This window comes from Pseudomonas sp. BS3782 TE3695 (assembly GCF_050435305.1).
Lineage (GTDB): Bacteria > Pseudomonadota > Gammaproteobacteria > Pseudomonadales > Pseudomonadaceae > Aquipseudomonas.
The window spans coordinates 5,982,742-6,040,412 of record NZ_JBNDKB010000001.1; the positions used below are offsets into that span (position 1 = coordinate 5,982,742).

Consider the following 57,671-nt stretch of genomic DNA (forward strand, 5'->3'; position numbering starts at 1 on the left):
CGGCGGCTTTATAGGCGGCCATGGTCTCGGGATAACCGGCGAATGCCGAAACCAGCATCAACAGCGTGGATTCGGGCAAATGGAAGTTGGTAACCAGGGCATCGACCACATGAAACGGCCGCCCCGGGTAGATAAAGATGTCGGTATCGCCACTGAACGGCTTGAGCACGCCATCACGAGCGGCGCTTTCCAGAGAACGCACGCTGGTGGTTCCCACAGCCACCACGCGACCACCGCGAGCGCGGCAGGCCGCAACGGCATCGACCACGTCCTGACCGACTTCCAGCCATTCGCTGTGCATGTGGTGATCTTCAATCTTTTCGACGCGCACCGGCTGAAAGGTGCCGGCGCCAACGTGCAAGGTCACGAACGCAGTCTCGATGCCCTTGGCGGCAATCGCCTCCATCAGCGGCTGGTCGAAATGCAGCCCCGCCGTCGGCGCCGCCACCGCGCCCAGGCGCTCGGCGTACACCGTCTGATAACGCTCGCGGTCCGAGCCTTCATCCGGGCGGTCTATATAAGGAGGCAACGGCATGTGCCCGACACGGTCGAGCAGCGGCAACACCTCTTCAGCAAACCCCAGCTCGAACAACGCATCGTGACGCGCCAGCATCTCGGCCTCGCCACCGCCGTCGATCAGGATCTTCGAACCCGGTTTTGGCGACTTGCTGGAACGCACATGGGCCAGCACGCGATGACTGTCGAGCACCCGCTCCACCAGGATTTCCAGCTTGCCGCCGGAAGCCTTCTGGCCAAACAGCCGCGCCGGAATCACCCGGGTATTGTTGAACACCATCAAATCGCCCGGGCGCAAATGCTCGAGCAAATCAGTGAATTGACGGTGTGCCAGGGCGCCGCTGACCCCGTCCAGGGTCAACAGGCGACTACCGCGACGCTCGGCCAAAGGATGGCGAGCAATCAGCGAATCAGGGAGCTCAAAGGTAAAGTCAGCAACGCGCATGATGGGGTTCGTCTAGCAGGGCCGGGAAGTCTAGCGGAAATATCAAAAATTCTCCATGTACCTGATTGACCAACGGTTATCTCATCTCTATACTTCGCCGCCATTGAGCCCTGATGGCGGAATTGGTAGACGCGGCGGATTCAAAATCCGTTTTCGAAAGGAGTGGGAGTTCGAGTCTCCCTCGGGGCACCATATAGCAGTTTCTGAAAGTCTCTATCAGACTCTCAGACCCAAAGAAACCGGCCACTTGAGCCGGTTTTTTTGTGTCTGGCTATCTACCTCTGTATCCCCTTATCCGTTGTATCCCTGTATCCCTGCTTGTATCCTGAGAAAAATACCGAACTTTGGGATACAAGGATGAAGCGCGCAGACATCAAGCGCCGCCCTCTCGCAGATACAACACTTGCGGGACTGGAGCCGGAATCAAAGGAATACCGGGAGCTGGACGGAAACGGCCTCTACTTCAGGGTGAAACCTGATGGTGGTAAATCCTGGCAGCTTCGCTACAAACGTCCGGCGGGCAATTGGGCTTGGATGGGGCTTGGGGGTTACCCGGAGGTAAGTGGTGCGTTGGCACGAGACAAAGCTGCCGATCTACGCAAAGTAGTGAGTAGTGGTGCCGATCCACTTGAACAAAAGCGATCCGCGAAAGCTGCTATCGATGCCGCCAAAACCCGAACCTTTCGAGCTGCTGCCGATGCCTGGCTGAGGGCGAAAGAGGAAAAGGGTCTCGCATCCTCCACCCTGAACAAAATCCGCACCTACCTCGACAAAGACATACTTCCTGCACTGGGGGACAAGCCTCTAGACGAAATCACCCGTACCGATTGCGCAGAACTCCAGGCATCCATAGAAGCCCGAGACGCACACAACGTGGCGGAGAAGTGTCGCACCTGGATAAATCAGATCTTCGGGCGAGCCATCGGCTTAGGCCTGACTGAAAACGATCCGGGCAGCCGCCTTCGCGATATTGCGGCCCAAGCCCCTAAGACTCAGCAGCATCCACATTTGCTGGAGCCTGAACTGGCTGATTTCCTCCAGGCACTCAAAAACACCCCGAGCAGGCTGACGGCCCGCACTGCGGCATGGCTTTGTGTATGGACGGCATCACGGCCTGGGATGGTCCGCTTGGCCGAATGGAAGGAATTCGACCTTGAGAAAGCCATTTGGACCACTCCTGCCACCAAGATGAAGATGCGTCGGGATTTTGTATGCCCCCTTCCCCACCAAGCTGTTGCAGCACTGAAAGAGCTGCACTGCTTAACCGGTCGCAGTCGTTGGCTCTTCCCCGGGGTCGGAGCCAAAAATCCGACCATTAGTGAAAATACGATCAATAAGGTCTTTGCCACAATTGGCTACAAAGGTCGCCTAGTTGGACACGGTACTCGACATACAGCGAGCACACTGCTCCGAGAACATGGCTGGCCGAAGGAACACGTTGAGGCACAGCTTGCCCACAAAGAGGAAGGCATCTCAGGGGTGTACAACAAAGCTCAATACCTTGAAAAACGAGTAACGATGATGCAGTGGTATGCCGACCATCTTGATGAGCTGGCAGCTGGCAATGTAGTGCATGGCCAGTTTGGAAAGGCGGTGTGAGATTGCTTTCCCGCCCCCCCCCCCCGTGTTACGCGTGTTACTGGTGTAACGAAACTAGATAACCAATTGAATATAAAGAACTTAGTTCACGTCACACGAAGAAATGGTCAGCGCTACACGACGTGTTACTTGGTCGAATCGTGTAACAACATTTGCCCAACCACCTCACTGTTGGTCGAGGAGGACCGTGTCGTGAACCGCTGCATCCGTGACGCAAAGCGGGGCCAAGGGGTGGTGAATGGACGATGAGAGCATGCCAATTGGCCGCCTAGAGATTGCTGGCTTCGATGTCAGTAATTTGCTGTGGGAACTAGACGATATCGAACAGGCCGTGCGTGAGTTAGCGTTGTATTCGCCGTTTCGGGAGTATTTCAAAGAGGCGCTGGAGCTGGCCAATTACGCCACCTCATTCTGGCTTGAGGATGGCCGTTATCCTGATCGAGCAGGGTCGGTGGTTGCTACGATGTTTCGACTCCGCGACGAGATTGAAGAACATGCTTGCTACGCCGATGCAGCCTCACTGCCAAATGTCATACGACGGTTTCATAGCATTGATCACAACGCTGCGGACTCGCAACTCGTCGCGACTTACACCCTAGTGCAGAGCATTCAAGCCATTCAAGTTCTCGCCAACTGGCTATTTGAAACGGAACTCTACGTCTTCGATCTTGACGCAGACCTCATAGCCCAAATGCAAGTAACGGATCCTAAGAAATATTGTGCATTGGCCGAAAAGGAGCGACTAAAGGATCCAGGCGGGGAAATTGACGCTCGTGAATCCTTCCGCACATTCATGGGCGATGCCGACAAGGCGATCATGCTGGCGAGCCTCTACAGACAAGTTGAAGACATCGACGTGTCGAAGGGTAACTTCAATGTGGCCAATTTTCTAAGCGAGGCGCTGAGTAAAGCGTTTTCCGCTAAGGCATCTCAAAGAGGCGCGGCTGCGGGTAAGGCTAACAGAAAGCCAGAGTCGGTAAAGCAGCAGGAAGTCGCGGATCTCTTCGAGCGCATTCGCAGTGCGGCTGACCGTCACATTTTGGCCAATCCTACTATTTCAGAGCGGGAGCTTAAAAAAGCCTTGGTAAAAAAAGAGGGCATAGCATCCGAGCCTACAGTCAAAAAATACCTGATTATGGGTGGATACCTACCTCGATAATTTCAATCAAAAGCAAACCGTGTTTGCTTTTTTTCCCCTCTCTAGTCTGTGCCTGTCTCTCACCATATAGGCACGACTATGACATCTTCCATCCTAGCAATTGATACCAAATCCCCAGCTCGCGACCCCGCAACAACCCTCATTCGTATCAACGAAGTCATTGCGATGGTAGGCCTTGCTCGCCCCACTATCTACAAGCTCATGCAGCGCCCTGACTGCAACTTTCCCCTGCCCGTCAAATTGAGCAACAGCAACGCACGCGGCGCCCCTGTCGCCTGGGTTCTTTCCGAAGTGCAGGCATGGACACGCAGCCGCATCGAGGCGCGTGACCAGGTGGCCGCATGAAGCGCAACTACAGTCCATTCAAAGGTCCGTTTCTCGATTCCTACAGCATCGGATTTCGCCTCTATCAACCCGGGGCAATCAACTGGCGTCATCGCACCATCGCCGGCGTGAGCTGGAACGGGGAAGAACAAGAAGCCTTCTTTTTCAACCCGGATGGCCTGGTCCTTCCGCTTAAACCCAATCCCTGGGAATTGCCTGAACTGATCCGTAAAAACGCGGTACGCAGGGAGTTTTCCAGCATTTACGGCACCGGCCATTTCGCGATAAAAGAGGGCCGCCGCGCCGCGCTGAAATCGCTAGGCTTGACCGACTGGGTCACCTACTGGCTGGTCGATCAATCGGCCGGATTTTCGAACGATCCGGCGGTGTGGCGACACTTCACTGAGCAGGATCTTGCCGAGGAAAAAACCGCGAGTGAACGGCTGCACCGTGAAATGAAGTTGACCTCGGACCTGTCCGGCTATGTGGATGAATGTCTGGCACAGCAGCGCGAACTGCTCGCGGTAGAACACCGCCGACGGTGCGCCGAGGACAGCAAGATCCTGGCTTGGCTCAAAGGCGAAACACCCCCGCCGCTGTTTGCCAACGTGCAGGAGGCAGCATGACCCCGACCTTTCTTCCCCACCAAGCATTGGATCTTGTCGGTGTACTTGAAGCCTCTCTGCCTTCTACCGCAGAGATCAAAGGTCGCCAGCGCTTGCTTGCCCTGCGCGATCAAGCGATTTCGGCCGATGCTCAGGTACTGATTGTGCTGTGGCATGACCTGGAGTGGACGCTGCTAGCGATTCAGCCGCCCGCAGACGTGGTGATTCACGACGCTCGCCAGTTGATTCCCAACCTGCTGCGCAATCCCGAAGCGCTACAGCAGATGCGGCAAAGAGCTCGCCAAGGGAACCACTTGCAATGGCTCACTCTCGCTCGCCCCGCCGCCACCCAGCACTAACGAAAACGCCCCCGGGAGCGATCCGGAGGCGTTGAGGTAAATCTACATGCCCGCACAATTTATGCTGCATCAAAGAAATGCGCAAGATCTCCGCACGGTTGCACTTTGCAAAACAGGACGTTACTCTTTGGCCGTCGCTGCAAATTCAGCGACCGGGTTTGGCGACCCGAGTTTAAGAAGGCGCACAGGCGCCCCCATTACGATTGCAGGCGCTTTTTTTGTGCCCGCATTCCCGTTTTATGGTGGCTGTGCGTGGGAGACCTTCGGGTCTGCCGGGTTCCTTCTTACCCGGTTCGCCAACCTGCGCACAGCTGCCACCCCAATTCGTTTGGCGACGAACCGTGGCAGTTCCTACTTAAGAAGGAGCTCCACCCATGCACGCCCTCAATCCGTCCAAAATTCGCGCCGCTGCCCATCGTGCAATGGCCCTCGCCGCTTTACACGCCAATTCCAGCCTCGCTACTCGTCTCACCCGATACAACGCCCATATGGCCAAAGCCCGCGCGCTCGAAGCAGCAGGCGGTGCCCAATGAACCAAGCCCTGAGCTTCTCCCTACCCGAGGACCTGCTTTGCGTCCATAAAGGCACCGAAGCCGGTGTGCCGATTGACGCCATCACCTGCGCAGTGGATCGAGCCAACTCCGTGCTTTTGCTTCTTGAAGACCAGTTCGAGTGCGACGGTCCACGTCTGGCTAACCATATCATCGCGGCGGCGCTGTGGGATGTTCGAGGAACATTGGGACTGATCCGCACCCTCGCCGTGCACGCCGACAACTCCACTCGCCCACCCATCAGTGGAGGCGCCCAATGAGCCCTTCTATGTTGATCAATACGGTGGGCGGCGCCACCTTTGCCAAGTGCAACGCTCAGAATCAGCCACTGTTCCGTATCAATGCCGGCATATCGTGCGAGGAAGCGCTCGAACAAGCTTCTCTACTCATGGATTGTGTAAACAAGCTCACTTTCTTGAGCGGAATGGAGAATGACAACGACGCAATGGTCTGGGCTTCGCATTATTTGAGCGAGATGGCGAAGGCCATCATTGATGACGTTACCAGCGGGTTGCAATTGGCCCAAGGCGGTGGCGCATGAAGGCCTCTACCTCCAATGCTCGTCGCCCCACGTTCGCCCAAGTCAAAGCCGTTGCGCTGCAGAACATTGATCGCGTGCTTGCTCACTGGCTGCCCAACGGTAAACGTGTCGACAGTGGCAAGGAATACACCGCAGCCAATCCGACCCGCGCCGACAAGCGCGCCGGCTCCCTCAAGGTTAACTTGAGCAAAGGCACCTGGGCGGATTTTGCCACCGGCGACAAAGGTGGCGACCTGATCGATCTGGTGCGCTATCTCGACGGCGGCACCGACGTCGAAGCCTGCAACAAACTAGCGGATCTGCTGCACGTTACCGCTGGGGCGGCTCAATCGAAGCAAAGCCCCAGCAAAAGCAAAACACCGGAATGGCTGGCCATTCAGCCAATCCCGGCCGAGGCCATGAGCAAATGCCCGGTCAAACATCGGCAACACGGTACGCCGTCCAAAGTCTGGATGTATCGCGACGCCCAAGGCCAACCGGTCATGACTCTCTATCGCTTCGACTTGGGTCCGGATGAAGACGGCAAACCGCGCAAGGTGTTTGCACCGTTGACTTGGTGCCAACGGGCCGACGGTCAAACGCAGCAATGGCGCTGGCAGGGTTTGCCTGAGCCGCGTCCTCTGCTGCGCTTGGATGAACTGGCGCAACGCGCAGAGGCTCCGGTCATTCTGTGCGAAGGTGAAAAGGCCGCCGACGCCGCGGCGCATCTGCTGCCCCACTACGTGGCCACCTGCTGGCCGAACGGCTCGAACTCCTGGCATAAAGCGGACCTAACACCGCTCAAAGGTCGGTCCGTGGTGTTGTGGCCCGACAACGACGCCAGTGGCAAAAACTGCATGGACGCCGTCTCCGAACAACTGCAACAGATCGGCACCGCGTCAGTACGTGTGATCGCCCTGGACGTCTTCAAGCGCAAGCCCATCCTCAAGAATGACAAGCCGGCTTTCGCTAAAGGTGGTCAATGGGATGACGGCGACGACGCCGCCGATGCCCAGACCAAAGGGTGGACGACGGCGCATTTCGCCGAGCTGGAACATAGCGGCGAACTGTTCGGTGCTGAGTCGGAGAAAGCACCGGCCGAACCACCTGAAGCCAAAGCCAAGCCAACGACCAAGCGAGCCGCGAAACCCAAAAACGATCTGCTGCCCGGCGGCTTTCGCCTGACACCCGAAGGCGTGTTTTATTCTGGCGACGACGGCGAAGCCCGACCCGTGTGTTCGCCGCTGGAGATCCTGGCGCGCACCAGGGATGCACAAGGTCACAACTGGGGTTTGCTGGTCGAGTTCGACGATCCGGACGGGGCCAAAAAGCGCTGGAACATCCCGGCGCGGACAATGACCGGCGACTTCGGCAAGGACGTGCTCGGTCCGCTGGTGGACATGGGGTTGCGCCTGGCTGGCAGTCGCTCCGGTCGTAATGCACGCAACGACCTGCAGAGTTATCTCGGCGGCTTTGACAGCGCACAACGCGCACGATTGGTCACCCGCTTGGGTTGGCATGACAGCGCCTTCTTGCTGCCCGAACAGCAGGTCGGTTCGCACGCCGAACACCTGCACTTCTATGAGGCCGGCGCGCAACTCCCGCCGATCAGCGAAGCCGGCACCCTGGAGCAGTGGCAAGAGCAGATCGGCGCCTTGTGCATCGGCAATCACCGTTTGGCATTTGTGGCCAGCGTGGCATTTGCCGGTCCGCTGCTGCACATGCTCGGCCATGAGTCGGGCGGCTTTCACCTCTACGGTGACAGCTCAGGCGGCAAGACCACCCACCTGCAAGTGGCCGCCTCGATCTACGGCGGGCCGCGTCTGGTGCGCTCCTGGCGTTCCACGGATAACGCTTTGGAATCCATCGCCGCCGCGCATTCCGACGGGCTCCTGGTGCTGGATGAAATCGGCATGTGCGACCCACGCATCATTGGTGAAACGGTGTACATGCTCGGCAACGGCACCGGCAAGGCTCGCGCCAATGATCGAGGACAAGCAGGCCGACAGGTGCAGGAGTGGCGTTTGCTGTTTCTGTCGACCGGCGAGAAGACGTTAGCGCAGCACATGGCCGAAGCCAACAAGGAGCTGAAAGCCGGCATGGAAGTGCGGATGCTCGCGGTGCCAGCGGATGCCAGCAAAGGCCTGGGCATGTTCGATGTACTGAACGGTTTTGATGATGCCGCAGCCCTCTCCGATGCACTTAAGGCGCGGGTGGCCAAGTACTACGGCACACCGCTCACCGCCTTCCTATCGGCCCTCTGTGAGCCTGGCAAGCGGCATGGGTGGTCGGTAATCCTGCGCCACACCTTGGATAGCTTTATCGCGAAGGCACTACCCGCCTCGGCTAGCGGTCAGGCGCACCGCGCAGCAGCTCGTTTCGGTCTGGCGGCAGCAGCTGGAGAGCTGGCCACCGCGATGGGGATTACCGGCTGGCCAGACGGCACGGCCACCACCGCAGCGCGGGTGTGCCTGAGTGCTTGGATGAATGAGCGTGGCGGCGCCGGCAACCTTGAAGGGGACGCGATCTTGGCGCGGTTGCGCCAAGTCATCGAGCGCTTCGGTGAAAGCCGTTTTACCCGCTGGGAGTCGGCCGCCGCAAAGATCGACGAGCACGGTCCACGCACCATTGACCGGCTGGGCTTTCGTAAGACGCTGGAGCACGGCTTGGGTGACGCGCTGCACACCACCAACACCTATTACGTATTGCCGGAGGCTTGGCGCTCGGAAGTGTTCAAGGGCATGAACATCAATGCCGTGAACAAGGAACTGATTCGCCGTGGCGTCCTTGAGCCCGGGCCGGACGGCAAAGCCTCCTGCGCTGTTCGCTTACCCGGCCTGGGCACTCAGCGTTGTTATGTGGTGAAGACCGTACCGGGAACGGATGAAAGCGAGGCTCAGGCTGCCTGACGGCGGGCCTACTGACTGAGGTAGCGCCGGCTCAAGCGGGCCTTGCCAGCCACTCCGAAGCCCAACCCAATAATCAGGACAAAACTCATGAACCGAATTGAACAACTGAAAGACGCACGCGCCAATAAAGTCATCGAAATGGAGGCGCTCAAAAAGGAAATACCACCTTTTGAGTCAGCGCTTCACAGCGAGGACGTCATTAACAACGGCCGAGAGAGCGACGTCAGACATGAAATCAGCAGTCGCCAAATCAAGATCGACTCGATCGATCATCAGATCTTCCGACTCGACCAAACGCTGGACCGCCTGGAGAAGCTGGCCAACCGAGAAAGCTTGATGGAAGGCTACATTGCCGACATGGCGAACTGGATGGCGGATGAGCTGGAGCTTAACGATAAACGGCAAAGTCTGAGCACTCGCCTGGAGGAAATTCGTCAGCAAGCACAGGAAGAGATTACCAGCGCACGGCAGGCTGAGACTCAGGCGGCTACCGCTTACGCACAGGCCGTGGCGTGGGGCGACGTGGAGGGCGAAAAAGCCGCTAGCACCGACGCTCAGAAAGCCGCAAAAAACCTCACGACCGCCACCGAACAACATCGCCGCCAGCTCCTGATCATCACCGCCTTGGAGCAAGAGCTGGCCATCGTAGACCGACACATCAGCGAGGCTCAGGTCGAACACCAAAAAATTGAGGAAACAGCCTTGCGGCTGGCCCACAACGCACTGGAGGAAGCATGGAATGAAGCCGCCCAAGCTTTGCTAGATGTAGGAGGTAAGCTGTACGCCGCTGCTCGGCTGATAGGCCGCGATCCGGTGTCCTTAATGAAGCTCGACATCCCCGAGCAGGGTGAAAACTTCGGCAGTTGGAGGTGGAGTGAACTGGCGGACCGTGGCCGCCAGCATCGCACGCGCGATCTGCTCGCGATGTAACTACCGACGCCCTGAAACAGCCTGCTTTCGCGGGCTGTTTAATTCACCCCAAGGATCAAAGCCATGAACGCAACGACACAAAACAGCTCATCGATATCCAAAACGCTCAAGGCGAGAGAAGCCCACCTGACCGCCCTACTCAAGCTCGTGGATTCTAGAATCGGAAAAAACACAGCAACGCAAGAGCTCACCATCATCGCGATCAAGGCTGAAATGGTACTCATCGAACATAAGCTGAAAAATCGGAAATAACACCATGCGGAAGCTTGAAGGTTGCCGCGGCATTCATATTCCACAGACAGCTTCCAGCTAAAGGCGGACACCTCCCCATGGCTGCGCAGTCATGAGCAAAACCCCAAAGGTCGCTCCACCTGACGCGTGGAGTACAGGATCGTGTCGTCGAACCACAGGCAATTCATTAGGATGGCCCCTTGCATCAACTTACAAAAAATGCGCACGCCACCAAAATGATGCTCATCTGCCAGGCTTGTCGAGTTGATGATATCTTGTGGCCACTGCCTTAGGGTGCGCCGGGCTCCCTAAAGCTTAAATTTACTATTGATGGAACAATAATATGAAAAAAACTTATCAAGAAGAAATTGTGGCAATAGAATCAATGGACTCTCAAATTGCTCAATTTACACATCTCACTTCCTGTTTACGCTCCATACTTCAAATTGCTGCAATTTCATCTTTAGAACTTATTAAAAGCCACGCTAAAACTGCAGATGAATTTCAAGAATTTGAACATTTAGCTGTTAGATTTCAACAACCATCCGATGGTTTACCTGTTGAGGTATTAGACAAGGCGGTTCCCCTCATTAGAAGCCTTATCTGCCCAGAGTTTTTGCATGGATGGTATGAGCGATCAAAAAGCAACGAAACTCCATTCGTAAAGCTTATAGATAGCTGGGTTCAGTTCCGAAACAAAATATTTCATGGCGCGCCTGACCAAAATGATATAAGCGAATGGCAGCCAAAAATGCTTTCACTGTTAAAATTAGCAGTTGAAATATTTTCAGACGCCATACCAAACTACTCAGAAGAAAAAAAAGAACTAACACTGTGTTCTAAATACGGCAACCTAACAATTAGAACCCCCTTACAGCACGACAAAAAAGCAATTGTCATAACTAAAGTTTCAGCAAAAAAGGGGGTATGGAAAATACAAGCAAAGCAGCTATGCTGGACAAGATCTCTAGATGTTCTTTTAGACATTGAAAGCTCTAATGTATTCAGAGAGCAGGACATTGAACGCAGCAGCAAATTTAACTACACCACACTTTTTCTAAATGACTCTAGACATGGAATCTTGCAAAACATACCGACAAGACAAACTAGAACTTTTGAAGGAAGAAAGAAAGAACTCGATACGCTTCTAGAATGGATCAATGAGCCTGCAGAGTCTAAATCTTGTCAAATTTACGGGGATGGAGGTTACGGAAAAACAACGTTAGCTCTAGAGTTTTTAAACAACATACTCGATGGCCACACTCAGATAATCTCTCCCCCCGAGATCATTAGTTACCATACCGCGAAAATGACAAAATGGACTGACCAAGGCATAGTTCATTGCCGTGGCATTTCTAGCGCCATGGGAGAAAGTGTAAGAGAGCTGATGTATTGCTTCCAGGATGTACTAGGTAAAGAATGGTACAAAGTTGATGGATTAGAACTAATAAACAAAGTACAAACAGAACTCATAGCACAAGGCTACACACGGGACGATGTACTATTAATTCTTGACAACACTGAAACCCTTACATCATCCACATCTGACACTGAAGAGTTAAATCGTTTCTTTGAGCAAGTAGCAAAAAGAATTGGTCGAATCATTATTACTTCACGACGCAGAGAAGACCTTGGCGCCAAGCCTATTAAAGTAACTCAACTTGCCGAGGCGGAATCCTTAAACCTCATTACTCGACTTGCACAAGAGTACGATGCAAAGCCTATTAAACAGGCGGGCGAGCCAAAACTCCGAAAGGCTTGCGCACAGCTAATGCATAAGCCACTACTAATCGACGCACTAGTTAAATACATAGCAAGAACGCCTATTAGTATAGACGAAGCACTTAACAACGTACTGAGAAAAACGAACGACCAGTTACTAGAGTTTCTATACGAGGATGCTTGGCAACGGATGAACGAAGGGCAAAGAAACGTTTTCTTTATCCTTGTTCTTATAACCTGCCCCGCAGACGAATTCTCGGTAGGTTACGCGTGTCAAGAAGTCGGAATCCCGCATGACGAATTTATTAATAGTTTGGAGGAAACGTATTTTTCAAATCAGTCCAAGAGAGGGAATACGTATCAAATCGAAATGGTAGATTTAGCCCGGCAATTTTTCCGTCAACAGTTGGGAAAGCTATCGACGGATGCCTTAAACAGCGTAAAGCTTCATGCAGAATCCGTTGATAACTTTGCTCGTGAAAAAGAAATTATAGAGCGTGAGTACAAAAACGATCGAATTTCTCAGGCCTTCAAAGTTCAATACGCTAAAGCGGCAAAAGTCGCGGCGGAAAAAGGTCAAATCGAGGACGCGAGAGGCTTCTATGAGCTCGCAATCCAAGAAGACCCGCTCAATTCAGCCTTACATGATAGATTTGCATGGTTTCTTCTTCACAAGGCCCATGACATCGATTCAGCTTTTAAAATATCGAAGCAATCTATTGAACTTGACCCAAAAAACCCTGATGCGCTTATTACGTTAGCAATCATTCATTATCGTCGACATGAATTAGTTGAAGGTGATGGCTATATCGCTAGAGCATTCACAGAAGGAAAATCAGAGTCTCTCTGCTTTCTAAGAATGGGCATTGGCCGCTATCACTCTGCTCGTATTACTAAAGACCCTAAAGCAGGGCTTTCCTTAATAGCGCAAGCGGTAGAGTATCTCAAACGGGCGCAGCGCTCTTTAAATCCAGCCGATAGCTATTCAATGAAGAATGCAAACGATATTAAACGTTTTCTCGCCATGGCTCAGAATCTTACTTACACATTTCAAAGCATTAAACCCACTCCTCTGGGAAGTGTAATTCGTGTTACGAATCTCGGAGGATTCGATCCTTCTTAATCGCCCAGCAATGCAAGCTAATTGATATCATTAACATCGAACCCTCTTTATCAGCTACCAACGCTGATGACGAGGGCTCGACTCCCTTCACCAGCTATGCGGGATGCCCTCTAAGGGGCTGGTAACTGCTTGCCGAGAGAGAAAGCATTCTAAACTCGGTATTTGCCGTACCACGGGAAATTAGACCAGAAACACTGGATATTTTGCGTTAAACTCAAAACCGCATACAGTCCATGGCTAACGTACAACGGTCCGTCCTCAAGTCCGGTAGCTCGCATGTCCACTGCTATAAAACAACTAGATTAAAATAGTGAACCATGAAGCCAGCTGGAAGCTGTACGCTCACACTACCGCCCATCTGCGAGCCGCCTAATTAATTGCTTGGCAATTTCCATGGTTTCCGAAATCGTGACGCAGATTTTAATATTAACTCTCTTTTCAACTGACTCTGTCATGTTGGCTGAATCTATACGCAGTTCTAATGCCCCCTGATATACGGCAGCTCTGGGTTCAGTACGAATATAAAAATTAAAATCTTCCTTCTCAACTTGATGTCGCCACTGCTGGCACTCCAATGCAATAACAGTTTGTGGCACAGAGGGTCGCTCTGGCTTCCAATAAAATCGATTTTGATCTCTAGAAGTATTCAACCTAGCGAGGTTGGCAAGGTTAGGGCCTCCGTACTCCTTGCCATACATACTCTTCGGTATAAGGTCGTGTATGTCCTGTAGAGCTGAGAACATATTAACTTTTTTCCATGAGCCCTGGGGGGCTTTAGGTACTGCTGGAAGCTGTATCTCGGCTTTTAGATCCTTCATCAAACTTTTATAGCTATCCGTTGGGTATATCAGGAGAGGCCCCTTTGTTGAGAAGGTCGTCAATGCGTCATCTGCTGGTCTGGAGCCTATATTTTGTACCGAAATACATATTTCAGGCCAATTAGTTCTATAATTAAGCTGCGAGTGCAGGTTTACAAAAAAATCTGAACATTTGTTAAGCCAATCGGGATATATCGTATCTTCATAAGCGACTACATCATCTTCACTTGCGGATTTAAAAACATCCTTTGAGTTGAACCCTGAAAAAATAGAGGAGTAGACATCTTGGGGCGGAGGTTGTGTTTTTTTGCTGTCACCAAAGTCAGTTTCTACAGGGTATGTCAACTTCAATACTGTTAGCAATTCATCAATTTGGATATCGGATAACTGCTCATAACATTCAACAACGCAGTCGATACTTACCGTCTCCGTCTGATCATGAATGAATAAAATCTGAAATTTAGGCTCGGCGTTTTTATATTTACTCAATTCTGCCACTAAGGCGTTTGTGCGCTTATCAGACTCGTCAGTTTCGGGAGGAAGCAACCAATCATCCGGTATTACTTTAAAGGGGACTCCGACCAATTTAGAGCTTGCCATCGGCCCCGTATCATGAGTAAGAAGTGCGATTTGGTCCGCAGATTTAGTTTTCATTAAAGTTGATGTCACCCCCACCAACTGATCATCGCGCTCGTCATAACATAACTCATTACTCAACAAAATATCGGGCTTGAGATCCTGTCGAATTCGAATCACAACCCGTGGTTCTTTGCATCTAACCTCTATGTAATCGGTTTCTGAGACAAGTAAATCGCGGATAAGTGTCGAAGCTTTGCGAGCACGTTTAGCCACACGACCAGAGCCTTTACCCTTCTGATTATCGAGCTCTGCCTGTACCGGCCGCGTGATAAGAAGCTCAACTTCATCGAAGTCTAGGTATGCGGACCAATCCAATTCACGTGGTTCTTTACATTGAACAAAGAAATTTGTGTCGGGGATCAAATAAAGTATTTTCTTCACATCATTTCCTTATTTGTATGAGTCGAACATTGAACCGAGTTCCACCTTAGCAAACTTGATCATATGTTACACCTTCCGCTCTATGTTCGGGATAGTGCGAGCATTGGTCCGACTAGCCAAGCTGCTCAGCAATGTGCACAAGGCTGACCTCCTGACTTGAAAAATTGGACAGGGCGACGCTGAGCACAATAGTCTGAATGCAGCGTCTTGGGCGGTGAACAATTAGAGGATTAGCGAGTCCCCAGTGCGTTTATGGCTTGATGTATTGGCATTGATGCACAGCGATTGTCGAATTGAAATCTCGATTCCGTGATCGAATTCTAATGCCTACGGGATGATAGTTTTTATCAGTTCGCGGCCTTCGCGCTCATCGCAATTGCTTAATTTTTCTGTAACACCTGTTTGGCTCGTAACACGCGGCACAAGCGAGCCAAAAGCCAAGTGTAACATTAAAAAAACCTATAGAATTCAATACTTTAATTAAACTGAAACACCTGTAACACTTGTAACACCCTTTTTTGAACAACCTCCCCACGCCCCATCGTTAAAAGCGCCACCAGCGAAAGCTTCATAGGTATGGCATCGAATTCTAGAGGTTGTTAACGCTGGGGCCTCCAAACGGCTTGGTGTCTAGGCTATGCCGCCGAACGGGGCGAACAGAAGCGATGCTTCGAACCAGAGAGCCAAACCTCGCCAGGGCCCCTGAGCAGTTCCGATTGGTACGGGGTCGGAAACCCGCCGGACTTCGTTAGCGGACAAGTACCCAGCTTAGTGAACAGGTGAACCGGATGAACCCACAGTTCACCAGTGCAATTGCACAAGGTGTTGAGAGATCGCCGGGGCCCCTGGAGACTTCTGAATGACACGGGGCACAAAACCCGCGGAATCGTGCTAGCGACAGTTTTTCCTACGTCGGTTGACAGGTTGACGTGGTTGACACCATGTAGGTGTTCACTATCAGCAACAGACAAAGCCACTTTTACCAAAGCAGTAACGATGGCCCTTTTTCTTCAAGATCCTTTCAATTTCAACGACTGAAATTTCAGTAACTTTCAGCACCTCCCACTAACTCAGTCCCGCGGGTTTCCGACCCCGTGGTGTAACCAATTCCTCAGGGGCCCCCGGCCATTTTCGGATGCAGATCAGAAATTCGGCAATGGAAGCAACCAATATACGAAGCGTGGCCTACATTGTGAGGTGGCTATTCGGCTTTCCGGATTGCTGTGGATGACCATCAACGTTCAATCGGGAGATTACTGTGTCGCTGAAGATATTTCTGAGTTATGCGAAGGAGGACAAAGATATCGCACTGAAGTACTACGACCTTCTTACGCACGAAGGAATGCACCCTTGGATTGATCAGAAACACATTCTTCCAGGGCAAAATTGGGAGGCAGAGATCGACAAAGCCTTCCAAGATGCCCATGTGATAATTCTGCTACTCAGCAAAAAAAGCGTTGATAAACGGGGGTTTGTTCAGCGGGAAGCCAACGACGCAATCGAACGCCTACGATACAAAAAATCTACAGATATCTACGTCATCCCTTTGCTGCTTGAGCCATGTGACGTTCCCAGCAACATATCCGGGCGTCTGCAGTACGTTGACATCAGCACTACTGGCGCTTGGGAGCAGGTAAAAGCTTCTCTACTGCTGGCTGCAGAACAGCAATCGATAGAATTCGCTAACGGATTGGCAGCCGGCCCATTCAGCATTTTCTCTGAAGTCCTAGAGGACTACTGGGAGGGCGCACCAGGACACGACATAAAAATCGGATACCCGCGCTTCGAATCGGCGACGCGGCCTGAAGCTGCAAAAGAGCTATCGCTGTTCTTCGGTGGTCGGGCAACACGAGCGCTAATCGAGTCAAGGCAAAAACCGTGGGATCAAATGCCCGATTTCTTCACCGAACCAGGGGGTTACATGAGCCTGAATGGACGTTGGGAGGATTACGGTGTGGTGCATGCCACCGATCAGTTTTTGAGCCTTACGTATGAGGTGAGCTGGTACGGGGCAGGTGCGGCACATCCGAACTCGCATTTTGATACCTACAACTTCTCCATGCCCGAGCGGCTTCAATTGCTCACTCTCGACGATTTCTTTACGAATCAAGATGGTGCTGTCCAGCGAATAAGCGAACTTTGCATCGCCGAGCTGTGTCGGGAGCATTGGAGAAGATTCAGTGAGAGGCCAGATGATGAACAGCTTGAATGGTTCAACAGTGGCGCTGGAGCAAAAGCTTCCAACTTCAGCACGTTTACGGTGGACGCTGATCACTTCACCTTTCTCTTCGCCCCCTATGAAGTAGCGGCTTACGCATGTGGCAGATGGAGCGTTGATGTCTCTTTTTATGATCTGCTTGATTATTTGAAAGAAGACGGGCCTCATCTACTGGCGGTAAGGCAGAATGTGTAGTCATGGAGGAACCAGCGGCGGCAAACATCGTCAGCAGTATCCAATCTGTATCCCCGCTTGTATCCCTACCCGTATAATCACGCTGCAAGCCACGTAATATATGGAACCCGACAGTCTCCCTCGGGCACCAAAATTAAGAAAGGTCTTGCTTTGCAAGGCCTTTTTTTTCGCCTATAGAAAAGTGACCTCGCCCCGCCACCCCGTAGGAGCTGCCGAAGGCTGCGATCTTTTGATCTTGTCTTTTCGGTGCTGCTGCCCCAAACCGCTCGCTAACGAATCAAGGATTCACACCAATGGAATTGCCACTGGAAACCGTTGCCCTTTTCGCCTTCAAGCTCACTTATGAGACAGAAGGTGAAAGCCCGATTCTGCGGGACGATCCGATCATGAGTGATTATGAGCGGGAGGTGTTTGGGTTGTTGGTGCGTCGGGGTGATGTTGAGGGGATTCAGTTTAGAGTGGCGCATTGTGTGGGGTTGGCGATGGAGGCTATAGGTGGCGTTGATACACCGCTTGGACGTGAGCTGCATCGGTTGTCAGCTAATTTCAGCAATGCGCGGACGATGGAGCAGCTTAATGCGCCGCTCATTTCGCTTAAGGACTACTTGAAAGATATTCAGTGAATGATGATGCAATTGATCGAGAGCCTTTGCCTCTTGTTCAAGACGAGACGAAAACGCGCGCCTACGTCACTGAAACGGATTCTCTCAGTGCATGAACTTTGGATTACCCATATGTGTTTCAATTGACGGGCGAATACGTCATCGAGGTTCTTGTAACCGTTGAAGCGAATTTACACGCTCGATCCGCTGTTCGGTCGCTTCATCTTAAGCAAGTTACTTATTTCAAGCAGGCAACACAAACCTTGCTTCAAGTCTATGCAACAACTCGAACGTATTCAAAAAAGGAACATTCAGCTCCTTACAAATATTGGGAATGATGAATTTGCGTTTAGCATCGAGATTTAGCACTTCATGAGTAACGACTGTAGCCCCTGCAGTCATCGCTTTTGCAATTAACCAAGGGTCAGCACCCGCTAAAAACTCTTCCATAGCGCCTGTTTTCATTTTAGGAGCTTGATCTGCCACAAGCCCTGCAATACGCGCGAATGCCAGTTGCGTCTCCCGATCGGTGGTGGAGTGGAAGAAATCGGAATTTCCCTTTGCCCAACCCGCCAAATCGTCATTCCCTTTTGTTAGCTCATCCATTACAGGTGCAATACTGGCTAAAGCCAATGCTTTATTTTTAAGTAATAACCATTGCCAAAATCCAGGACAGATAGCCATCCCGTAGTAACGATTCTTTGCTTCGATCAGCGTGTTAGCGTCGAGTAAATGATTCATTCCGTAATCTTGTTGGCGAGAGTCCTTAATTTAGCAGGTTGCACGCCGAGCAAATTTCCCGCCTCGCGTAGCAGCATCCGGCCACTCATTGCTTCAGTCAGCACTGCCTTGCTTAGGCGGGGGCTGTTTTTCGCGGTGGCGTTACGGTAATAGTCACCCGCTCCACCTTTGTCATTCTGGAAAGCCTTTAGGATCATTCGGTAGTAAGCGCTGTAATGCGCTTGGCTTACATAACCCAGATCCAATGCTCGGCGCCCGATAGCCAATTTACTAATGTGAAACCGAGTGGCAAGCGGAGCTAAATTGTCTTCCCAGTTAACATCTGCGTTCCACAGGGCGCGGAACTGGGCTTCGGGAGCCAGAAATTCACCTGCAACTGCATTGCAGAATCGCTCCTCGTCTCGACCATTAGCAGTGTTTCCGTCAGACACCCCACTGCTACCAATCCAGATATGGGCCAGTTCGTGGAGTAAGGTGAACAACCGAGCGGTGGGTGCGTCGGAACTGTTAATGAATACAACGGGGGCGTAGGCATTACTGATGGCAAAACCCCGAAACTCGCTCACTTCAAGTTTTCGATGGGTATTTCCTAGCGCAATGCCACTGCGCATAACCAAAATGCCAGCCGCTTCTGCAGCCTCGATCAAGGCACGGCTGTATTTGTCGTAATCCAATCGAGCAATGTCAGGGTTCACGCCGAGGACCCGGCGGATATCGTCCACTACCTCTGCGACTTGAGACCGGCAATTGAAGCGCCCCACAAATGCCAGCGGCTGATGCTCCTGGTGTTGCAGATACTCCAGGTACCAGTCTTGCTTACGCATGGAATCCCTGACGGTGTCCAACAATTCCAGACTGGGACGTTGAGGCGCAATGCCACCGACGGTCCGAAGATCAGGTAAAGGCAGTTGTTCGACAGGCGGCTGCTGAAGAAACAGGAAGCCAAAAGGGATGTGAGCGAGACTCGCCCACTTTTGAGCCTGAAGGAATGTTGGTTTGGTCTCGCCAGCCTCCCATTCCTCTACTCGATCAGGTTTCACTGGCAGCTTTTTAGCAACCTGCTCAGTGGAGAGACCTGCGCGCTCACGAGACCAGGTGAGCAGGCTGGGATTGACTAAGGCAGCTTGGCTCATAGGGTCGCAGGCACATCAGATGGGGCCGGCAAACGTTCGAGAGCATCCTTGGCAGATGCAGCCGACTGACGCTGGTTCCGGTTATCTGGCATTGCCTTTCTCCTTGGCTATTTAAGATCGGGTTGTAGCGACTACAGATTAGTCGAGAAGCAGAGCTACCGACGGTAGGAGCGCGCGATTATGAGGTAAATTCACAACGACCCGAAGCGCAAATATGTAACCCGCAGACAGATGGTATTGACTTGTTTCAATGCGTGACTGCTTGCAATGACGACAGTGTATTCAGCATTGATGTTAGCTGACCTGGCGCTTTCGCGGGCAAGCCCGCTCCCACCGGGATTGTGCTTGACTGACAGGTATTTTTAGCCCCGAGACTGTCGTGGCTTTCGATCACTCAGTTCACAGCAAATACTGAGATACTTCATAGCGTATTTCCCCCTACGCCGCTGCTTCTCCTACTCCATCTGACCTTTCGCCCGCACCGCAATCTCAATCGCCCGAATACTGATCGCCGCAAATATCGCCGTCATCAGCACTCCGTTGAATCCCAGCAAAATCGCCAATATCCGCGAGACGCCCAGTTTGGGGACGAGTTCTCCATAACCGATGGTCAGGCCGGTCACGAACGCGAAGTAGATACCGTCAAAGGGATCCCATCCTTCCAGAAAGCTGATGATCAGGCCGAATAGCACAATAAAAAACAGCAGGATGGAAAAAATTGGCCAGACAACGTGAAAGTAGAATCTGACTGCTTTGTAGAACTCGCGACGGACGTGCGACGCATGAGTGGTGTTCATGTCATGGACCTCTTGGGACTAGCCTGACCGGCAATTGAATGCATGGCGTTTCAATACCCTCTCAGCTTGGCACAAGCGAGCTCAAGGACTGTCCGAAAGATGTTCATGAGCGAACGCCTCGGGCTGCGCTCTTCTAGACTTAACGGGTAGTCGTAGACAGAATCGAACACGTCGCTTTGGTGCAGATGAATCAAAGGCAGCATGGCAAGCTGCCTGATATGCCCTGAAGAGGTGCGGCAAAGACTGCACCGGGCCCAACAAGATGCCCGCTCAGGGTGCCTGGCCAACGGCCTGAAAATGCCACGATACCGTGACGTGGTGTGACTGCCGCAGCCGACACTTTCGGACAACTGACAACCGTCTGGTTTGTCCGTGATCGTGAGGAATGCTGTATGCCTGATGAGATGTTGCACCTGCCTATGGTCAACAGCCTGTTGGAGCGCCATAAACGCTCCCCCGGCGCACTGTTGCCGATCCTTCATGAGATTCAGGAGGGCATCGGTTACATCCCCGATGCCGCCATTCCCGAGATTGCCCATGCCCTCAACCTGAGTCAGGCCGAGGTGCGCGGGGTGATCAGCTTCTACCATGACTTCCGCACCGCGCCGCCGGCCCGGCATATTCTGCGTCTGTGTCGGGCCGAGTCCTGCCAGAGCCGCGGCGCCGAGCAGCTCGCGGCGCAATTGCGCGAACGCCTGCAACTGGACGACCACGGCAGCAGCGCCGACGGCAACATCAGTTTGCGCCCGGTGTATTGCCTCGGCGCGTGTGCCTGTTCGCCCGCTCTGGAGCTGGATGGTCAAGTGCATGCGCGACTTAATGCCGAGCGTCTGGATGCCCTACTCGACGCTTGCCGGGAGGACGCATGATGCCGGCTTTCTATCTGTCCTCTGATTCGCTGGCCCGTGCCGTGGGTACCGAAGAGGTTGCGGTAGCCCTTATCACCCACGCCCGGGGACGTTCTGTTCCCCAGGAATTGCAACGTACCAGTTCGCGCGGTCTGTATTGGCTGGAACCGCTGTTGGAGGTGGACAGCCCGCAAGGCCGTATCGGCTTCGGCCCGCTGACCGCCGCCGATGTACCTTCCGTGCTCGATGCGTTGCAAGGCGAGCCGTCCGCGCATCCACTGGCGTTGGGCCTGGTGGAAGAGTTGCCGTATCTCAAGACACAACAACGCCTGCTGTTTGCCCGCGCCGGTATTACCCGGCCTCTGTCGCTGGAGGATTACCGGGCTCACGGCGGCTTCGAGGGTTTGACCCAGGCCATCGCCCTGGGTGGCGAACAGACCGCGACTGAGGTGTTCGATTCAGGCCTGCGTGGCCGTGGCGGCGCAGCCTTCCCCGCCGGGATCAAATGGCGCACGGTGCGCGCTACCAAAGCGGCGCAGAAATACATTGTGTGCAACGCCGACGAAGGCGACTCCGGCACCTTCGCCGACCGCATGTTGATGGAAGGCGACCCCTTCCTGCTGATCGAAGGCATGGCCATTGCCGGTATCACCGTTGGCGCCACTTACGGCTATATCTATGTGCGCTCGGAATATCCACAAGCCGTCGCCGTGCTTCGCGCGGCACTGAACATCGCTCGATCTGCCGGTTACCTGGGCGCCAATGTCGCCGGCAGCGGTCAGGCCTTCGACATGGAAGTGCGCGTCGGTGCCGGCGCTTACATCTGCGGAGAGGAAACCGCGCTGCTGGATTCTCTGGAAGGCAAGCGCGGGATCGTTCGCGCCAAGCCACCGATCCCCGCCTTGCAAGGTCTGTTCGGCCTGCCGACTCTGGTGCATAACGTGCTGACCCTGGCCTCGGTGCCGCTGATTCTGGCCAAGGGCGCGCAGTTCTATCGCGATTACGGCATGGGCCGCTCCCTGGGCACCATGCCCTTCCAACTGGCGGGCAATGTTCGTCACGGCGGTCTGGTGGAACGGGCCTTTGGCCTGACCTTGCGGGAACTGGTGGAAGACTACGGCGGTGGCACCGCCAGTGGCCGGCCGCTGAAAGCCGCCCAAGTGGGTGGCCCCCTCGGCGCCTGGGTGCCGCCTTCGCAATTCGATACGCCGCTGGATTACGAAGCCTTCGCCGCCATCGGCGCGATGCTCGGTCACGGTGGCGTGGTGGTGGCTGATGACAGCCTGGACATGGCCCGCATGGCACGTTTCGCGATGCAGTTCTGCGCCGAGGAATCCTGCGGCAAATGCACCCCTTGCCGCATCGGCTCGACCCGGGGCGTGGAGGTGATCGACCGCCTGCTGGCCGCGCCTGACCAGGACAGTCGTGATGAGCAGGTGATCATCCTCAAGGACCTGTGCGACACCCTGCAATACGGTTCGCTGTGCGCGTTAGGCGGCATGACCTCCTATCCGGTCGTCAGCGCCCTCAAGTACTTCCCCGCCGACTTCGGTCTGCAGTCCTCGGAGGCCGACCAATGATCACTCTCTTCGATCCGAAAACCGATATCGACCTGGGTACCCCTGCCCGCGACAGCCAGGTGCAAGTCACCCTCAACATCGATGGCCGCAGCATCAGCGTGCCCGAAGGCACCTCGGTGATGCGCGCCGCCGCGCTGCTGGGCACGACCATTCCCAAACTGTGCGCCACCGACAGTCTGGAGGCCTTCGGCTCCTGCCGCATGTGCTTGGTGGAAATCGACGGCATGCGCGGTTACCCCGCGTCCTGCACCACGCCGGTCAGCGAAGGCATGAGCGTGCACACCCAGACGCCGAAACTCGCCACTCTGCGCCGCAACGTGATGGAGCTGTACATCTCCGATCATCCGCTGGACTGCCTGACTTGCTCGGCCAACGGCAACTGCGAGCTGCAAACCGTCGCCGGTCAGGTCGGGCTGCGAGAAGTGCGTTACGGCTATGAAGGCGACAACCATCTGGCGGATGTGAAGGACACTTCCAATCCCTACTTCGACTACGACCCGAGCAAGTGCATCGTCTGCAACCGCTGCGTGCGCGCCTGCGAAGAAACCCAGGGCACCTTTGCCCTGACCATTACCGGGCGCGGTTTCGAATCCCGGGTCGCGGCTGCCGGGGGCGAGAACTTCCTGGAGTCGGAATGCGTGTCCTGCGGTGCTTGTGTGCAAGCCTGCCCGACCGCGACGCTGATGGAAAAAAGCGTGGTCGAACTGGGTCAACCGGAACACAGCGTGATCACCACATGCGCCTATTGTGGTGTGGGCTGCTCCTTCCGCGCCGAGATGAAAGGCGACCAATTGGTGCGCATGGTTCCGGACAAAAACGGCCAGGCCAACCACGGCCACTCCTGCGTCAAAGGACGCTTTGCCTGGGGCTACGCCACCCACCCGGATCGCATCACCAAGCCGATGATCCGCAAGCACATCAACGACCCTTGGCAGGAAGTCAGCTGGGATGAAGCGGTGACCTACGCCGCCAGCGAATTCCGTCGGCTTCAGCAAAAATACGGCCGCGACTCTATTGGTGGCATCACCTCCAGCCGCTGCACCAATGAAGAAACCTACTTGGTGCAAAAACTGATACGCGCCGCCTTCGGCAACAATAACGTCGACACCTGTGCGCGGGTCTGCCACTCGCCGACAGGTTATGGCCTGAAACAAACCCTGGGCGAGTCCGCCGGCACCCAGAGTTTCGACTCGGTGATGCAGGCCGATGTGATTCTGGTAATGGGCGCCAACCCCAGCGATGCTCACCCGGTGTTCGCCTCCCAGCTCAAACGGCGCCTGCGTGAAGGTGCGCGGCTGATCGTCATCGACCCACGACGCATTGATCTGGTGGACTCGGTGCATGCACGCGCCGAACTGCACCTGGCGCTGCGCCCAGGCACCAACGTCGCGATGCTCAACGCCCTGGCCCACGTCATCGTCACCGAAGGCTTGCTCAAACAGGCCTTTATCGACGCCCGTTGCGAGGGCAGCGATTTCGCCCACTGGAGCGAGTTCGTCAGCCGCCCGGAAAACTCTCCGGAAACCCTTGGCGCCATCTGCGGCGTAGACCCTGCCGACATCCGCGCCGCCGCCCGTCTGTATGCCACCGGCGGCAATGCGGCGATCTACTACGGCCTGGGCGTCACCGAGCACAGCCAAGGCAGCACCGCCGTCATGGGCATCGCCAACCTGGCCATGGCCACGGGCAACATCGGCCGCGAAGGCGTGGGCGTGAACCCACTGCGTGGGCAGAACAACGTTCAGGGCTCCTGCGACATGGGCTCCTTCCCCCACGAGCTGCCTGGCTACCGGCACATTTCCAACGAAGTGGTTCGGGCGCAGTTCGAGCAGGCGTGGAATGTCACTCTGCAACCTGATCCGGGCTTGCGCATTCCCAATATGTTCGAGGCAGCACTGGGCGGTAGCTTTAAAGGCTTGTATTGCCAAGGCGAAGACATCGCCCAGAGCGACCCGAATACCCAGCACGTCACCGCGGCTTTATCAGCCATGGAATGCGTGGTGGTGCAGGATATTTTCCTCAACGAAACCGCCAAGTTCGCCCACGTGTTCCTGCCGGGCAGCTCGTTCCTGGAAAAAGACGGCACCTTCACCAATGCCGAGCGGCGCATTTCTCGTGTGCGTAAAGTCATGGAACCGCTGGGTGGCAAGGCCGACTGGGAAGGCACCGTAGCGCTGTCCAACGCACTCGGTTACCCGATGAGTTACCAGCACCCGTCAGAAATCATGGATGAAATCGCCAGCCTGACGCCGACCTTCACCAACGTCAGCTACACCGAACTGGATCGCCACGGCAGCCTGCAATGGCCGTGCAACGCCGCGGCACCGGATGGCACGCCGACCATGCACATCGAGGCGTTCGTGCGCGGCAAGGGCCGCTTCATGCTCACCGGTTACGTGCCTACCGAGGAAAAGGTCAACAGTCGTTATCCCCTGCTACTGACCACCGGGCGCATCCTCAGCCAGTACAACGTCGGCGCCCAGACCCGGCGTACCGACAACGTCGCCTGGCACCACGAAGACCGCCTGGAAATCCACCCGACCGACGCCGAGAGCCGTGGCATCAACGAAGGCGACTGGGTCGGCATCGGCAGCCGCGCCGGGCAGACCGTACTGCGTGCGCGGATCACCGAACGGGTAGCCCCGGGCGTGGTGTACACCACCTTCCACTTCCCTGAATCAGGGGCCAACGTGATCACCACTGACAATTCCGACTGGGCCACCAACTGTCCGGAATACAAGGTCACCGCCGTGGAAGTCAGCCGCGTCTACCACCCTTCCGAGTGGCAAAAACGCTACCAGGCGTTCAGCGACGAACAACAACGTCTGCTCGACGAACGCCGCCAGGCGCGTGGCGCTAAAGCGGAGGTACGCCGATGAGTACCGATAACCTGATCAAAATGGCCAACCAGATCGCCCAGTATTTCGCCAGCGAGCCGGATCAGAAACAGGCCGTGCTCGGCGTGCGTAATCACCTGCAGATGTACTGGACGCCCGGCATGCGCAAGGAATTGCTGGCCTGGCAGACAGCGCATCGGGGGGCAGACTTGCACCCACTGGCGCAGGCAGCGGTCAGTGGGGCGGGCTGGGAGGCTTAGGTTCACACGATCTTAAGCCTGACCGAAAAACCTGTGGGAGCGGGCTTGCTCGCGAATGCGATGTACCAGTCACCACCATCGTTGACTGACACACCGCTTTCGCGAGCAAGCCCGCTCCCACAGGAGTTGTGTGTCACTGGCTCGCATCTGGATTAGCCCCAATTTTTTGGGTCGTTTAATCGCTCAGTTCAAAGCAAATGCTGAGAGATCAGCTCTGAACTTGAATGCACCGGCAACACCACTAACGCCTCCAATCCGCCCATCGACCGATTACGCAGTGTCAGGTTGCCTCCGTGCTCGAGCACAATCGCCCGCGCCGCCGACAACCCCAAACCAACACCCCCGGTGCTTTTGTTGCGCGAGCCTTCCATCCGGAAGAACGGCACAAACACTTGTTCAAGGCAGGCATCTGGAATGCCCGGCCCACGATCCAGTATTTTGATCCGCACCTGGCCGGCGCTCGGGATCAGTTCAACGCCCGGTTCACTGCCGTACTTGATAGCGTTATCGAGCAAGTTGGTAACCACCCGTTTAAGCCCCAGCGGACGTCCGAAATACACCCACCGCAGCGGCCCGCTGAACGTAATGTCGACGCCCTGATCCCGGTAATCATCAAGCAAAGTTTGCAGCAGTTCCGCCAGATCAAACTGGGTCGCCGGCTCAAGCCGCGCATCATCTCGGAAAAACTCCAGCGCCGAATTGATCATTGCCTGCATTTCATCCACGTCACGAAACAGCCGTTGCTGTTGCTCGCTGTCTTCGATGAATTCGCCTCGCAAGCGCATCCGCGTCAGGGGCGCGCGCAGGTCATGGGAGATGGCGGCAAGCATTTGCGTACGGTCGCGGATGAAGTGCTGTAACTGGGCCTGCATGGCATTGAACGCGAGAATGGCCTGGCGGATTTCGTGGGGCCCGAGCGGCTCGATCGGCGGTGCGCGGAAGTCCACACCGAAGCGGCGGGCGCCTTCAGCGAAGCGCTGCAAAGGTGTGGCGAGGCGTCGGGTGGCGATCAGCGCGACCAGTGCGGTGGAGATCAACACCAGCAGGATGACGATCAGGTTGCGTGGCACTTCGTCGAGACCCCAACTGCGCGACGGCGCGGAGAACATCAGCCATGATGAATCCGATAGTTCGATCAGCAGCGCGTAATGCGCGTCCGCCGTGTGCTCCGGCCAGTCTGCCGGTTCATAGGCTTCGATGCGCCGGTCAGGGGTTTTGAGCATGGGCTGCAGAATGGTCGAGCCAATGTCAGACTTCGGATCGTCCACTGTCGGCAGATGGAGATCGCGCCGGTCAGGATGCCACGTGACAGTGAAGCCGTTCTCGTTGGCGGCTTGTGCCAATGGGTCACGCAGTGGCACCGGGGCGGCCTCGATGACGCGGGTGATGGCGGCGGCTTTTTCCAGCAAACCGATCTCGGTCAAGGGCGGGCGTGCCCATACACCGGCCAGTTGGATAAACAATCCGTTGAGCGCCAGGGAAATGAGCATGGCCAGGATGATCGTCAACGCGATCCAGCGCGCCACCGTATCTTGCGGCCATTCTCGGGGGCGAATCCGCTTCAGCCAGCTCATCGTCGCGTCACGCTGGGAGTAAACAGATAACCACCATTGCGCACGGTGCGGATCATCGCGGGCCGCTTGGTGTCGGACTCGAGTTTGCGTCGCAGACGACTGACCTGAACGTCGATGCTGCGATCGAATGCCTCATGGCATTGCCCCCGCGCCAGGTCCAGCAATTGTTCGCGGGTGAGAATGCGTTGGGGGTGTTCGACGAAGACCAGCAGCAAGTCGAACTCACCCGCCGACAGCGGGATCATCACGTTGTCCGGCGAGCGTAGCTCACGGCGGGTGACGTCCAGGTGCCAGTCGGCGAAATCAATCAGCGGCCGTGGCCGTTCCTGCGGTACCGGCCGGCGCTCGTCCACACGACGCAGCACAGCGCGCACTCGGGCCAGCAGTTCGCGGGCGTCGAAGGGTTTGGTCAGATAATCATCGGCGCCCAGCTCCAGGCCGACCACCCGATCACTGAGTTCGCCCATGGCAGTCAGCATGATCACCGGTATTGCGTGTCGAATCCGCAATTGCTGACACAGGATCAGGCCATTGTCGCCGGGCAACATCACGTCAAGAATGATCAGGTCTGGCGTCTGGCGCTCAATGGCCGCCCACAGTGACGCGCCGTCGGTGGCGACCTCAACGCTGTAACCGTGCTGCACGAAGAATTTTTTCAGTAGATCAAGAACTTCAAGGTCGTCGTCGACAATTAAAAGGCTGTTCACCAAAGGTCACTTAATGGGCGAATGGAACCGCTATCTAAAACCATTCATGGCCGCGCGTCATATATTTCAACTCTGCAATAAAGCGTCAGCAACGCAATAAACCAGACATCTTTGCGCAAGGCTCGGAGCTCAGCATCGCGGCGAATTCCTCCTGAGACTTGCATCCATGTTGCCTTTCAAGTGTGCTCCCTGGCTGACCCGCAACACCTCAATTGTAGTGTTGGCCGCAGGGCTGACAGGTTGCAGCAGCCAGCCGCAGCCCAACACCGACGTGGCCTGCGCCGATATTGCCTATTCGGTGTATGACCCGGCAGAACCGTTCAATCGTACGGTCTTCGCGTTCAACCGGACAGTCGACGACTACGCTCTGGCGCCGGTCGCTCGTGGTTATCGCTACTTGCCGGACGTTTTCCAGACCGGTGTGCATAACTTTGTGGCGAACTTCGGTGAGCCTAAGGTCTTTATCAACGACCTGCTGCAAGGCAACCCGATGCGCTCGGTCAATACCCTGGGGCGTTTCGCGCTCAATACCACGGTAGGGGTGGTGGGCTTGATTGATGTCTCCGGCATGGCCGGTATCCCGCGCCACGACGCGGACTTCGGCCAGACCTTCGGCGTGTGGGGGATCGGCAATGGTCCGATCGTCGAGCTGCCATTGCTCGGGACCTCCAACAGTCGCGACGCCGCCGGCCGCGTGCTCGGCTTTGTGGTCGATCCGTTCGGCAGCCACAGCGATACCGTGGAGACGCTGTCCACTATCAGCACTGTCGGTGGCATCGTCGATGGTCGGGCAGAAGCCTTACCGCTGACCGACAACCTGCAAAAATTGCCGGACTACTACAGCGCGTTGCGTAATGTGGTGGCCGAGCATCGTGCTGCTTACGTGGCCGATGGCAAACAAGGCTCGCCCGAGAACACCACCTCTCAATGCGCAGGAGCACCGGCTGATGGGTTCTGAAAGCAATAGCCTGATTCTGCAGCAACGGGTGACGCAGGACGACCCGGCCAATCTGCACTGTCGGGAAATTACCCTGCGTTTGTCAGCGGACTGTCGCCAACTGGTGCTCAGCCGATACACCGAACACTACGGGCCGGCACTGGTGCGCTGGATAGAGCGTAGTCATACCGTATCGGTTGCCGACATGATTCGCTGGCTTGTGGCCAATGGTGAGGCAGAGGTCATGAGAACGGACAGCCAGTCGCGGTCTTGATTTCAGGATGATGAAGCGGAGGATGGCGGCTTTCCGGTCGTCATCCCCGTCGCTTATATCAGGCCAAGACCGCAATCAGCCAGGAGCAGTCCGATAATACTGTACGAACTTTCCTGCGGACAAAACAAAACCCCTACCTGCATACGCAGATAGGGGTTTCGGAATTTGATCTTGACGATGACCTACTCTCACATGGGGAAACCCCACACTACCATCGGCGATGCATCGTTTCACTGCTGAGTTCGGGATGGGATCAGGTGGTTCCAATGCTCTATGGTCGTCAAGAAATTCGGGTACCGAGTCGTGGCCTGGTGGCCGCGCTTCAGCAAATTGGGTAGGTGATAGCCTGGTGTTTTGTGAATATCGAACTTTCGGTTCTTGCGTCTTCACACACCGCAATCTGGTGCCTCTTCAGGTCAGCAAATTGCTTGGGTGTTATATGGTCAAGCCTCACGGGCAATTAGTATTGGTTAGCTCAACGCCTCACAGCGCTTACACACCCAACCTATCAACGTCGTAGTCTTCGACGGCCCTTCAGGGGACTCAAGGTCCCAGTGAGATCTCATCTTGAGGCTAGTTTCCCGCTTAGATGCTTTCAGCGGTTATCTATTCCGAACATAGCTACCCGGCAATGCCACTGGCGTGACAACCGGAACACCAGAGGTTCGTCCACTCCGGTCCTCTCGTACTAGGAGCAGCCCCTCTCAAATCTCAAACGTCCACGGCAGATAGGGACCGAACTGTCTCACGACGTTCTAAACCCAGCTCGCGTACCACTTTAAATGGCGAACAGCCATACCCTTGGGACCGGCTTCAGCCCCAGGATGTGATGAGCCGACATCGAGGTGCCAAACACCGCCGTCGATATGAACTCTTGGGCGGTATCAGCCTGTTATCCCCGGAGTACCTTTTATCCGTTGAGCGATGGCCCTTCCATACAGAACCACCGGATCACTAAGACCTACTTTCGTACCTGCTCGACGTGTCTGTCTCGCAGTCAAGCGCGCTTTTGCCTTTATACTCTACGACCGATTTCCGACCGGTCTGAGCGCACCTTCGTACTCCTCCGTTACTCTTTAGGAGGAGACCGCCCCAGTCAAACTACCCACCATACACTGTCCTCGATCCGGATAACGGACCTGAGTTAGAACCTCAAAGTTGCCAGGGTGGTATTTCAAGGTTGGCTCCACGCGAACTGGCGTCCACGCTTCAAAGCCTCCCACCTATCCTACACAAGCAAATTCAAAGTCCAGTGCAAAGCTATAGTAAAGGTTCACGGGGTCTTTCCGTCTAGCCGCGGATACACTGCATCTTCACAGCGATTTCAATTTCACTGAGTCTCGGGTGGAGACAGCGCCGCCATCGTTACGCCATTCGTGCAGGTCGGAACTTACCCGACAAGGAATTTCGCTACCTTAGGACCGTTATAGTTACGGCCGCCGTTTACCGGGGCTTCGATCAAGAGCTTCGCGTTAGCTAACCCCATCAATTAACCTTCCGGCACCGGGCAGGCGTCACACCCTATACGTCCACTTTCGTGTTTGCAGAGTGCTGTGTTTTTAATAAACAGTCGCAGCGGCCTGGTATCTTCGACCGGCGTGGGCTTACGCAGTAAATGCTTCACCCTCACCGGCGCACCTTCTCCCGAAGTTACGGTGCCATTTTGCCTAGTTCCTTCACCCGAGTTCTCTCAAGCGCCTTGGTATTCTCTACCCAACCACCTGTGTCGGTTTGGGGTACGGTTCCTGGTTACCTGAAGCTTAGAAGCTTTTCTTGGAAGCATGGCATCAACCACTTCGTGTTCTAAAAGAACACTCGTCATCAGCTCTCGGCCTTAGAATCCCGGATTTACCTAAGATTCCAGCCTACCACCTTAAACTTGGACAACCAACGCCAAGCTGGCCTAGCCTTCTCCGTCCCTCCATCGCAATAACCAGAAGTACAGGAATATTAACCTGTTTTCCATCGACTACGCTTTTCAGCCTCGCCTTAGGGACCGACTAACCCTGCGTCGATTAACGTTGCGCAGGAAACCTTGGTCTTTCGGCGTGGGTGTTTTTCACACCCATTGTCGTTACTCATGTCAGCATTCGCACTTCTGATACCTCCAGCAAGCTTCTCAACTCACCTTCACAGGCTTACAGAACGCTCCTCTACCGCATCACCTAAGTGATACCCGTAGCTTCGGTGTATGGTTTGAGCCCCGTTACATCTTCCGCGCAGGCCGACTCGACTAGTGAGCTATTACGCTTTCTTTAAAGGGTGGCTGCTTCTAAGCCAACCTCCTAGCTGTCTAAGCCTTCCCACATCGTTTCCCACTTAACCATAACTTTGGGACCTTAGCTGACGGTCTGGGTTGTTTCCCTTTTCACGACGGACGTTAGCACCCGCCGTGTGTCTCCCATGCTCGGCACTTGTAGGTATTCGGAGTTTGCATCGGTTTGGTAAGTCGGGATGACCCCCTAGCCGAAACAGTGCTCTACCCCCTACAGTGATACATGAGGCGCTACCTAAATAGCTTTCGAGGAGAACCAGCTATCTCCGAGCTTGATTAGCCTTTCACTCCGATCCACAGGTCATCCGCTAACTTTTCAACGGTAGTCGGTTCGGTCCTCCAGTTAGTGTTACCCAACCTTCAACCTGCCCATGGATAGATCGCCCGGTTTCGGGTCTATTCCCAGCGACTAGACGCCCTATTAAGACTCGCTTTCGCTACGCCTCCCCTATTCGGTTAAGCTCGCCACTGAAAATAAGTCGCTGACCCATTATACAAAAGGTACGCAGTCACCCAACAAAGTGGGCTCCCACTGCTTGTACGCATACGGTTTCAGGATCTATTTCACTCCCCTCTCCGGGGTTCTTTTCGCCTTTCCCTCACGGTACTAGTTCACTATCGGTCAGTCAGTAGTATTTAGCCTTGGAGGATGGTCCCCCCATATTCAGACAAAGTTTCTCGTGCTCCGTCCTACTCGATTTCATGGCCAAGAGATTTTCGCGTACAGGGCTATCACCCACTATGGCCGCACTTTCCAGAGCGTTCCGCTAATCTCAAAGCCACTTAAGGGCTAGTCCCCGTTCGCTCGCCACTACTAAGGGAATCTCGGTTGATTTCTTTTCCTCAGGGTACTTAGATGTTTCAGTTCCCCTGGTTCGCTTCTTAAGCCTATGTATTCAGCTTAAGATACCTAACTTATGTTAGGTGGGTTCCCCCATTCAGACATCTCCGGATCAAAGTCTGTTTGCCGACTCCCCGAAGCTTTTCGCAGGCTACCACGTCTTTCATCGCCTCTGACTGCCAAGGCATCCACCGTATGCGCTTCTTCACTTGACCATATAACCCCAAGCAATCTGGTTATACTGTGAAGACGACATTCGCCGAAAATTCGATGCTTGCTCATAAAGAGCAACTCACAAATTTTACCTTAGCCTGATCCACTACCAGTGAAAGTAGTGTTCAGTCTATCTTTCTATCACATACCCAAATTTTTAAAGAACGATCTAATCAAAAGACTAGAAATCAATATTCACTACCGAATATTCATTTCTAAACTCTCAAACGTGTCGAAGCAGTTTATGGTGGAGCCAAGCGGGATCGAACCGCTGACCTCCTGCGTGCAAGGCAGGCGCTCTCCCAGCTGAGCTATGGCCCCATAACAAAATTGGTGGGTCTGGGCAGATTCGAACTGCCGACCTCACCCTTATCAGGGGTGCGCTCTAACCAACTGAGCTACAGACCCAATTTCGAGCTTGTAACTGTTAGCGTTGAGCTATCAGCTTGGAGCTTAAAGCTGCTTCTATCGTCTTCTTCAATGAATCAAGCAATTCGTGTGGGAACTTATGGAGCAGCTGATGTCGTCGATTAAGGAGGTGATCCAGCCGCAGGTTCCCCTACGGCTACCTTGTTACGACTTCACCCCAGTCATGAATCACACCGTGGTAACCGTCCTCCCGAAGGTTAGACTAGCTACTTCTGGTGCAACCCACTCCCATGGTGTGACGGGCGGTGTGTACAAGGCCCGGGAACGTATTCACCGCGACATTCTGATTCGCGATTACTAGCGATTCCGACTTCACGCAGTCGAGTTGCAGACTGCGATCCGGACTACGATCGGTTTTCTGGGATTAGCTCCACCTCGCGGCTTGGCAACCCTCTGTACCGACCATTGTAGCACGTGTGTAGCCCAGGCCGTAAGGGCCATGATGACTTGACGTCATCCCCACCTTCCTCCGGTTTGTCACCGGCAGTCTCCTTAGAGTGCCCACCATGACGTGCTGGTAACTAAGGACAAGGGTTGCGCTCGTTACGGGACTTAACCCAACATCTCACGACACGAGCTGACGACAGCCATGCAGCACCTGTCTCAATGTTCCCGAAGGCACCCATCCATCTCTGGAAAGTTCATTGGATGTCAAGGCCTGGTAAGGTTCTTCGCGTTGCTTCGAATTAAACCACATGCTCCACCGCTTGTGCGGGCCCCCGTCAATTCATTTGAGTTTTAACCTTGCGGCCGTACTCCCCAGGCGGTCAACTTAATGCGTTAGCTGCGCCACTAAGAGCTCAAGGCTCCCAACGGCTAGTTGACATCGTTTACGGCGTGGACTACCAGGGTATCTAATCCTGTTTGCTCCCCACGCTTTCGCACCTCAGTGTCAGTATCAGTCCAGGTGGTCGCCTTCGCCACTGGTGTTCCTTCCTATATCTACGCATTTCACCGCTACACAGGAAATTCCACCACCCTCTACCATACTCTAGCTCGTCAGTTTTGAATGCAGTTCCCAGGTTGAGCCCGGGGCTTTCACATCCAACTTAACGAACCACCTACGCGCGCTTTACGCCCAGTAATTCCGATTAACGCTTGCACCCTCTGTATTACCGCGGCTGCTGGCACAGAGTTAGCCGGTGCTTATTCTGTCGGTAACGTCAAAACAATTACGTATTAGGTAACTGCCCTTCCTCCCAACTTAAAGTGCTTTACAATCCGAAGACCTTCTTCACACACGCGGCATGGCTGGATCAGGCTTTCGCCCATTGTCCAATATTCCCCACTGCTGCCTCCCGTAGGAGTCTGGACCGTGTCTCAGTTCCAGTGTGACTGATCATCCTCTCAGACCAGTTACGGATCGTCGCCTTGGTGAGCCATTACCTCACCAACTAGCTAATCCGACCTAGGCTCATCTGATAGCGCAAGGCCCGAAGGTCCCCTGCTTTCTCCCGTAGGACGTATGCGGTATTAGCGTCCGTTTCCGAGCGTTATCCCCCACTACCAGGCAGATTCCTAGGCATTACTCACCCGTCCGCCGCTCTCAAGAGGTGCAAGCACCTCTCTACCGCTCGACTTGCATGTGTTAGGCCTGCCGCCAGCGTTCAATCTGAGCCATGATCAAACTCTTCAGTTCAAACATCTTTGGGTTTTTAAGAAACCCTAAACTTGGCTCAGCAATCGTTGGTTACATCTTTGATTTCTCGCGGAGTAACTTGTGATGCTGATAATCTTGTTGACTATCAGTCTGACTCCACAAGCACCCACACGAATTGCTTGATTCAGTTGTTAAAGAGCGGTTGGTTAAGATCTTTCGTCTCAACCGAGGCGCGCATTCTACAGCAGCCTCTGTTACTGTCAAGCGGTTATTTCAGAAGTTTTCAAAGTTTCGCTTGGGAATCTTCAACAACTTCAACCACTTGCGCTTCCGATCTCTCGTTAGCGGGAGGCAAATAGTACAGCATTTAATTTCGTGGTCAACCACCTGCTGCGATTATTTTTTCCCTTGGCGAAACCCTTCAAGGCGAGCACTGATTTCTGCCTTTATAAGCAGCCCTGCTTTACTCATCGCCCTCCCAGTGATGGACAAGGCTCAATCCTCACCCCTAGCTGCGCTATTATCGCCCGCCTCTCTGCACCAAGAGTCTTGAACCCGGATGTCCGTATCTTTGCCATTGCCCGCCGATCACGCCCTATTGCCACCAGTCCTCGTCGGCCCGCTATTACGGCGCCTGGAAGCCACGCAGCTGGTGTTGTGGCTGGTGGGCTCGCGTGCATTGACGTTGACGCTGCGCCTGCAAGGCGTCGACATCCGTCTCGATGAGGGGCAATGCACGATTATCCCGGTTGGTACTCATGCCTTCATTCATTTGATAAATGTGCCACTGGCTGCCGCCCTGCCCTGCGATGCGTTGATCGAGTACGACCTGCTGATCACCGACACGGATGGCACCCCGTCGGGCATTCTCGAATGGGCGCCTCATCTACTATATGGCGCGGCGCATTGCCCGAACTTCGTATTGCGCTCGCGGATCGATCAATTGCTGCATGGCTCCTGCCGTAAACCTCACCATCCGGCGGCTGATGGTTTGCTGTGCGTCGATCGACTGCTGGAGTCTGAGCCCGAGGCGAGCAATCGCCCTGCGCTATTAATGATGAGCGGCGATCAAGTGTATGCGGATGATGTCGCGGGACCGATGTTGCGGGCAATCCATGCCTTGATCGAGCGTCTGGGGCTGTTCGACGAACACCTCGACGGTGCGGTGGTCAGCGACAGCGCGAAACTCTACGAGCACCCAGCCAGTTATTACCACCGTGCGGATTTGTTACCTGCGCTTGAGAGCAACGAAACCCTGCGCGAGCGGTTTTTCGGTGGAGCGCGTAAGCCGATCTTCACCAGTAGCAGCGCCGACAACCATTTGGTGACCTTTGCCGAGGTCATGGCCATGTACCTATTAGTATGGTCGCCAACGTCCTGGACACTGATCGCACCGCAACCACCAGCACTGACGCCCGAACGGCGCAAGCGTTATGCCCTGGAGCAGACGCGCATCGATGAATTCAAGAAAGGACTGGGTGGCGTTGGGCGGGCGATGGCGCACCTGCCATGCCTGATGATCTTCGATGACCATGACATTACTGATGACTGGAATCTTTCCGCGCAATGGGAGGAAACGGCCTACGGCCATCCGTTCTCCAAGCGCATCATCGGCAACGCGCTGCTCGCTTATATGCTGTGCCAAGGCTGGGGCAACAATCCGGACGCATTTGGCGGCATGCTGGAGAGAACCCGCCTATTGAGTGCCTCGGGGCAAGACCACTACTTGGACAGCGACGTCCAGGATAGCTTGATTGACGAGTTGCTGAGCTTTCAGAAGTGGCATTACGTGCTGCCCACTCGCCCGGCGCTGGTGGTGCTCGATACTCGCACCCGGCGCTGGCGCAGCGAAATGACGCTCAAGCAACCGTCCGGTCTGCTGGATTGGGAAGCGCTCAGCGAGCTGCAGCAGGATTTGCTCGATCATCCCTCGGCGATCATCGTTTCGCCGGCGCCGATTTTCGGCGTCAAATTGATCGAAACCGTGCAACGAGTGTTTAGCTGGTGCGGTTATCCACTGTTGGTGGACGCCGAAAACTGGATGGCCCATCGCGGCGCCGCCCAGGTAATCCTGAACATTTTCCGACATTCCCGCACTCCCGGTAACTACGTCGTGCTGTCCGGCGATGTGCATTATTCCTTCGTCTACGAAGTATTGATCCGACACCGCAAGGCGGGCCCACGAATCTGGCAGATCACCAGCAGCGGTATCAAAAACGAGTTTCCGCCTGCGCTGCTCGAATGGTTCGATCGCCTCAACCGCTGGCTTTACTCGCCCCGCTCGCCACTGAACTGGCTGACCAAGCGCCGGCGGATGCGCATTGTTCCGCACGTTCCGGAGCATGCCGAGGCGGGCGAGCGGTTATGGAACTCGGCGGGGATCGGCCAGGTGTTCTTTAATGAAAAGGGCCAGCCACAGGATATTTATCAGCACAACGCGGATGGCTCACCGAAGACGCGGATGGTGGCGCCTGAAATTTCCGAAGCGGTTGAATGACGTTGGCCGAATTGCCATGAGCAATTACCCGCACAGCATGAACCTCACCCGAACCCTGATCATCGGCAATTCCGGCTCGGGCAAGAGTTGGCTGGCCAAACGACTGGCCGAGCACTTGCAGGTGCCCTGGATCGATCTCGACCTGATTCACTGGCTATCCAACGAACACAGCATTGCTCGCCCCCGCGCCGAAGTATTGGGAATGGCACGGGTGGTAGCGAATGAAGAGCGATGGGTTATCGAGGGTGTGTATGGGTGGATAGTCAGTGAACTGGTGGAACAGGCGACGGCGATCATCTGGTTGAGCCTGAAGGACGAAGACTGCGTCAGTCATATTCGCCAGCGTGAAGCAAAGCGCGATGAAAATGATGAGTTACTGATAGCGTTACAGGACTGGGCGGGTAGCTACCGTACGCGCGGCGATTCCAGTGGATTTGCCGCGCATCAGCGCTTGTTCGTAGGGTTTAGCGGTTCGAAACATCAACTGAAGACTCGGGATGAAGTCACGGCTTTCGTCAGCACAGTGCAACCAATCGCTGATCGTTCCTGATTCCACTGACGCAAACACAGAGATTCTGTAGGAGCTGCCGAAGGCTGCGATCTTTTGATCTTCAGCGATTCAACTCTGTCGAAAATCAAGATCAAAAGATCGCAGCCTTCGGCAGCTCCTACAGAGGAAAGCATGCATTCAATAGAAGTCAGGCTGCGCTCAGCGCTCGGCCAACGCCCCTGACAATCATCTCCACTTCCCGCTCATCAATCGTCAGCGGTGGCAGCAGGCGAATGGTCTTGCCCCGCGTCACGTTGATCAGCAAGCCATGATCACGGGCTGCAATCAGGGGCAGGTCGCGAACCGGTTGTTTGAGTTCAATGCCGATCATCAAACCCTGGCCGCGAATCGCCAAAACGTTGGGATCATCGGCCAGTTCGATACGCAATCTGGCGAGCAGGTGTTCGCCCTGAAGTCTGGCGTTTTCCAGCAGCCCTTGCTCCTCAATGATCTCCAGCACGGTGCACCCCACTCGGCACGCCAATGGATTGCCACCGAACGTGCTGCCGTGGCTGCCGGGGGTGAACAGGTCGGCGGCTTTGCCCCGGGCCAGGCAGGCCCCGATAGGGATGCCGTTACCGAGGCCTTTGGCCAGGGTCATGACGTCCGGGATGATGCCTTCGTGCTGGAACGCAAACCACTGGCCGGTGCGGCCGATGCCAGTCTGGATTTCGTCGAGCATCAGCAGCCAGGCGCGCCGGTTGCACAGTTCGCGTACCGCTTTGAGATAACCGGGCGGTGCCACTTGCACACCGCTTTCGCCCTGAATAGGCTCCATCAGAATCGCCACGATGCGTGGACCGTGGGCGTGCTGCACCGCCTCCAGCGCAGCGAGATCACCGAACGGCACTTTAATGAAATCCCCCGGCAATTGGTTAAACCCCAGACGCACCGCCGGGCCGTCACTGGCGGACAGAGTGCCAAGCGTACGACCGTGAAAGGCGTTTTCCATGACAATTACTAGCGGCTGCTCGATGCCTTTGTGCCAGCCGTACAGCCGTGCGAGTTTCAGCGCGGTTTCGTTTGCTTCAGCGCCAGAGTTATTGAAAAACGCCCGCTCCATGCCCGACAGCCGAACCAGTTTCTGCGCCAACCGCTGTTGCCAATCGATGCTGTACAGGTTGGAGGTATGCAACAGCAGCCCGGCCTGCTCGCTAATGGCCGCCACGATTCGCGGATGGGAATGGCCGACGTTGGTCACCGCTACGCCCGCCACCGCGTCCAGATATTCGCGACCGGCCTGATCCCACAAGCGTGTGCCAAGGCCTTTGCTGAAACTCAGGGCCAAGGGTTGATAGGTGCTCATCAGACAGGCGGCGGTCATGACATCAAACTCCATTAATAGTCGGTGTTTTTGCAGTATGGTTAGCCACCCGAGCTGGATAAACATCCCAACACTTCAATCATTTTAAAGCCGAGCTTGATAATGGATTTGTTCCAGGCAATGACCGTTTACGTAAGAGTGGTGGAAGCTGGCAGCATGACCGCCGCCGCTTTGCAGTGCGAAATGTCTACGACCATGGTCGGCAATCATCTACGGGCCCTGGAGCAACGTTTGGGTGTACGTCTGCTCAACCGTACAACACGGCGTCAGCGGCTGACAGAATTCGGCACCGCGTATTACCAACGTTGTCTCGAGGTATTGGGGCTGGTGGCCGACTCCGAACGCCTGGCCGAACAGACCCTCGACGAGCCGAGTGGCACTCTGCGCATCACCGCACCGCTGACCTTCGGCACCGAACGGCTGGCGCCGGCCCTGAGCGAATTCACCTTGCGCTGTCCGCAGGTCAAACTCGACGTCGTGTTGACCAACCAGCGCCTGGATCTGCTCGACAACGGTTTCGATGTGGCGATTCGCTTGGGCACTACCGAACTGTCCAACATGATCGCCCGCCCACTCATCGACTACACGATGACCTTGTGCGCATCGAAGGACTATCTGGCGCGTCGCGGCACGCCTGAAAAACCCGCCGATCTGCAACACCATGACTGCCTGGCCTTCGCCTACCCGGCTGGGGATGACTGGCATTCGGTAGCCAAACAATGGCGCCTGAGAGGACCTGAAGGCGAAGTCATGGTGGCGGTCAGCGGGCCGATGCTGATCAACAGTTCGGCGGGGCTGCATCAAGCGGCGCGCACCGGAATGGGCATCGTGATGGTGCCCGATGCCTTGGTGGAACAGGACCTTCAGGACGGAAAACTGGTGGCCTTGATGCAGGACTACCAACTGCCGAGTCGGCCGATGAACCTGGTGTACGCCCAGGACCGCTACCGTTTGCCAAAACTGCGCAGCTTCGTCGATTTTGCACTGCAGAAGTGGGGCAAGCAGTAGGGGGCGCTCTCGTTACGGAAACTAATTGAGAACGCCCTCTAGCAGGGGCAATACCCCATGAACTAATCTCCTCGACTGGCGAGTCACGTTGATATCAGTTCGGCAGGGAGACCGATGATGGGTGAGGCATCGAATATCGAGCCGTTGAAGTTCAATCTGTCAGATTTTAACGAAGACATGCTGCACACCATTCTGGAACTGGTCAGCGATGGCATCTGGGACTGGAACGCCAACACCGGGTTCGTCTACCGCAACCCCGGGTGGTACGAGATGCTCGGCTATCCACCTCATTCCCTGGATAACAACGTGCTGACCTGGGAAAACGTGATCCATCCCGACGATTATCCACAGGTCATGGCGCTGTTTGATGACTACCTGAATCAGCGCGCACCCGGTTATCAAGCCGAGTATCGTTGCCGCAAGCAGGATGGCACTTACACCTGGATCGAAGATCGCGGCTATGTGCTGGCACGTAATGCCGACGGTTCGGTAGCGCGAATGGTCGGTGCGCATCGCAGTATCGAAGACAAGAAACGCCTGTTCGAAGAAATGGAACGGCGCAATCAATCTCTCGAAGCCATCGTCGAAGAACGCACCCGCGAGTTGTCCCGGGTCAATGAGCAGTTGCAAATCCAACTCGAAGAAAACCGCAAACTGGCGGAAACCGATGTACTGACCTCCATCGCCAATCGCTATCGCCTGGAAAAAGCCCTGCCTCTGGAATGCGATCGCGCCCAACGCTTCCGCCAACCGCTGTCACTGATCGCCATGGACATCGATGACTTCAAAAACATCAACGATCACTACGGCCACGCCTTGGGTGATGCGGCGTTGGTGCAGGTGATCGAGAGCGTGAAGCTCTGCGTGCGCGAAGGCGATCTGTTGGCGCGCTGGGGCGGCGACGAGTTCATCATGATCCTGCCCAACACCTCGTTGGCTGACGCAAGAGCACTCGCTGAAAAAATCCGTCACAGCCTGTCGAGCCTGCTGCCGGTCGGGGACTATCAAGTCACCATGAGTTTTGGCGTGGTGCAACGTTTTGAAGAAGAGCAACAGACCGGGTTGCTGGCCAGGGCCGATCAGGCGCTGTATCGATCGAAGATTGCGGGCAAGAATGTGATTTCGGGCTGAGTATCTACATGCCTGTCTTCACCAACACCGGCTTCTCCTGATACCGATCCGGGTACAACTTCTTCAACTGCGCCACTTTCGGCAGGTCATTGATCACGATGTAGGGATATGTCGGATGTTCGGTCAGGAAGTCCTGATGTTCTTCCTCGGCCGGGTAGAAGCCGTTGTAGGTTTCCACTTTGGTGACGATGGGTTTGTTGAACGAATGGGCCGCGTTTAGCTGGGCGATGTAAGCCTGGGCGACGCGTTGTTGTTCGGCGCTTTTGGGGAATAGCGCCGACCGATACTGAGTGCCGCGGTCCGGCCCTTGGCGGTTGAGTTCGGTGGGGTTATGGGCCACCGAGAAATAGATCTGCAACAGGCTGCCATAACTGACTTGAGCCGGATCGTAAGTGACTTCGACGGCCTCCGCATGACCGGTATCGCCATTGCTGACCCGCTCGTATTGAGCGGTGTCGGCTGTGCCACCCGCGTAACCGGAGACAGCGTTCTTCACCCCTTTGACGTGTTGAAATACCCCTTGGACGCCCCAGAAGCAACCGCCGGCAAAAATTGCCGTTTCACTGCGTGCTTGAGTGTTCTCGTCGAGCGTTGGCGGCGCAATGATGACCGCCTCTTCGGCGCCTCCAAAAGAGAACGCGGCGCACTGACCGATAACACCGGCTGCGGCCAATCCCAGCAGGGTGCGACGCCAGTTATATAGGGTTTTCATGGGCTGTCTCCTCAATGAATGGGGTTATCAACCGAACGGCTATCAACCAAAGGTAAATGCATACGCCGACACACCCGGATCGAGAAACTCAATGCTGAATGTCCGGTCCTTTACGCCTGCGGTCTGGCGTACCAGTTGATACAACCGCTGCTCGGTGACGCTGCCGCTGCCATCAGGCGCCACGTCGACACCGTGAGAATTACCTGGAGGCTTGCCGTCAATCAGTACTTTGAAACGCACCGGTTTGCCATCAGCGCCGGGGCCCAATACCAGATGCAGATCGCGAGCATGGAAGCGGTAGACGATTCGACTGGCCGGGGCGTTCGAAACGGCCCGCTCCGGACCGACCGTCCATTGGCCCTCCAGACTCCAGTGATTGAGGGCCAGTTGGGACGGCGGGTTATAGGCCGTCACCTTGTCTGGCGACAGATCGGTTTGAGCAACGAAATGCTCCGCCCGTCGGTAACCGACATAGGTTTCCGGCGATTGCACTTCATTCATGTCTGGAGCGAGATGAACGCCCTCGGCACGGGCATTGATCAGCCCGTCTACGACCTTCTCGGCGCCCGCTTCACGCAGCAATTGTTGAATCACTCGCTCCGATTCAGCGTATTTGCCCTCGCCAAAGTGGTGATAACGGATACGCCCCTTTGCATCGGCAAAATAGTGGGCCGGCCAGTATTGATTGTTGAAAGCACGCCAGACCTTGTAGTCGTTATCGATTGCCACAGGATAAGTGACACCCAGGTCTTCCATGGCTTTGGTGACGTTGCCTACATCACGTTCGAAGGCAAACTCGGGCGTATGGACGCCGATCACCACCAAGCCCTGATCACGATACTTCTCAGCCCAGGCCTTCACATACGGCAGGGTGCGCAAGCAGTTGATGCAGGAGTAAGTCCAGAAATCCACCAGCACAACCTTGCCCTTCAAGGCCTGGGCGGTGAGTGGAGGTGAATTGAGCCATTGCACAGCGCCGTCCAGCGATGGAAGGTTGCCTTCAATCGGCAGTTCGTCCGGTATCCCGGCGGTCATTTTCATACTGCCGACGGGTTGTTCGCCGCCCCGTGGAATCTGCGACATCATTGCCCCACTGTCGGAGGGCAACCTATTGGCCAATCGGTTGACCAGCGCTTGCTCGATATCGCCGGTGGAGGCTGTCGAAACCCGCGCCAGAATTCCGGTGTCCAGCCCCAGGGCAATCGCCACCACACCCACCAGCATTGCGCCCCCCAAGCCTCGACGCAGCCACTCGCCTGCGCCTATCGAGCGCTTCATCGCGGCGAAGATTTTACCGCCCAGCAGCAGTGCTGCGGCGAGAGAGGTGGCGGCGCCGGCCGCGTAAGCCAGTAGCAACAAGGTGGTGGCGGCGCTTGCCCCTTGCAGCGCCGCGCCAGTCAGCAGCAGCCCCAGAATCGGCCCGGCGCAGGGCGCCCAGAGCAGGCCCGTGGCGACACCGATCAACAATGAAGCGCCGGGACGCGGCCGGGTATCGGCAGCCGCGACTTGCGACAGCCGACCGCCGGCTGCAACCAGTGGACGCGTCAGGCGCTCGGCCAACCGGGGCAGCAACAGCGTCAGCCCGAACAGTGCAACGAACAGCAACGCGAGCCAGCGACCGTACTGATTGACTTGCACCACCCAACCGCCGCCCACCGCCGCCAACGAGGCGACGAGCGCGAAGGTCAGCGCCATCCCCGCCAGCAGCGGCAAGCCACTCTTGATAAACGGCTGCCCGGTGCGAGCGAAGACAAAGGGCAACACCGGCAGAATGCACGGGCTGATGATCGTCAATACACCACCGAGATAAGCGAGGACCAGCAGCCACATAACGTCGACCTGTATGAAGTGAGTGAAAAAAAGTGCCCATGGATTACGCCTGAGGCTTGAAAGTCAGCGCCAGGCCGTTCATGCAGTAGCGCAGGCCGGTGGGCTTTGGTCCGTCCTGGAAAACATGACCCAAATGACCGCCGCAACGACGGCAGTGGACCTCTTCGCGCAGCATGCCGAAGGAGCGGTCCTGACGGGTGGCCACCGCGTTGTCCAGTGGCGCCCAGAAGCTCGGCCATCCCGTGCGGCTGTCGAATTTGGTGTCGGAAGAAAACAACGGCAGATCACAACCGGCGCAGGCAAAAATGCCTTTGCGGTGCTCGTTGTTCAGCGGGCTGCTGTAGGCCCGTTCGGTGCCCTCCTCACGCAAGATCTCGTACTGCTCGGCGCTGAGCAGGGCGCGCCATTCGCTGTCGCTGTGAGTCACCTCGAAAACCTCTGCCGCGCGGGCCTCATCGATCAGCGCGACGCTTGCGGAAAATTTTGGCAATACACCGACTATCAGGGCCGCAGCCCCCAGCCCGCCGCTCGCTACCAGAAACTGTCGCCGTGAAAACATGGCTTTCTCCAGAATTCCAGGTGCCTTGCATAGAACACAGCCTAGGCTTGAGTTGATCGCCAAATCCTCACGAGGAGTTAAACAATTCGTGATAACTGAGCCTCACGAAAAGCCGCACAATGTTGTTCATTGCGTCACAAGGGATTGAGCTCCATGGAACCGACCAAACGCGTCCTGGTGGTCGAGGACGACCTGCACATCGCCGACCTTATCTGCCTGCATCTTCGCGATGAGCAGTTCGAGGTGGTGCATTGCGCCGACGGCGATGAGGGTATGCGCCTGCTGCAGCAAGGAAGCTGGGACGCATTGATCCTCGACCTGATGCTGCCCGGCGTCGACGGCCTGGAAATCTGCCGCCGCGCCCGGGCCATGGCCCGCTACACACCGATCATCATCACCAGTGCGCGCTCCAGCGAAGTCCATCGCATTCTGGGGCTGGAACTGGGTGCCGACGATTACCTGGCCAAACCCTTTTCCATGCTCGAACTGGTGGCACGGGTCAAAGCATTGCTGCGACGGGTCGACGCCATGGCCCGCAACCTGAAAATGGATGCTGGCAGCCTGATCAGCGATGGCCTGTCCATCGACCCGATCACCCGTGAAGTCGCCCTCGATGGCCGTCGTCTTGACCTCACGCCGCGAGAGTTCGACTTGCTGTACTTCTTCGCTCGCCAGCCTGGCAAGGTTTTTTCGCGCATGGACCTGCTCAACGCGGTGTGGGGCTACAGCCATGAAGGCTACGAGCACACGGTCAATACCCACATCAACCGCCTGCGGGCCAAGATCGAAGCCGATCCGGCTCAACCGGCGCGCATCCTCACTGTGTGGGGACGTGGTTACAAATTCGCGATGAGCGCAGATCAGCCATGAAATTGACCCTGACCCAACGCCTGTCCCTGGTGTTCGCCGTGTTGTTGCTGGTGTGCTGCGGTACTTCGGCTTGGTTGCAGGTGCGTTCCAACCACATGCATGAACTGGAAGTGGTGCAAGGGCTGTCGCGGGATCTGGCGCAACACATCGCCCGAGACACGGTGCTGATGGATCGCAATGGCCCGATGCCCAATGCCGTGCGTGAATTGTTCAGCCAGCTGATGCTGGTCAATCCCAGTGTCGAGGTTTATCTGCTGGACACCGGAGGCCGAATTGTCGGCAGCGCCGCGCCTGAAGGCCGGATACGCCGGGAGCAGGTCGATCTGGCGCCGATCCAGCGCTTGCTCAAAGGCGAGGCCCTGCCGATTCTCGGCGACGATCCGCGCAGTATCGATGCTCGCAAGGTGTTCAGCGCTGCGCCGTTGCGGGTCAATGGTCAGCTGGCCGGTTATCTGTATGTGGTGTTGCTCAGTGAAGAGCATGATCGCTTCGCCGAACGCGGCGCCACCAGCGCGGCGCTCAATACCGCGTTGTTATCCATTGGGCTGGTGGCGTTGCTATGCCTGATTGCCGGCCTCACGGCATTTGGCCTGATCACTCGGCCATTGCGCCGTTTGACCGAGAAAGTCAGTCAGTTCGATATCAATGGCGTTCCGTCCGCCTCGCCCCGACCAGAGCTTGAACCGGTAGAAAAAGCCGCCAGCCAGGATGAAATTGCGATCCTCGATGCGGCCTTTCGGCAGATGCAAGCGCGCCTCGGTGAACAATGGAACTCGCTGACCCGTCAGGATCAGGAACGTCGCGAACTGGTGGCGAACATCTCCCACGACCTGCGCACACCGCTGGCCTCGCTGCACGGTTACCTGGAAACCTTGTCGCTCAAGGACGCGACATTGTCCCCCGCCGATCGCCGTCGTTATCTGGGGATTGCCCTGGATCAGAGCCGCAAGGTCGGTGGCCTGGCGCAATCGTTGCTGGAACTGGTGCGCCTGGAACATGGTTTCGTGCAACCGGTGCTGGAGCGCTTTTCGCTGACCGATCTGGTGCAGGACATCTTCCAGAAATTCGAACTCAGCGCCGAAGCGCGCCAGATCGAACTCAAGGCCACTTTCGCCCCTAATGTCTCGGCGGCCTGCGCAGATCTTGGGTTGATCGAGCGGGTGCTGACCAACCTGTTCGACAATGCGCTGCGTCATACGCCCCAAGGTGGAGAAATCGAACTCAGCCTGCGCCCACAGGGATCTTTTGTCGAAGTGACCATCAGCGACACCGGCCCGGGAATCGCTCCCGAACTGCGCGAAGGTCTGTTCCTGCGCCCGTTCAACATTGGCGGCGCACGGCGCGATGGCGGACTGGGGCTGCGGATCGTGCACCGGATCCTGCAATTGCACGGTCGCGAGATCGAGCTGATCGATGTGCCCGGACGCGGCGCGACTTTTCGCTTCTCCTTGCCGGTGGATGAGCAAACGGCGGAGCAATGGGTGGTTCGGTCTAAAAACTCTCTCTAGAAATGCTGACCAGCCGCCTGTTCATCCGTGACAACGCAGTCTCGGTCCAATAGATTAGGCGGCCTGAAAAGGCCTCGTGCTTTCTCGCCTCAATCCAAGTTAAAAGAAGTAGTGAAATTTCAATGTCCGATTCCAATACCGCTGAATCCGTAGTCACCTTGTCGTCCAAAGCGGAATACGAAAACTCCATCAATCTTTCACAACACGTGCCTCAGGCCAAGACCATCAGCGAGATGGTTCTGGATGCATTTCAATCCACCCGGGAAAGCGACCAGATCCGCGAACTGCGCGCCGCGATTCGCCAGGCTCACGACAGCTTCGACGACGATAAAGCCTACGAATTGATGGGCAAACTCAAGCAATTGAAAGACGCCGAAGCGGCCGACATTGCCGCCCTGGAAGACCTGAGCAGCAAATTCCCGATCAGCCGCATTTTGTCGAGCTTCAAGGACGACCCGGCGTTCCAGGAAATCGTTTATGGCCTGGCGCTAAAGGTACTGAACCAGACTCACCAGGCCATCAGCAACCCGAGCAGCGGCAAAAGCAAAGCGGCTCGCGCCAAGAAAGACGTCGAAGTGTTCACCATCAGCAAGGACGGCATCAGCGTCACCCTGCCCCTGCGCACCCCGCGCTCGCGCCTGAACGTTGATCGTGAAGCACTGGAGTTCCTGGGCTTCACTTTCGTCGGCGAAGGCGATGAAGCCGAGCTGGAAAGCGAAACGTTCCTGGACAATGCCGGGACCGAACAAGCGGTCAACCGCAAGAACATCATCACCGCGCTTCAGCAGCAAACCGCGTTCGATGGCTACAGCATCGCCGCGCAGTAACGCTAAACGCTGAATACAAAAATCCCCGCCATCAGCGCGGGGATTTTTATTGCGTGTTCGCCTATTAACTTTTTTCTGCTACATCGCATCGCAGCCTTCGCGAGCAAGCCCGCTCCCACATTGGCTCGGCATCGATCACAAAAAATGTGGCAACACCGATCCAGTGTGGGAGCGGGCTTGCTCGCGAAAGTGGCGACGCGGTCTATCAGAACAACCCAATAAAAAGCCCCGCCCTTCTCTCGAAGGGCGGGGCTTTTTTTACAGCATCCGACGCTTAAGGCGCGTAAGTCAGCAACAGCTCACTCGGCACTTTAAAATCCAGCGACATCATTACGCTCAACGCGGTAATGGTGAAGATCGAGAACACGAACAGCTTGCGTGCCCAGACCGTGTCATCCACTGCCTTGTAACCGGTCCAGGCCATGTACAACCAGTACATGCCCATGGCCGCGGCGACGGCGAGGTAGCTCATGCCGGCGTAGCCGCTGAAGGTCAGCATCAAGGTCGCCACGAGGAACGCCAGGATGTAGAGCAGGATGTGCTTCTTGGCCACTTCGATTCCGCGCTTGACCGGCAGCACCGGAATCGATGCGGCCAGGTAATCGTTGAAGCGGAAGATCGCGATGGCGTAGGAATGCGGCATCTGCCACAGGCTGAACATCACCAGCAGCGTCAGTGCGGCCATGTCGAAGCTGTTAGTCACAGCCACGTAGCCAATCACCGGCGGCATCGCCCCCGACAGACTGCCCACCAGCGTGCCGTGAACCGACTTGCGCTTGAGGTACAGGCTGTAGAAACCGACGTAGATGACGAAACCGATCACCGCGAACAACGCAGCCAACGGGTTGGCCACCTTGTACAACAGTGCAACGCCGAAAACACCAAGGATGGTCGCAAAAGCCAGGGCCAGCTTCAGGGAGATCAGACCCTGGACCAGCGCACGGTTCTTGGTGCGTTCCATCTTCAGGTCGATGTCGCGGTCGATGCAGTTGTTGAATACGCAACCGGAAGCCACCACCAAGGACGTGCCGATCATGGCGGCCAGGAAGATGGCCAGATCGACATGCCCTTTGGAGGCCAGGAAAAATCCGCCTGCCACAGAAAGCACGTTACCGAAAATGATCCCCGGTTTGGTGATTTGGATAAAGTGCTTGAGGGACATGCGGACTTACCTCACTTCGCCATCATGTTGGTGTGGATGCTGAACATGATCCACAGCGACAGGCCGACCAACAGGACGATTACGATCGCGGCGAAAACAAACGCAACCACGTTGTTACGCTGGGCGGCCGAGCGGTCCAGGTGGAGGAAGTAAACCAGGTGCACCAGCACCTGGATCACAGCAAAGGCCAGAACGATCCACAGGGTCATGGCTTTCGGCAGGGATGGGTACATCACCAGGCCAAAAGGAATGACGGTCAGGATCACCGACAGGATGAAGCCGATGGCGTAGGACTTTACGCTGCCGTGGTTGGCTTCGTGACCATCGTGGGAATGAGCGTTAGCCATTTACATAGTCCCCATCAGATAAACAACCGTGAATACGCAGATCCACACAACGTCCAGGAAGTGCCAGAACAGGCTCAGGCAGCTCAGACGGGTCTTGTTGGTCGCCGTCAGGCCGTTTTTCTGCACCTGATACATCATGATCGCCATCCAGATCAGACCGCTGGTCACGTGCAGACCGTGGGTGCCGACCAGGGTGAAGAACCCGGACAGGAAGCCGCTGCGGCTAGGGCCGAAGCCTTCGGCGATCAGTACGTGGAACTCATTGATCTCCATGGCGATGAAGCCGGCACCGAACAGGAAGGTCATGCCCAGCCAGCCCAGTACCTGGTTCTTCTTGCCCTTGAACAACGCCAGCATGGCGAAGCCGTAGGTGATCGAGCTGAACAGCAGCAGAGCGGTTTCGCCCAGTACGTATGGCAGCTCGAAGATGTCGTGGCCCGACGGGCCACCCGCTACGTTGTTAACCAGTACCGCGTACACCGCGAAGATCGACGCAAACAGAATGCAGTCGGTCATCAGGTAGAGCCAGAAACCGAATACGGTCATCTCGCCCGAGTCGTGGTGATGGTCATCATGCCCATGTCCATCGACATGGGTGTGTCCAGCATTGGTCACTAAGTTCGACATGGTTTAAGCCTGTTCCAACGAGGTTTCAACACGGGTGGCGGTGGCTGGAACTTTCCCGGCCGCTACCAGACGCTTGTGCTGCTCGGCTTCGATGCGCTCGATTACGTCGACCGGCACCATATAGCCTTGATCATCACGTGCAGCGTGGATCACGAAGTACACCACGGTGCCGACCAGGCTTGCGATGGCCAACCACCAGATGTGCCAGATCATCGCGAAACCGAACACGGTCAACAGAGCACCCATGACCACACCGGTGGCGGTGTTGTTTGGCATGTGGATCGGCTCGTACCTGGCCGGAGCCTTGTACGCGGTGCCGTTTTCCTTGGCTTCAGTGAACGGGTCGATGGTTTCTGCTTTTGGCAGCACGGCAAAGTTGTAGAACGGTGGTGGCGAGGAAGTCGACCATTCCAGGGTATGGGCATTCCACGGGTCGCCGTGTTCACACATGTTCTGCGGCAGCTTGCGGTCACGGATACTGACGTAGAGCTGGATCAGTTGGCAGGCGATACCGACGGCGATCATCACCGCACCGAACATGGCAACGTACAGGTACGGTACCCACTCAGGGTTGGTGGTGGCGTTCAGACGACGAGTCATGCCCATGAAGCCCAGTGCATAGAGCGGCATGAACGCGACGAAGAAGCCGCTGATCCAGAACCAGAACGCTGCCTTGCCCCAGCCTTCGTGCAGCTTGAAGCCGAACGCTTTCGGGAAGTAGAAGGCGAAACCTGCGATGTAGCCGAATACCGCGCCGCCGATGATCACGTTATGGAAGTGCGCAATCACGAACAGGCTGTTGTGCAGAACAAAGTCAGCACCCGGAATGGCCAGCAGTACGCCGGTCATGCCGCCGATGGCGAACGTCACCATGAAGCCCAGGGTCCAGAGAACCTGGCTGGTGAAACGCAGACGGCCCTGGTAGATGGTGAACAGCCAGTTGAATAGCTTCACCCCCGTCGGGATCGAGATCAGCATTGTCGCCAGACCGAAGAAGGCGTTAACGCTGGCACCCGAACCCATGGTGAAGAAGTGGTGCAACCAGACCATGAAGCCCAGGATCGAGATCGCGCCACTGGCGTAGATCATCGAGTGGTGGCCGAACAGTTTCTTGCCGGTGAAGGTCGAGATGACTTCGGAGAAGATCCCGAACGCCGGCAGAATCAGGATGTAAACCTCGGGGTGACCCCAGGCCCAGAACAGGTTGACGTACATCATCGGATTGCCACCAAGTTCATTGGTGAAAATGTGGAAATCCATGTAACGGTCAAGTGTCAGCAGTGCCAGGGTAGCGGTCAGGATCGGGAACGAAGCCACGATCAGGACGTTGGCCCAGGTGCAGGTCCAGGTGAAGATCGGCATGTCCATCAGCTTCATGCCCGGGGTACGCATTTTCAGCACGGTGGCCAGGAAGTTGACCCCCGTCAGCGTCGTACCTAGCCCGGATAGCTGTAGCGCCCAGATGTAGTAATCCATCCCCACGCCCGGGCTGTATTGCAGGCCCGACAGCGGCGGATAGGCAACCCAGCCGGTCTTGGCGAATTCGCCGACGCCCAGGGACAGGTTGATCAGCACCACGCCGGAAACCAGCAGCCAGAAGCTCAGGGAGTTCAGGAACGGATAGGCAACGTCACGCGCGCCAATCTGCAGCGGCACAGCAAGGTTCATCAGGCCGGTGAAGAATGGCATCGCCATGAAGATGATCATGATCACACCGTGGGCGGTGAAGATCTGGTCATAGTGTTCAGGTGGCAGGTAGCCAGGCGAACCCTCGGTGGCCATGGCCAACTGGGTACGCATCATGATGGCGTCGGCAAAACCGCGCAGCAGCATGATCATGGCGACGATGATGTACATCACGCCGATTTTCTTGTGGTCGACCGACGTCAGCCACTCGGTCCACAAGTAGGTCCACTTCTTGAAGTAGGTGATTGCAGCGAACAGCGCCAGACCACCGAGCGCGATCATGGCGATGGTTACCATCACGATCGGTTCGTGGAACGGGACCGCTTCCCAACTTAATTTACCAAACATCGTTTACTCCTCTGCCCCGGCAGCTGAATGCGAGTTCATGTCCATTCCTTGCGTAGCGGCCACTTCTTTCTCTTTCTTCTCGTGCTTGACCTTCGGACCCGGTTTCATGCCTTCGTACTTGTCGACGATGATCTGGAACAGGTTCGGCGTGACCGAGGAGTAGAGCTCGACTGGGTTGTTCTGGCTTTGCTTGGCAAGGGCTGCGTATTCAGCTTGTTCAAGCTGTTTAGGTGCCTTTTTGACTTCGCTTACCCAGGCGTCGAAATCTTCCTGAGAAGTGGCGATCGCCTTGAATTTCATGCCGGTGAAACCCGCGCCGCTGTAGTTGGCGGAGATACCGTCCATTTCAGCGTTCTGGTTGGCGATCAGGTGCAGTTTTGGTCTGCATGCCCGCCATCGCGTAGATCTGACCGCCCAGGGCCGGAATGAAGAACGAGTTCATCACGGCGTCCGAAGTCACCTTGAAATTGATCGGCGTGTGCGCCGGGAACACGATCTTGTTGACCGTAGCGATGCCTTGTTCCGGGTAGATGAACAGCCACTTCCAGTCCAGCGCGACCACTTCAATGGTGATTGGCTTGACGTCGGATTCCAGCGGCTTGTAAGGATCCAGGGCGTGGGTCGACTTGTAGGTGATGTAACCCAAAGCAATGATGATCAGAACCGGAATAGTCCACACCGCGACTTCGATCTTGGTGGAGTGGGACCATTTTGGCGTATAGACGGCGTCCTTGTTGGAGGCGCGGTATTTCCAGGCGAACAGGAAGGTCATGACGATGACCGGCACGACGACCAACAGCATCAGCAGCGTTGCGGTGATGATCAGGTTTCGCTCATCCAGGCCGACCTGGCCCTTGGGATCGAGCAAGGTCATGTTGCAGCCTCCCAGCAACAACGTGCCGAGCAGCGGCAATAAGCCTAGTAGTCTGGGGTACCTGTTTTTACTCATCTCACGACCTCTAAAGCAGCTTGCGCAATGCAGTTGGGTTTTGATCGCCAACACTTCACCCTGCCAAGGGTTGGCATTTTTCTTGGATTGAATAAGGGCCTGCCCGTCGCGCGTCAGACGCTACTCGACAATTGCTGGGGCCTGCGGTGAGTTCTTATTCGAATTCGTGGTCAAGGGCCTTGTTACAGACCAATTCCATTTGGTGCGGATAGTCGGAAGGCACCGACACTTGGGTGCCGCATGAAGCCATCGGGCCTCTCGACACCCAGATTCTGCTCATGCACCTGAGTAAGGGAGAGCAGTGCCGGGAATTCAGTGCGGGCGATTGTAGATATGTAGCGATTCATAAACCATGTCTCATCCCGAAATAATTTATATCCAATCCGACAACAATCATTCACGGCTTTTGCAAAAGTGCGCCATGGTATCGAAATTCATTCTCAACAAAAACACCAAAAATAGTAGGTCTACCAAGCGAAATTCAGACAGCTTCCAAGGCTCTACGCTCGTCTTCGACCCTGCTCTACCCCCTATGCGACAAGGGCTTTGGCAATTTGCCAGGCCCTGTTAAAACTGCCTGTTTCGATTGACGACCGCTGAAACCGACAAAGCCTGGAAAAGCAGGTTTTTGTTGCAAAGTGATGTCCTTAATCAGCGATTTGAAATGCCTTGCGACACTCAAGCTGTGACAACATGTCGCATACGTATCGCACCCAGTCTTGTCGAGCATCAAGGTCTTTTTACCTGACCTGCGAGTATGCAAAACGCCCCGGCCTCTCAACGAGAACCGGGGCGTTTTTTTGCCTGCAACGGTATGGCGAACAGACTCAGCGCAGGGCTTTGCGGTTACGCGAAATGAGCAGCGGCACCAGCACCACGATCAACACGAAGGCCAGCAGTGCCCACTGTGCCAGGGACAAGCCGAGGATCGGCGGGTACGGCGTAGAGCAGAAGCCATCGACCTGGAAGCCCAGCGGGAAGATCTTCGCCAGCGGCAGGCCATCGACGATCGGCTGCAACACATCGACGCCACAACTGACCGCCGGGTAAAACTGGGTATAGACGTGATGCCCGGCCACCCCGGCGCCCGCAATGGCGAAGATCACCACCAACGTTTCAAACAGTGTGACGCTGCGGCGGGTGCGCGTCGCTGCGCCGATAAAGGCGAACAGCGCAATCAGCAACAACGCGTAGCGTTGCAGGATGCACAGCGGGCACGGTGCCTCGCCCAGAGCCACTTGCATGTACAGCGCGCCACCGATCAGCGCCAGGCAGATAACGCCCAGCAACACCAGATAGCGTCGTTCACGCCCCAACCGCATGATTTCCTCGCTCATCGCGTTTCCCTTTTGTGTCCGTAGATCAGCTCGTCAGCGGCTGCGCTTGCAGCGGCTGTTCCGCACTGATGTTGTCTTCGATATGCCAACGGGCGGCAATGCGATCTTATCGATCTTATATTGTCCGCAAGTCTACACGCTGACCCGATCTTTGAGAGCCTTGAACCGCCCCTGAACCTGGCCTTCGGGCGCCAATGCTGTTCACGAGAGTCTTGAGTCAATGAGAAACCTGTGGCGAGGGAGCTTGCTCTCGCTTGAGTGCGTAGCGCTCAGATTTTGGGGCCGCTACGCAGCCCAACGCGAGCAAGCTCGCTCGCCACAAGGAATAAACGATAAACCGGTTAAGGACGGATTAACTTTCCACTGTTTTCAAGAATCGAGCCCGTGAAGACGGTTCGAGTGCCTAGTGCTTCCATCGATCCGCCGCCGCATGATCGCTGTCACGCCCTTCTACCCAACGCGGCCCGTCAGGGGTGTTTTCTTTCTTCCAGAACGGCGCGCGGGTTTTCAGATAGTCCATGACGAAGGCACAGGCATCGAATGCCGCCTGACGGTGGGCGCTGGCGGCGCCGACGAAAACGATCGGCTCGCCCGGCTCAAGCGCGCCGATGCGGTGCAACACTTCCAGCTTCAACAGTGGCCAGCGCTGTTCGGCCTCCACCGCAATCTTGCCCAGGGCTTTTTCGGTCATGCCCGGGTAGTGCTCCAGAAACATCCCGGCGACATCGAGGCCGTCATTGAAGTCGCGCACGTAGCCGACAAAACTCACCACCGCACCAACACCCACATTAGCTGCGTGCATGGCGTTGACTTCAGTACCCGGATCGAACGGTGTGGACTGCACGCGAATCGCCATGGCTCAGCCCCCGGTCACGGTCGGAAAAAACGCCACTTCATCGCCATCGCTCACCGGCTCGTCGAGCTGGCAGAGGTCTTCGTTGCGGGCGCACATCAGGTTTTGCTCGCTCAGTACCTCGGCGCCGTCACGTTGGGCCAGCAGCGTGCGCACATCATCGACCGTGGCGAAATCACCTTCGACCTTCACCGAGTCCACACCGAGCGCTTCACGGTAGCGGGCGAAAAACTTCACGGTAAGTTTCATGGCTGATCCGCCCGAAAATGGCCGCTCTTGCCGCCGAGTTTCTCCAGCAGCCGCACGCTCTCGATGGTCATACCGCGATCCACGGCCTTGCACATGTCATAGATGGTCAGCGCCGCGACGCTGGCGGCGGTCAGCGCTTCCATTTCGACGCCGGTCTGCCCGGACAACTTGCAGCACGCCACGATGCGCACGGTGTCGTCGCCTTCGGCACTGAGTTCGACCTTGACGCCGGTGAGCATCAACGGGTGGCACAAAGGAATCAGATCGCTGGTTTTCTTCGCCGCCTGGATGCCGGCGATTCGCGCCACGGCGAACACGTCACCCTTGGGATGGCCGCCCGTGACAATCAACTGCAGGGTTTCGGGCAGCATGCGCACCAGCGCTTGGGCCGTCGCTTCACGGAACGTCACGTTTTTTTCAGTGACGTCGACCATATGGGCGCGACCTTGGGAATCGAGATGAGTCAGCACAGGGATACTCCTGATCAGAAGCATCGATTGTAAACCTGCGGGTCAAATTTCCGCACGTTTGATTATCGGATCACCATCGACCCCATGTAGGAGCTGCCGAAGGCTGCGATTTTTTGATCTTGCTTTTAATGGCGAAAATCAAAAGATCGCAGCCTTCGGCAGCTCCTACAGAGATTTCATCCGGCATGAAAAATGGGGATTCGTCGGGTATAAAAAACCGGGCGGCTTTGGGCCGCCCGGTTCTGTTGAAGCGATTACAGATGCGATTCGGCGTATTCGGCCAGAATCGAGCGTGGCACCCCTTGCAGGGTGATGTGTACACCGTTGGGGAAGTCCTTGAAGCGTTCGGTCAAGTACGTCAGCCCGGAGCTGGTCGCGGACAGGTAAGGGGTGTCGATCTGCGCCAGGTTGCCCAGGCACACCACTTTGGAGCCGGCGCCGGCACGGGTGATGATGGTTTTCATCTGGTGCGGCGTGAGGTTCTGGCATTCATCGATCAGGATCAGACTCTGCTGGAAGCTGCGGCCTCGGATGTAGTTGAGGGATTTGAACTGCAACGGCACTTTGCTGAGGATGTAATCGACGCTGCCATGGGTGCTTTCGTCATCCATGTGCAAGGCTTCGAGGTTGTCGGTGATGGCACCGAGCCAAGGCTCCATTTTTTCCGCTTCGGTGCCGGGCAGGAAGCCGATTTCCTGGTCCAGCCCCTGCACGCTACGGGTGGCGATGATGCGTCGGTAGCGTTTGCTGACCATGGTCTGCTCGATGGCCGCCGCCAGGGCCAGGATGGTTTTACCGGAACCGGCCGCGCCAGACAGGTTGACCAGGTGGATGTCCGGATCGAGCAAGGCGTACAGCGCCAGGCTTTGATAGATGTCACGCGGTTTCAGGCCCCAGGCTTCCTGGTGCAACAGAGGTTCCTGATGCAGGTCGAGGATCAGCAACTTGTCGACCTGGATTTCCTTGATCCAGCCGACAAAGCCCTGTTCGTCGATGATGAACTCGTTGACGTGTACCGCAGGCAGGTTGTCGATCAACTGCACCTGATGCCAGGTGCGGCCATGATCCTGCCGGGTTTCGACTTTGCTCACCCGATCCCAGAATGAACCGGTCATGTTGTGATAACCGTTGGGCAGCAATGAAACGTCGTCGACCAACTGGTCGGTACTGTAGTCCTCGGCCGCAATCCCGCAAGCCCGGGCCTTGAGGCGCATGTTGATGTCTTTCGTGACCAGCACCACGGGCAGTTCTGCATCGCGTGCGCGCAGGTCGATCAACTGGTTGATGATGATGTTGTCGTTCAGATGCTCGGGCAGAATGATGTTCGGCTCAGTGCGCTTGCTCATCAGAATCGACAGCAAACCCTTGGGCCCACTCTTGCCGCGCTGGATCGGTACGCCCAGTTCGACATCTTCGGGGCTGGCATCGCCCAACGTTTTGTCGATCAGGCGAATCGCCTGGCGACATTCCGCAGCCACGCTGTGATGCCCGCTCTTGAGCTTGTCCAGCTCTTCAAGCACGGTCATCGGGATGGCGACGTGGTGTTCTTCGAAATTAAGCAGGGCGTTTGGATCGTGAATCAATACGTTGGTATCGAGTACATAAAGGATTGGCTGGTTGGAAGAAGGGCTACGTCCGTGATCATCCATACTCGGTCACCTTTGTGGGAGCCAGTCGACGCAATACCATAACGGTGCTGCGCCTCGAAGTGGCCGCCGAATTCACCTGCGAGGAGTCAAGTGAACTGCACACAAACTGGGTCTTGGGAGACGCCACCTGTGTTGCAGGTTTCGGCGGTCTGTCTTCGTAATACTCCAAAACCTGTGACAGAAAAAAGCACTTTGACGCTTTTTTGAAGTTTATTTTTCAGAGTGACGAATAGCCCTTGGCGTGCAGGCAATGTGCCGTTAAAGTCGGAAGTCCGCCTGCACCGAT

At 55.8% G+C, this 57,671-nt stretch carries 47 protein-coding genes, 3 tRNA genes, 3 rRNA genes and 1 pseudogene (1 of these 54 running past the window's edge); 28 read left to right on the forward strand and 26 right to left on the reverse strand.

Annotation, left to right across the window (positions count from 1 at the left end; all coding sequences use genetic code 11):
- Positions 1 to 961, reverse strand: partial view of a tRNA preQ1(34) S-adenosylmethionine ribosyltransferase-isomerase QueA gene (queA, locus tag ABH909_RS27120; RefSeq protein ID WP_007903547.1) — the 5' portion only. 89 nt of this gene lie to the left of the window's left edge; the window shows 961 of its 1,050 coding nt (coding positions 1–961); its start codon is at positions 959 to 961; its stop codon lies beyond the left edge, outside the window.
- A 107-nt stretch (positions 962 to 1,068) separates the two neighbouring features.
- On the opposite strand from queA, the gene ABH909_RS27125 reads away from it, so the two are divergent.
- The 13 genes from ABH909_RS27125 (at position 1,069) to ABH909_RS27185 (ending at position 12,993) form a co-directional block, all read left to right on the forward strand.
- Positions 1,069 to 1,153: transfer RNA gene (locus ABH909_RS27125), tRNA-Leu, on the forward strand.
- A 165-nt stretch (positions 1,154 to 1,318) separates the two neighbouring features.
- Entirely contained in the window at positions 1,319 to 2,560 is a 1,242-nt protein-coding gene (locus ABH909_RS27130) for a tyrosine-type recombinase/integrase (protein ID WP_429439038.1), read from the forward strand.
- Between the two features lie 238 nt (positions 2,561 to 2,798).
- A complete protein-coding gene (locus ABH909_RS27135) occupies positions 2,799 to 3,719 on the forward strand; it encodes a hypothetical protein (protein WP_429439041.1) in 921 nt (306 codons plus the stop codon).
- Between the two features lie 78 nt (positions 3,720 to 3,797).
- Complete coding sequence (locus tag ABH909_RS27140; protein ID WP_427635489.1) at positions 3,798 to 4,064, forward strand: helix-turn-helix transcriptional regulator; 267 nt, start codon at positions 3,798 to 3,800, stop codon at positions 4,062 to 4,064.
- Positions 4,061 to 4,669, forward strand: coding sequence for a hypothetical protein (locus ABH909_RS27145; protein WP_429439045.1), 609 nt, complete (start codon positions 4,061 to 4,063; stop codon positions 4,667 to 4,669). The genes ABH909_RS27140 and ABH909_RS27145 overlap by 4 nt, the downstream gene beginning before the upstream one ends.
- Positions 4,666 to 5,007: a hypothetical protein gene (locus ABH909_RS27150; protein WP_429439048.1), complete on the forward strand. Its 342-nt coding sequence runs from the start codon at positions 4,666 to 4,668 to the stop codon at positions 5,005 to 5,007. The genes ABH909_RS27145 and ABH909_RS27150 overlap by 4 nt, the downstream gene beginning before the upstream one ends.
- 374 nt (positions 5,008 to 5,381) lie before the next feature.
- Positions 5,382 to 5,540: a hypothetical protein gene (locus tag ABH909_RS27155; RefSeq protein ID WP_368992164.1), complete on the forward strand. Its 159-nt coding sequence runs from the start codon at positions 5,382 to 5,384 to the stop codon at positions 5,538 to 5,540.
- A complete protein-coding gene (locus ABH909_RS27160; protein ID WP_429439051.1) occupies positions 5,537 to 5,818 on the forward strand; it encodes a hypothetical protein in 282 nt (93 codons plus the stop codon). The genes ABH909_RS27155 and ABH909_RS27160 overlap by 4 nt, the downstream gene beginning before the upstream one ends.
- Positions 5,815 to 6,099: a DUF3077 domain-containing protein gene (locus tag ABH909_RS27165; RefSeq protein WP_429439053.1), complete on the forward strand. Its 285-nt coding sequence runs from the start codon at positions 5,815 to 5,817 to the stop codon at positions 6,097 to 6,099. The genes ABH909_RS27160 and ABH909_RS27165 overlap by 4 nt, the downstream gene beginning before the upstream one ends.
- Positions 6,096 to 8,987 carry a DUF927 domain-containing protein gene (locus ABH909_RS27170; protein ID WP_429439056.1) on the forward strand — a complete coding sequence of 964 codons (2,892 nt, stop codon included), beginning with the start codon at positions 6,096 to 6,098 and terminating at the stop codon, positions 8,985 to 8,987. The genes ABH909_RS27165 and ABH909_RS27170 overlap by 4 nt, the downstream gene beginning before the upstream one ends.
- 87 nt (positions 8,988 to 9,074) lie before the next feature.
- Positions 9,075 to 9,917 carry a chromosome segregation protein SMC gene (locus ABH909_RS27175; RefSeq protein WP_429439059.1) on the forward strand — a complete coding sequence of 281 codons (843 nt, stop codon included), beginning with the start codon at positions 9,075 to 9,077 and terminating at the stop codon, positions 9,915 to 9,917.
- 63 nt (positions 9,918 to 9,980) lie between these two features.
- The gene (locus tag ABH909_RS27180; protein WP_429439061.1) at positions 9,981 to 10,169 is read left to right on the forward strand and encodes a hypothetical protein; all 189 of its coding nucleotides are present in this window, start codon (positions 9,981 to 9,983) and stop codon (positions 10,167 to 10,169) included.
- A 322-nt stretch (positions 10,170 to 10,491) separates the two neighbouring features.
- Positions 10,492 to 12,993, forward strand: coding sequence for a hypothetical protein (locus tag ABH909_RS27185; protein ID WP_429439063.1), 2,502 nt, complete (start codon positions 10,492 to 10,494; stop codon positions 12,991 to 12,993).
- A 347-nt stretch (positions 12,994 to 13,340) separates the two neighbouring features.
- Here ABH909_RS27185 and ABH909_RS27190 read toward each other — a convergent pair whose 3' ends face one another.
- On the reverse strand, positions 13,341 to 14,831 hold the full coding sequence (locus ABH909_RS27190; protein ID WP_429439065.1) for a PIN domain-containing protein: 1,491 nt from the start codon (positions 14,829 to 14,831) through the stop codon (positions 13,341 to 13,343).
- Between the two features lie 1,258 nt (positions 14,832 to 16,089).
- Here ABH909_RS27190 and ABH909_RS27195 point away from each other — a divergent pair.
- Both ABH909_RS27195 and ABH909_RS27200 read left to right on the forward strand, forming a co-directional pair.
- Positions 16,090 to 17,244 carry a TIR domain-containing protein gene (locus ABH909_RS27195; RefSeq protein ID WP_429439068.1) on the forward strand — a complete coding sequence of 385 codons (1,155 nt, stop codon included), beginning with the start codon at positions 16,090 to 16,092 and terminating at the stop codon, positions 17,242 to 17,244.
- Positions 17,245 to 17,537: 293 nt separating this feature from the next.
- Positions 17,538 to 17,867 carry a hypothetical protein gene (locus ABH909_RS27200; protein WP_429439070.1) on the forward strand — a complete coding sequence of 110 codons (330 nt, stop codon included), beginning with the start codon at positions 17,538 to 17,540 and terminating at the stop codon, positions 17,865 to 17,867.
- A gap of 222 nt (positions 17,868 to 18,089) precedes the next feature.
- On the opposite strand, the gene ABH909_RS27205 is transcribed toward ABH909_RS27200, so the two are convergent.
- The 3 genes from ABH909_RS27205 to ABH909_RS27215 form a co-directional block, all read right to left on the reverse strand.
- Entirely contained in the window at positions 18,090 to 18,587 is a 498-nt protein-coding gene (locus ABH909_RS27205; protein ID WP_429439072.1) for a DUF4411 family protein, read from the reverse strand.
- Positions 18,584 to 19,720 carry an ImmA/IrrE family metallo-endopeptidase gene (locus tag ABH909_RS27210; protein WP_429439074.1) on the reverse strand — a complete coding sequence of 379 codons (1,137 nt, stop codon included), beginning with the start codon at positions 19,718 to 19,720 and terminating at the stop codon, positions 18,584 to 18,586. The genes ABH909_RS27205 and ABH909_RS27210 overlap by 4 nt, the downstream gene beginning before the upstream one ends.
- Before the next feature lie 455 nt (positions 19,721 to 20,175).
- Positions 20,176 to 20,517, reverse strand: coding sequence for a potassium channel family protein (locus ABH909_RS27215; protein ID WP_429439077.1), 342 nt, complete (start codon positions 20,515 to 20,517; stop codon positions 20,176 to 20,178).
- 392 nt (positions 20,518 to 20,909) lie between these two features.
- Here ABH909_RS27215 and ABH909_RS27220 point away from each other — a divergent pair, with 392 nt between their 5' ends.
- Genes ABH909_RS27220 through ABH909_RS27235 form a run of 4 tightly spaced genes read left to right on the forward strand, consistent with a single transcriptional unit; the run spans position 20,910 to position 26,042 of the window.
- Positions 20,910 to 21,386 (forward strand): formate dehydrogenase subunit gamma, encoded by a 477-nt coding sequence (locus tag ABH909_RS27220; RefSeq protein WP_429439079.1) that lies wholly within the window; start codon positions 20,910 to 20,912, stop codon positions 21,384 to 21,386.
- Positions 21,383 to 22,945: a formate dehydrogenase beta subunit gene (locus ABH909_RS27225; protein WP_429439082.1), complete on the forward strand. Its 1,563-nt coding sequence runs from the start codon at positions 21,383 to 21,385 to the stop codon at positions 22,943 to 22,945. The genes ABH909_RS27220 and ABH909_RS27225 overlap by 4 nt, the downstream gene beginning before the upstream one ends.
- The gene (gene fdhF, locus ABH909_RS27230; protein WP_429439084.1) at positions 22,942 to 25,824 is read left to right on the forward strand and encodes a formate dehydrogenase subunit alpha; all 2,883 of its coding nucleotides are present in this window, start codon (positions 22,942 to 22,944) and stop codon (positions 25,822 to 25,824) included. Before ABH909_RS27225 ends, fdhF begins: the two co-directional genes overlap by 4 nt.
- Positions 25,821 to 26,042, forward strand: coding sequence for a formate dehydrogenase subunit delta (locus ABH909_RS27235; RefSeq protein WP_429439087.1), 222 nt, complete (start codon positions 25,821 to 25,823; stop codon positions 26,040 to 26,042). The genes fdhF and ABH909_RS27235 overlap by 4 nt, the downstream gene beginning before the upstream one ends.
- A 188-nt stretch (positions 26,043 to 26,230) precedes the next feature.
- Here ABH909_RS27235 and ABH909_RS27240 read toward each other — a convergent pair whose 3' ends face one another.
- Both ABH909_RS27240 and ABH909_RS27245 read right to left on the reverse strand, forming a co-directional pair.
- Positions 26,231 to 27,616: an ATP-binding protein gene (locus ABH909_RS27240; protein WP_429439090.1), complete on the reverse strand. Its 1,386-nt coding sequence runs from the start codon at positions 27,614 to 27,616 to the stop codon at positions 26,231 to 26,233.
- Positions 27,613 to 28,323 carry a response regulator gene (locus tag ABH909_RS27245; RefSeq protein ID WP_429439092.1) on the reverse strand — a complete coding sequence of 237 codons (711 nt, stop codon included), beginning with the start codon at positions 28,321 to 28,323 and terminating at the stop codon, positions 27,613 to 27,615. Before ABH909_RS27245 ends, ABH909_RS27240 begins: the two co-directional genes overlap by 4 nt.
- A 166-nt stretch (positions 28,324 to 28,489) precedes the next feature.
- Here ABH909_RS27245 and ABH909_RS27250 point away from each other — a divergent pair, with 166 nt between their 5' ends.
- Positions 28,490 to 29,281, forward strand: coding sequence for an MlaA family lipoprotein (locus ABH909_RS27250; RefSeq protein ID WP_429439095.1), 792 nt, complete (start codon positions 28,490 to 28,492; stop codon positions 29,279 to 29,281).
- On the forward strand, positions 29,271 to 29,534 hold the full coding sequence (locus ABH909_RS27255) for a hypothetical protein (RefSeq protein WP_429439098.1): 264 nt from the start codon (positions 29,271 to 29,273) through the stop codon (positions 29,532 to 29,534). Before ABH909_RS27250 ends, ABH909_RS27255 begins: the two co-directional genes overlap by 11 nt.
- Positions 29,535 to 29,703: 169 nt before the next feature.
- Here the strand turns inward: ABH909_RS27255 and rrf are convergent.
- The 5 genes from rrf to ABH909_RS27280 all read right to left on the reverse strand — a co-directional run bounded on the left by rrf (position 29,704) and on the right by ABH909_RS27280 (position 34,931).
- A 5S ribosomal RNA gene (gene rrf, locus ABH909_RS27260) occupies positions 29,704 to 29,819 on the reverse strand.
- Between the two features lie 154 nt (positions 29,820 to 29,973).
- Positions 29,974 to 32,865: ribosomal RNA gene (locus ABH909_RS27265) — 23S ribosomal RNA — on the reverse strand.
- A gap of 243 nt (positions 32,866 to 33,108) precedes the next feature.
- A tRNA-Ala gene (locus tag ABH909_RS27270) sits at positions 33,109 to 33,184 on the reverse strand.
- 10 nt (positions 33,185 to 33,194) lie between these two features.
- Positions 33,195 to 33,271, reverse strand: a tRNA-Ile gene (locus ABH909_RS27275).
- Between the two features lie 123 nt (positions 33,272 to 33,394).
- Positions 33,395 to 34,931 (reverse strand): 16S ribosomal RNA (locus ABH909_RS27280).
- Together the 16S, 23S and 5S rRNA genes with 2 tRNA genes alongside form the textbook arrangement of a ribosomal RNA operon.
- A gap of 520 nt (positions 34,932 to 35,451) precedes the next feature.
- Here ABH909_RS27280 and ABH909_RS27285 point away from each other — a divergent pair.
- Both ABH909_RS27285 and ABH909_RS27290 read left to right on the forward strand, forming a co-directional pair.
- Complete coding sequence (locus ABH909_RS27285; RefSeq protein WP_429439100.1) at positions 35,452 to 37,389, forward strand: alkaline phosphatase D family protein; 1,938 nt, start codon at positions 35,452 to 35,454, stop codon at positions 37,387 to 37,389.
- Between the two features lie 16 nt (positions 37,390 to 37,405).
- Entirely contained in the window at positions 37,406 to 37,939 is a 534-nt protein-coding gene (locus ABH909_RS27290; RefSeq protein WP_429439102.1) for an adenylate kinase, read from the forward strand.
- Between the two features lie 148 nt (positions 37,940 to 38,087).
- Here the strand turns inward: ABH909_RS27290 and ABH909_RS27295 are convergent, their stop codons facing one another.
- Complete coding sequence (locus ABH909_RS27295) at positions 38,088 to 39,263, reverse strand: aspartate aminotransferase family protein (RefSeq protein ID WP_429439104.1); 1,176 nt, start codon at positions 39,261 to 39,263, stop codon at positions 38,088 to 38,090.
- A 102-nt stretch (positions 39,264 to 39,365) separates the two neighbouring features.
- Between ABH909_RS27295 and ABH909_RS27300 the strand changes: the two genes are divergently transcribed.
- Together ABH909_RS27300 and ABH909_RS27305 are read left to right on the forward strand one after the other, a co-directional pair.
- Complete coding sequence (locus tag ABH909_RS27300; protein WP_429439106.1) at positions 39,366 to 40,271, forward strand: LysR family transcriptional regulator; 906 nt, start codon at positions 39,366 to 39,368, stop codon at positions 40,269 to 40,271.
- A gap of 117 nt (positions 40,272 to 40,388) precedes the next feature.
- Positions 40,389 to 41,402, forward strand: a complete 1,014-nt coding sequence (locus ABH909_RS27305) for a sensor domain-containing diguanylate cyclase (RefSeq protein ID WP_429439108.1) — start codon at positions 40,389 to 40,391, stop codon at positions 41,400 to 41,402.
- A gap of 4 nt (positions 41,403 to 41,406) precedes the next feature.
- On the opposite strand, the gene msrA is transcribed toward ABH909_RS27305, so the two are convergent.
- Genes msrA through msrB form a run of 3 tightly spaced genes read right to left on the reverse strand, consistent with a single transcriptional unit; the run spans position 41,407 to position 44,503 of the window.
- Entirely contained in the window at positions 41,407 to 42,114 is a 708-nt protein-coding gene (gene msrA, locus ABH909_RS27310) for a peptide-methionine (S)-S-oxide reductase MsrA (RefSeq protein WP_429439111.1), read from the reverse strand.
- Between the two features lie 42 nt (positions 42,115 to 42,156).
- Positions 42,157 to 43,944 (reverse strand): cytochrome c biogenesis protein DipZ, encoded by a 1,788-nt coding sequence (locus ABH909_RS27315; protein ID WP_429439114.1) that lies wholly within the window; start codon positions 43,942 to 43,944, stop codon positions 42,157 to 42,159.
- A 43-nt stretch (positions 43,945 to 43,987) separates the two neighbouring features.
- Positions 43,988 to 44,503, reverse strand: coding sequence for a peptide-methionine (R)-S-oxide reductase MsrB (msrB, locus tag ABH909_RS27320; RefSeq protein ID WP_429439117.1), 516 nt, complete (start codon positions 44,501 to 44,503; stop codon positions 43,988 to 43,990).
- A 153-nt stretch (positions 44,504 to 44,656) separates the two neighbouring features.
- Between msrB and ABH909_RS27325 the strand changes: the two genes are divergently transcribed.
- The 3 genes from ABH909_RS27325 to ABH909_RS27335 all read left to right on the forward strand — a co-directional run bounded on the left by ABH909_RS27325 (position 44,657) and on the right by ABH909_RS27335 (position 47,708).
- Positions 44,657 to 45,373 carry a response regulator transcription factor gene (locus tag ABH909_RS27325; RefSeq protein WP_429439120.1) on the forward strand — a complete coding sequence of 239 codons (717 nt, stop codon included), beginning with the start codon at positions 44,657 to 44,659 and terminating at the stop codon, positions 45,371 to 45,373.
- Entirely contained in the window at positions 45,370 to 46,881 is a 1,512-nt protein-coding gene (locus ABH909_RS27330; protein ID WP_429439123.1) for a sensor histidine kinase, read from the forward strand. The genes ABH909_RS27325 and ABH909_RS27330 overlap by 4 nt, the downstream gene beginning before the upstream one ends.
- A gap of 122 nt (positions 46,882 to 47,003) precedes the next feature.
- Positions 47,004 to 47,708 (forward strand): hypothetical protein, encoded by a 705-nt coding sequence (locus tag ABH909_RS27335; RefSeq protein WP_429439125.1) that lies wholly within the window; start codon positions 47,004 to 47,006, stop codon positions 47,706 to 47,708.
- Positions 47,709 to 47,982: 274 nt separating this feature from the next.
- On the opposite strand, the gene cyoE is transcribed toward ABH909_RS27335, so the two are convergent.
- The 10 genes and pseudogenes from cyoE to ABH909_RS27385 all read right to left on the reverse strand — a co-directional run bounded on the left by cyoE (position 47,983) and on the right by ABH909_RS27385 (position 57,385).
- Positions 47,983 to 48,870, reverse strand: coding sequence for a heme o synthase (gene cyoE / locus ABH909_RS27340; RefSeq protein WP_007896421.1), 888 nt, complete (start codon positions 48,868 to 48,870; stop codon positions 47,983 to 47,985).
- Between the two features lie 11 nt (positions 48,871 to 48,881).
- Entirely contained in the window at positions 48,882 to 49,217 is a 336-nt protein-coding gene (gene cyoD / locus ABH909_RS27345) for a cytochrome o ubiquinol oxidase subunit IV (RefSeq protein WP_095633374.1), read from the reverse strand.
- A complete protein-coding gene (locus ABH909_RS27350; RefSeq protein ID WP_095633373.1) occupies positions 49,218 to 49,844 on the reverse strand; it encodes a cytochrome o ubiquinol oxidase subunit III in 627 nt (208 codons plus the stop codon).
- Positions 49,845 to 49,847: 3 nt separating this feature from the next.
- Complete coding sequence (gene cyoB / locus ABH909_RS27355) at positions 49,848 to 51,878, reverse strand: cytochrome o ubiquinol oxidase subunit I (protein WP_429439128.1); 2,031 nt, start codon at positions 51,876 to 51,878, stop codon at positions 49,848 to 49,850.
- Between the two features lie 3 nt (positions 51,879 to 51,881).
- Positions 51,882 to 52,827, reverse strand: a pseudogene (gene cyoA / locus ABH909_RS27360) (ubiquinol oxidase subunit II).
- 827 nt (positions 52,828 to 53,654) lie between these two features.
- Entirely contained in the window at positions 53,655 to 54,164 is a 510-nt protein-coding gene (locus ABH909_RS27365) for a disulfide bond formation protein B (protein WP_429439131.1), read from the reverse strand.
- A 403-nt stretch (positions 54,165 to 54,567) separates the two neighbouring features.
- Positions 54,568 to 55,020, reverse strand: a complete 453-nt coding sequence (gene moaE / locus ABH909_RS27370) for a molybdopterin synthase catalytic subunit MoaE (RefSeq protein ID WP_429439133.1) — start codon at positions 55,018 to 55,020, stop codon at positions 54,568 to 54,570.
- Between the two features lie 3 nt (positions 55,021 to 55,023).
- Complete coding sequence (gene moaD / locus ABH909_RS27375; RefSeq protein WP_047292675.1) at positions 55,024 to 55,266, reverse strand: molybdopterin converting factor subunit 1; 243 nt, start codon at positions 55,264 to 55,266, stop codon at positions 55,024 to 55,026.
- Complete coding sequence (moaC, locus tag ABH909_RS27380) at positions 55,263 to 55,736, reverse strand: cyclic pyranopterin monophosphate synthase MoaC (protein WP_218398742.1); 474 nt, start codon at positions 55,734 to 55,736, stop codon at positions 55,263 to 55,265. Before moaC ends, moaD begins: the two co-directional genes overlap by 4 nt.
- Before the next feature lie 254 nt (positions 55,737 to 55,990).
- Positions 55,991 to 57,385, reverse strand: coding sequence for a PhoH family protein (locus ABH909_RS27385; RefSeq protein WP_429439137.1), 1,395 nt, complete (start codon positions 57,383 to 57,385; stop codon positions 55,991 to 55,993).
- Positions 57,386 to 57,671 lie beyond the last annotated feature (286 nt).

Excerpts from the sequence above, each read along its gene's own strand:
- ABH909_RS27130 (WP_429439038.1), top strand. The coding sequence starts at position 1,319 with ATGAAGCGCGCAGACATCAAGCGCCGCCCTCTCGCAGATACAACACTT.
- ABH909_RS27135 (WP_429439041.1), top strand. The coding sequence starts at position 2,799 with ATGGACGATGAGAGCATGCCAATTGGCCGCCTAGAGATTGCTGGCTTC.
- ABH909_RS27140 (WP_427635489.1), top strand. The coding sequence starts at position 3,798 with ATGACATCTTCCATCCTAGCAATTGATACCAAATCCCCAGCTCGCGAC.
- ABH909_RS27145 (WP_429439045.1), top strand. The coding sequence starts at position 4,061 with ATGAAGCGCAACTACAGTCCATTCAAAGGTCCGTTTCTCGATTCCTAC.
- ABH909_RS27150 (WP_429439048.1), top strand. The coding sequence starts at position 4,666 with ATGACCCCGACCTTTCTTCCCCACCAAGCATTGGATCTTGTCGGTGTA.
- ABH909_RS27155 (WP_368992164.1), top strand. The coding sequence starts at position 5,382 with ATGCACGCCCTCAATCCGTCCAAAATTCGCGCCGCTGCCCATCGTGCA.
- ABH909_RS27160 (WP_429439051.1), top strand. The coding sequence starts at position 5,537 with ATGAACCAAGCCCTGAGCTTCTCCCTACCCGAGGACCTGCTTTGCGTC.
- ABH909_RS27165 (WP_429439053.1), top strand. The coding sequence starts at position 5,815 with ATGAGCCCTTCTATGTTGATCAATACGGTGGGCGGCGCCACCTTTGCC.
- ABH909_RS27170 (WP_429439056.1), top strand. The coding sequence starts at position 6,096 with ATGAAGGCCTCTACCTCCAATGCTCGTCGCCCCACGTTCGCCCAAGTC.
- ABH909_RS27175 (WP_429439059.1), top strand. The coding sequence starts at position 9,075 with ATGAACCGAATTGAACAACTGAAAGACGCACGCGCCAATAAAGTCATC.
- ABH909_RS27180 (WP_429439061.1), top strand. The coding sequence starts at position 9,981 with ATGAACGCAACGACACAAAACAGCTCATCGATATCCAAAACGCTCAAG.
- ABH909_RS27185 (WP_429439063.1), top strand. The coding sequence starts at position 10,492 with ATGAAAAAAACTTATCAAGAAGAAATTGTGGCAATAGAATCAATGGAC.
- ABH909_RS27200 (WP_429439070.1), top strand. The coding sequence starts at position 17,538 with ATGGAATTGCCACTGGAAACCGTTGCCCTTTTCGCCTTCAAGCTCACT.
- ABH909_RS27205 (WP_429439072.1), bottom strand. The coding sequence starts at position 18,587 with ATGAATCATTTACTCGACGCTAACACGCTGATCGAAGCAAAGAATCGT.
- ABH909_RS27210 (WP_429439074.1), bottom strand. The coding sequence starts at position 19,720 with ATGAGCCAAGCTGCCTTAGTCAATCCCAGCCTGCTCACCTGGTCTCGT.
- ABH909_RS27215 (WP_429439077.1), bottom strand. The coding sequence starts at position 20,517 with ATGAACACCACTCATGCGTCGCACGTCCGTCGCGAGTTCTACAAAGCA.
- ABH909_RS27220 (WP_429439079.1), top strand. The coding sequence starts at position 20,910 with ATGCCTGATGAGATGTTGCACCTGCCTATGGTCAACAGCCTGTTGGAG.
- ABH909_RS27225 (WP_429439082.1), top strand. The coding sequence starts at position 21,383 with ATGATGCCGGCTTTCTATCTGTCCTCTGATTCGCTGGCCCGTGCCGTG.
- fdhF (WP_429439084.1), top strand. The coding sequence starts at position 22,942 with ATGATCACTCTCTTCGATCCGAAAACCGATATCGACCTGGGTACCCCT.
- ABH909_RS27235 (WP_429439087.1), top strand. The coding sequence starts at position 25,821 with ATGAGTACCGATAACCTGATCAAAATGGCCAACCAGATCGCCCAGTAT.
- ABH909_RS27240 (WP_429439090.1), bottom strand. The coding sequence starts at position 27,616 with ATGAGCTGGCTGAAGCGGATTCGCCCCCGAGAATGGCCGCAAGATACG.
- ABH909_RS27250 (WP_429439095.1), top strand. The coding sequence starts at position 28,490 with ATGTTGCCTTTCAAGTGTGCTCCCTGGCTGACCCGCAACACCTCAATT.
- ABH909_RS27255 (WP_429439098.1), top strand. The coding sequence starts at position 29,271 with ATGGGTTCTGAAAGCAATAGCCTGATTCTGCAGCAACGGGTGACGCAG.
- ABH909_RS27285 (WP_429439100.1), top strand. The coding sequence starts at position 35,452 with ATGTCCGTATCTTTGCCATTGCCCGCCGATCACGCCCTATTGCCACCA.
- ABH909_RS27290 (WP_429439102.1), top strand. The coding sequence starts at position 37,406 with ATGAGCAATTACCCGCACAGCATGAACCTCACCCGAACCCTGATCATC.
- ABH909_RS27295 (WP_429439104.1), bottom strand. The coding sequence starts at position 39,263 with ATGACCGCCGCCTGTCTGATGAGCACCTATCAACCCTTGGCCCTGAGT.
- ABH909_RS27300 (WP_429439106.1), top strand. The coding sequence starts at position 39,366 with ATGGATTTGTTCCAGGCAATGACCGTTTACGTAAGAGTGGTGGAAGCT.
- ABH909_RS27305 (WP_429439108.1), top strand. The coding sequence starts at position 40,389 with ATGGGTGAGGCATCGAATATCGAGCCGTTGAAGTTCAATCTGTCAGAT.
- msrA (WP_429439111.1), bottom strand. The coding sequence starts at position 42,114 with ATGAAAACCCTATATAACTGGCGTCGCACCCTGCTGGGATTGGCCGCA.
- ABH909_RS27315 (WP_429439114.1), bottom strand. The coding sequence starts at position 43,944 with ATGTGGCTGCTGGTCCTCGCTTATCTCGGTGGTGTATTGACGATCATC.
- msrB (WP_429439117.1), bottom strand. The coding sequence starts at position 44,503 with ATGTTTTCACGGCGACAGTTTCTGGTAGCGAGCGGCGGGCTGGGGGCT.
- ABH909_RS27325 (WP_429439120.1), top strand. The coding sequence starts at position 44,657 with ATGGAACCGACCAAACGCGTCCTGGTGGTCGAGGACGACCTGCACATC.
- ABH909_RS27330 (WP_429439123.1), top strand. The coding sequence starts at position 45,370 with ATGAAATTGACCCTGACCCAACGCCTGTCCCTGGTGTTCGCCGTGTTG.
- ABH909_RS27335 (WP_429439125.1), top strand. The coding sequence starts at position 47,004 with ATGTCCGATTCCAATACCGCTGAATCCGTAGTCACCTTGTCGTCCAAA.
- cyoE (WP_007896421.1), bottom strand. The coding sequence starts at position 48,870 with ATGTCCCTCAAGCACTTTATCCAAATCACCAAACCGGGGATCATTTTC.
- cyoD (WP_095633374.1), bottom strand. The coding sequence starts at position 49,217 with ATGGCTAACGCTCATTCCCACGATGGTCACGAAGCCAACCACGGCAGC.
- ABH909_RS27350 (WP_095633373.1), bottom strand. The coding sequence starts at position 49,844 with ATGTCGAACTTAGTGACCAATGCTGGACACACCCATGTCGATGGACAT.
- cyoB (WP_429439128.1), bottom strand. The coding sequence starts at position 51,878 with ATGTTTGGTAAATTAAGTTGGGAAGCGGTCCCGTTCCACGAACCGATC.
- ABH909_RS27365 (WP_429439131.1), bottom strand. The coding sequence starts at position 54,164 with ATGAGCGAGGAAATCATGCGGTTGGGGCGTGAACGACGCTATCTGGTG.
- moaE (WP_429439133.1), bottom strand. The coding sequence starts at position 55,020 with ATGGCGATTCGCGTGCAGTCCACACCGTTCGATCCGGGTACTGAAGTC.
- moaD (WP_047292675.1), bottom strand. The coding sequence starts at position 55,266 with ATGAAACTTACCGTGAAGTTTTTCGCCCGCTACCGTGAAGCGCTCGGT.
- ABH909_RS27385 (WP_429439137.1), bottom strand. The coding sequence starts at position 57,385 with ATGGATGATCACGGACGTAGCCCTTCTTCCAACCAGCCAATCCTTTAT.